Below are 57671 nucleotides of genomic sequence, written 5' to 3'. Positions count from 1 at the left end.
AAAGGACGGCGGACCATAGGGCCCGGCGCCGCGCGCTTCAACACGCGCTGGGGATTTATGGCTCAGGCGGAGGCGAGCCGGGTCGCAGCGACCCAGGCCTTGGGATGGGCGGCCGACAGAGCGGCGGCGGCGGCGGCCGCGTCCGCGCTGGACCGGCACAGGCCGAAGACGGTGGCGCCCGAGCCGGACATCCGCGCCAGGGCCACGCCGGGCGTCGCCGCCACCGCCTGAATCCCGTCGGCTATGGCCGGGGTCAGGGCCTCGGCGGGCGGCTGAAGATCGTTGCGGAGGCCGGCCAGCCAGTCGATGACGGCCGCGGGGCTCCAGTCGGCAGGCGGCGCAGGCCGGTCGGCGGCGCGCGGCGGACCGGCGTCATAGGCCCGGTAGACGGCACCGGTGGGCGAAGGGACGCCCGGATTGAACAGGACGGCGTGGAGCGGCGGCAGGCGCGGCTCGTCGGTCAGGATGTCGCCCCGCCCCTCGGCCCAGGCGGTGCGCATCCGCAGGCACATGGGGCCGTCGGCGCCGATCACCCCCGCCACGGCCTCCAGGGCCGCATCGTCGAGGTCCAGCCCCAGGGCCTGACGCGCCAGCTTCAGCGCCGCCCCCGCGTCCGACGAGCCGCCGCCCAGGCCGGCCGCGATGGGCAGGCGCTTGTCCAGCGTGACCTTCAGCAGCGGTTCGCCTGCGCCGGTCGCCTCGCCCACGGCGCGAAGGGCGCGCAGGATCAGATTGTCGGGCTCGGCCGCCAGACCCGCGCCGAACGGGCCGTTCACGGTCAGCGACAGCCGCGCCGCCGGTTCGACCGTCACCCGGTCGCCGACATCGGCGAAGGCGACCAGACTGGACAGCGGATGATAGCCGTCGGCGTCCACCGGGCCGACGTGCAGGAACAGATTGATCTTGGCCGGAGCCAGGGCCGTGAGCGCGGACATGAGGCCTAGTGCGACCCGCCGGTCGCGGGCGCCGCGTCGTCCAGACCGTTGGCGATCTTGCGCTCGACCTCGGCCTTGCGTTCGGGCTCGGGGTCCAGGCTCAGGACGCGGTTCCACAGCCAGACCGCCTCGCGCTGGCGGCCCACCCGCCAATAGGCGTCGCCGAGGTGGTCGTTGATCTCGGGATTGGCGGGCTCCTTGTCGACCGCCTCCTCCAGGGTGACGACGGCGGTGTCGAAATAGCCCTGTTTGAACTGGGCCCAGCCCAGGGAGTCCTGGATGTTGCCGTTCTCGGGCTCCATGGCGTAGGCCTGGGCCAGAAGGCCCGCGCCCTGATCGACGCGCAGCCCCTTGTCCACCCAGAGATAGCCCAGATAGTTCAGGGTGTTGGCGTTGTTCGGATCGGCCAGATGCGCGGCCCACAGCTCCGCCTCGGCCTCGGGGATGCGGTCCAGGGATTCCAGGGCGGCGCCGCGCAGGAAATGGATCTGGGCGCCCTGGGTCGCCGTGTTCAGCAGCGGGCCGCTCAACAGGGCCAGGGCCGCCTCATACTGCTCCAGCTGCATCAGCTGGCTGGCCATGACCAGGGCGATACGGGGATCGTCAGGCTCGGCGGCCGCGGCGGCGCGCAGCTCGGTCAGGGCGGCCTGCGACTGTCCGTCCTCTTCCAGGTTCAGCGCCAGCTGGGCGCGGGCGTTGGCGTACAGCACCGGATCCTCCGGCCCGACGCGCGACAGGGCGGTGCGGGCGGCGGCCTTCAGCCCGACCCGGTCCAGCACCTGGGCCAGCTGGATCTGGGTGGCGGCGTCTTCTTTCAGGTTCAGGGCCAGGCGCAGATAGACCACCGCGAACTCATTGCCGCGCTCGGCCACCGCCTGGGCCGCCGCCGTGGTCAGGGCCTGGGCCGCGCCCTGGCGGTAGTCGGGCGACGCAGGGGCGCGCCTCCCGGCCTGAAGCCGCGCCAGGGCGCGGGCGGTGGCCAGATCGACTTGCTGACCCTGCATCGCCGCCTGATAGACGGCCAGGGCCTCGTCCCGCTTGCCGCGTCGCTCCAGGAACTCGCCATAGGGGCGGTGGAACAGGGCGCCGATGGTCGGCATGTCGGACAGGGCCTTAAGCTCGGCCTCCGCCTCGGCGTATTTCCGACGCTTCTCCAGCAGGAGGGCCCGGTTCTGGCGGGCGAAGGCCAGGGTCAGGACGTCGCCCTGGGCCGGAGGCGCGGCCAGGGCGCGGGTCCAGTCGCCGGCGGCGGCCGCGATCCAGGGCGCGACCATCAGACCGGCGCGGCTGTGCGGCGCGGCGATGGGCCGGGCGACCAGGGCGGCGTTGGCGGCGCGGGCGTCGCCGTGGACGAAGGTCTGGACGGCCGAGATCAGCCGGCCGATCTCGATGAGGGCGGGCGCGGCGTCGGCGGTCGGCGCCAGTCGGCCCGCCACGTCCAGATCGCCGCTGAGCAGGGCCGAGGTGAAGGCCTGTTCGCGCACGCGGGGCTGTTCGGGCGTCAGGGCCGCGGCCTGGGCCAGCCAATCGGCGCCCTTGGCCCCCTCGCCCGTCATCAGGGCCAGTTTGCCGGCTAGGTACAGGCCATAGGCGCTGCGGCCCTGGGCGTTCAGCGGGACCGGCGCCCAGACCTCGGGAATGGCGGGCTCGGCCGGGTCGTCGGCGATGACGATATGGGGCGGGACATCGCCCTCGGGCGTCTGGGGCGCGCCGTCTTCCGGTTCGTCCTCGAACGGCGCGGCCTCCTGAACCTGGTCCGGTTCAAGTATGACGGCGGGCGGATGGGTGTCGGACGGATTGGCGGGCGCCGAAGCGGGGCCCATGTCCTGCGCCGCCGCCCCCTGGGCCAGGGCCAGGGCGAGGACGGTCAGGGAGGCGGCGAGCAGGCGCGAACGGGAGGCGATCATGCCGCGACCCTTCACGGTTTCCCCTGCCCCCGCAAGAGGACAGATGGTTGACGAGGGCGGGCGACGGCGTATCGTAAGGAAAATCCTTACCGAGGCGATGATGATCACAAGCCGCCTGACGTCCAAGGCCCAGACCACCATCCCCCAGCCGGTGCGCGCCGCCTTGAAACTGCAGGACGGCGACGAGCTGATCTACGAGATCGAGGGAGAACGGGTTCTGTTGAAAAAGGCGCGCAAAACGGCGGCCGACGATCCCTTTGCGACCTTCGAGGAATGGGACAGCGAGGCGGACCGCAAGGCCTATGCCGGACTTTGAACGCGGCGACGTCGTCCGCATCCCCTTTCCCTATACCGACCGCAACACCCGCCAGCATCGGCCGGGATTGGTGGTGTCCGCAGGCGGGATCGGCGATCAGGCCGGTTTGATCTGGGTGGTGATGATCACCAGCGCCGCCAACCGACGCTGGCCCGATGATCTGGACCTGGAGGACCGTTACGGGGAGGCAGGGCTGCCCGCCCCTTCGGTCGTGCGCCCCTCGAAGATCGCCACTATTGAAGCCTCAGCCGCCGAAAGTATCGGCCGGCTGGACGAGGCGCGACTGGCCGTCGTCATGGAGACGATCCGGCGCTGGCTATGACCCCAGCGCCGGTGTTGCGTCACATGTTCGGATAGTTCGGGCCGCCGCCGCCTTCGGGCGTGACCCAGACGATGTTCTGCGACGGATCCTTGATGTCGCAGGTTTTGCAGTGGACGCAGTTCTGGGCGTTGATGACGAAGCGCGGATCGGTCTTGGCGACCTCGTCCGCATAGACGACCTCATAGACGCCCGCCGGGCAGTACAGCCGGGCCGGTTCGCCGTATTTGGGCAGGTTGACCTGAATCGGCTTGGACGGGTCCAGCAGCTTCAGGTGGGCCGGCTGGTCCTCGGCGTGGTTGGTGTTGGAGATGAAGACGGACGACAGCTTGTCGAACGACAATTTCCCGTCCGGCTTGGGATAGGCGATGGGCTTGTGCTTGACCGCCAGTTCGGTCGAGGCGGCGTCGGTCTTGTCGTGCTTCAGCGTCGGGATCGGCGACCAGCCGCCCAGCAGGGTGCGGCACCACATGTCGAACAGGCCCAGCGCCCCGCCCAGGGTGGTGCCGAACTTCGACAGCAGGGGCTTGGCGTTCCTGACCAGGGACAGCTCCTTGTGGACCCAGCTCTTTTCGAAGGCGGTCTGGTATTCGACCAGTTCGTCGCCGCCACGCCCGGCCTGAACGGCGTCATAGGCGGCGTCGGCGGCCAGCATGCCGGTCTTCATCGCATTATGGGTGCCCTTGATGCGGGGCACGTTCACGAAGCCGGCCGAGCAGCCGATCAGGACGCCGCCGGGGAACGACAGCTTCGGAATCGACTGCAGGCCGCCCTCGGTGATCGCCCGGGCGCCGTAGGAGATGCGCGTGCCGCCTTCCAGATGCGGGGCGATTGAGGGGTGGTGCTTGAAGCGCTGGAACTCGTCGAACGGCGACAGGAAGGGGTTCTTGTAGTTCAGGTGCACCACATAGCCGATGGCCACGTAGCGGTCGCCGAAATGGTACAGGAAGCTGCCGCCGCCGGTGTGCTCGTCCAGCGGCCACCCGGTGGTGTGCTGGGCCAGGCCGGGCTGGTGCTGTTCGGCGGGCACCTGCCACAGCTCCTTCAGGCCGATGCCGTATTTCTGGGGCGACTTGCCGTCCTGGAGCCTGTGCTTGGCGATGATGGTCTTGGCCAGGGAGCCGCGAACGCCCTCGGCGATGAAGACATATTTTCCGTGCAGTTCGATGCCCGGCTGGAAGTCGCCGGTCGGCTTGCCCTCGCGGTCGATGCCGAAGACCCCCGCGACGACGCCCTTCACCCGGCCGGTGCCCTCTTCCCAGACGACGTGGCTGGCGGCCATGCCGGGATAGACCTCGACCCCCAGGGCCTCGGCCTGTTCGCCCAGCCAGCGCGCCACATTGCCCAGCGAGGCGATGTAGCAGCCGTGGTTGTGCATGAAGGGCGGCAACAGGGGCATGGGCAGGGACGCCGACCCCTGCGGCCCCAGCAGAAGGAATTTGTCCCTGGTGACGGGGGTCTCCAGCGGCGCGCCGCGGTCCTTCCAGTCGGGGAAGAGTTCGTTCAGCGCCTTGGGATCGATCACAGCGCCCGACAGGATATGGCCGCCGACCTCGGCGCCCTTTTCCAGCACGGCGACGGTGATCTCCTTGCCGTCCTTTTCCGCCCGCTGCTTCAGGCGAATGGCGGCGGACAGGCCGGCGGGGCCGCCGCCGACGATGACGACGTCATACTCCATCACCTCGCGCTCGACGCCCTGCAGCGCCTCCAGCGGCGGCAGATTGTCGATGATCGCTTCCTGGCGGGCGTTCTCTGCGCCGCCCTCGATGGCTTCTTCGGCCATGTCTTCCCCTGAAATCCAGCTTGTTCGTATGGTTATGCCGCTTATCGGAAGGTGACGCGAGGGCGGTCAAGGCCTATCGGTACCTTAGACATGAACGCGCAACCCCATGACATAGCTGCAGTCGAAAGCCTGCTCGCCTTCTGGCGGGATGCGGGGGTGGACGCCTGCTATGGCGATGCGCCGGTCGATCACACCCATCTGGCCCCGCCCCCGGCCCTGAAGGCGGTGCAGAAGGCCACCGCCTCGGTCGTCATGCCCCTGGCCGGACCCAGCGCCCAGGACGCCCTGGCCGAGGCGCGGCGTCTGGCGACGGGGGCCTCGACCCTGCAGGATCTGGCGGCGGCGGTGGCGGCGTTCGAGGGCTGTCCCCTGCGCGGCATGGGGGCCAGCCAGTCGGTGTTCGGGCGGGGCAATCCCAACGCCCCCGTCATGGTGATCGGCGAAGGCCCCGGCGCAGACGAGGACCGGCTGGGCCAGCCCTTCGTGGGTCGGGCCGGCAAGCTGCTGGACCGGATGCTGGCGGCGGCGGGCCTGACCGACAAGGTCTTCATCACCAACACCGTCTTCTGGCGCCCGCCCGGCAATCGCACCCCGACCCCGCAGGAACAGGCCGTGTGCGCCCCGTTCGTCGAACGCGCCTTCGCCCTGCTGCAGCCCAAGGCGGTCCTGTTGCTGGGCGCGGCGGCGGCCAAGTCGGTGCTGCAGACCGAAGACGGGATCATGAAGATGCGCGGCCAGTGGCGGGAGTGGCGGCTGGCTGAAGGGGGCGTGTCCGCCCCCGCCCTGCCGACCCTGCACCCCGCCTTCCTGCTGCGTCAGCCCCAGGCCAAACGGCAGGTCTGGGCCGATCTTCTCGCATTTGCAGCAAAACTGGACGGCTCAGGTTGAGGTTAGCGCCGCTTTAAGGCATGCTGGTCGTTTGACGACCAACGCCAAACGATCCCCGCCTGACGAGAACGGGCAGGGTGACGCCAACGGGGCCGCCGCGTATGAATATGTTCCGCCGGGCTAGTCTGGCCTCGACGCTGGTTTTTGCGCTCGCCGCTTCAGGTTGGGCCGCCGCAGGCTCGGCCCTGGCGGAAACGCCTTTTGACGGAATGTCCGGCGCCGCGTCCGGTTCCGCCCGCCCCACGGCCCTGAGTTCGGCCGACCGCCTGTCCTACACCACCGCCTTCGACGCCCTGCGGCGCGGCGACATCGAGGCCGCCCGCGCCTCGGCCCGTCAGGCCCAGGACCGGGTCCTGCTGGGCCAGGTCGAGTTCGAAAGCCTGTTCCACCCCGATCACGTCGCCACCTATGACGAACTGACGGCCTGGCTTGAAACCTATTCCGACCTGCCCTGCGCCGACCGGGTCTATACCCTGGCCCTGCGCCGCCGGCCCGACGGAGCGCCCGAACCGGTCAAGCCCGGCGGTCTTCTGGGTCGGACCTGGAACAGCGTCGTTTCCGCCGTCTCGGGCGGCCCGGCCGTCGATCCGATGAAGGCGGCGCGCATCGCCTATAACAATGACGACCTGACCGGCGCCTCGGCCGTCGGGCGCGAGATCGGCGACTGGTGGACGGTCGGACTGGCGGAATGGCGGCTGGGCCAGTTCCACGAATCCTTCGCCGCCTTCGAACGCGTCGCCAACGATCCGACCGAAGACCCCTGGGTCCGCGCCGGCGCCGCCTACTGGACCGCGCGCGCCGCCTCGCAGTCGGGCCGGCAGGACCGGGTCAACGACTATCTGCGCCTGGCCGGACAGTGGCCGGCCACCTTCTACGGCCAGATCGCCCTGCGTCAGCTGGGCGAGGAGCCGACCATCGAGAACATGGGGCCGCGCGCCTACCAGGCGGAACCGCGCCTGCAACGCGCCGCCTATGTGCCCCAGGGCGCGCGGGTCGAGACCGGCGAACTGGAAGCCTTTGTCCAGACCGACGCCCGCGCCAAACGCACCGTCGCCTATTATGAAGTGGGCCGACGCACCGAGGGCGAAAGCGAATTGCGCTCGGGCCTGCGCACCGCCGTGGGCGACGCCGCGCGCATGTGGACGGCTCTGGCGCGGGTGATGATGTCGGGCAATGGGGGCGACGCGACCCGGATCGACGCGATGCGCTTCCCCATGCCCGTGCTGGAGCCGGAGGGCGGCTTCGTCATCGAGAAGGCGCTGGTCTACGCCCTGGCGCGCAAGGAGACCGACTTCAATCCCGACGCCCGGTCCAGCGCCGGCGCCTATGGGCTGATGCAGGTGATGCCGACGACGGCGGCGGAGATGACCGGGGACCGGACCTTCGTCACCGATCCGTCCAAACTGCTGGTTCCCGCGACCAACATGCGGCTGGGCCAGGCCTATATCAACCGGATGCTCCAGCTGCCGGCCTTCCAGGGCGACCTGCTGCGGGCCGTGGCCTCGTACAACGCCGGACCGGGGCCGATGCTGACGGCGGTGCGCAAGCTGGGGCCGGACGCCGATCCCCTGCTGCTGATCGAGACGATCGACGTGCCCCAGGCGCGCGACTACGTGGAAAAGGTCGTGGCCAGCTACTGGATCTATCAGCGGATGTTCGGCGGACCGCTGAACACCCTGGACGCCGTGGCCTCGGGCGCGAAACTGGTTCCGGTGTCGCTGGACTATGTGCCGCCCGCGCCGGTCGCCGAACCCGTACTGGTCGCCCAGGCGGCCACCGTCGGCGGCGGTCGATAGGGTTCAGAACAGGGCGGTGAGCAGCATCGCCCAGAAGGCGGCGCCGACGACGGCGGCCAGCACATAGGCCATGACGGGATTGAGCGGGCGCGCCTGAACCGGGACCTCCGCCCCCTGTTTCGCCACGACTAAGCGGGTCGGCATCGGTCTTTCTCCCCGGCGAGACGCGCGATCCGCGTTCACATCCGGGATAACGACGTCGCCTTAACACCCGGTGCGAAAGCTTGGTTTCCCGGCTTTTAAGTCAGAGCCTCCGTCTCCCACAGGCGGAAGTCCGGGTGAGCCAGCAGGCTCTGGACATAGGCCGAGGCGACGCCGTCGTCGCCGTGGTCGGCCAGATCGATCTGGAAATGGCGGACACGCGCCGCGACCGGAGTGAAGAAGGCGTCGGCGATCGACCAGTCGCCGAACAGCCAGGGACCGTCCCCGCCGAACCGACGCCGCATCTGCCGAAACAGGGCGACGATCCGCGCCAGATCCCGGTCCAGCGCCGGGTCGGACGGGGTCTCTGACCGGGCGTCGCCGACCATGGGCCGGTCCGGTCCCATGCCGCAGAAGGTCCGAAGGGCGGAAAAGCCGGAATGCATCTCGGCCGTCGCCGACCGGGCCAGGGCGCGGACGACGGGATCGGCGGGCCACATCCGCGCCTGGGGATAGTGTTCAGCCGCCCATTCGCCGATGGCCAGGGTGTCCCAGATCATCTCGCCGTCCACCCGCAGCACGGGCACGAATCCGGACGGGGAGAGATCCCGCAGCGCCGCCTTCTGGGCCTTTGTGTCGTAGCACACGTCGATGACGCCGAAGTCCGCGCCGGTGTGCTTCAGGATCAACCAGCCGCGCAGCGACCAGGTCGAATAGGTGCGGGGGCCGATGATCAGTTCCATGTCGCGTCCTTCGCTCGATTCGCAGGCGGACACGCCGGGCGGCGCGTCTGATGGGATGGCGTTTTGCCCCATCCGGCGAATTTATGCATCCGGCCTGACCCGCCAGGAAGCCCGGCCGTATATAGGGGGCGCCCGACACTGCGTTTGACGCATGGGCCTCCCGCGCCGTTGCGTTGAAACGTGCCGGATTCTAAGGCTGCACAACGATGAACGGGATTTTCTAGATGCGCGTCGCAATGATCGGCACAGGCTATGTGGGCCTGGTGTCTGGAGCCTGTTTCGCCGACTTCGGCCATGTGGTGACCTGCATCGACAAGGATCCGTCGAAGATCGAACGGCTGGAGCGGGGCGAAATCCCGATCTTCGAACCCGGCCTGGACGATCTGGTCGCCGCCAACGTCGAGGAAGGCCGGCTGTTCTTCACGCTGGAGAGCGCCGAGGCCATCCGCAACGCCGACGCCGTCTTCATCGCCGTCGGCACCCCGACCCGCCGCGGCGACGGCCATGCGGACCTGAGCTATGTCTATGCGGCGGCCGAGGAGATCGCCGGCCTGATCGACGGCTTCACCGTGGTGGTGACCAAGTCCACGGTCCCGGTCGGCACCGGCGACGAGGTCGAGGCCATCATCCGCCGGGTCAATCCGAACGCCGACTTCGCCGTCGTGTCCAATCCGGAGTTCCTGCGCGAAGGCGCCGCCATCGGCGACTTCAAACGCCCCGACCGGGTCGTGATCGGCGTCAACGACGGCGAGACGGCGCCGCGCGCCAGAGAGGTGATGGGCGAACTCTATCGTCCGCTGAACCTGAACGAGAGCCCCCTGCTGTTCGTCGGCCGGCGCACGTCCGAGCTGATCAAATATGCGGCCAACGCCTTCCTGGCGATGAAGATCACCTTCATCAACGAGATGGCCGACCTGTGCGAGGCCGTGGGCGCCGATGTGCAGCAGGTCGCGCGCGGCATCGGCCTGGACAAGCGGATCGGCTCGAAATTCCTGCACGCCGGCCCCGGCTACGGCGGCTCCTGCTTCCCCAAGGACACCATCGCCCTGGTCCGCACGGCCCAGCAGTACGGCGCACCAGTGCGGCTGATCGAGACCACGGTCGAGGTCAACGACGCGCGCAAGAAGGCCATGGCCGGCCGGGTCGAGACGACCCTGGGCGACAGCGTCGCGGGCAAGACCATCGCCCTGCTGGGCCTGACCTTCAAACCGAACACCGACGACATGCGCGACGCCCCGTCGCTGGACATCGCCCCGGCCCTGATCGCCGCCGGCGCACGGGTCCAGGCCTTTGATCCCGAAGGCATGCACGAGGCGGGCAAGCTGTTGCCGGACGTGATCATGAAGGCCAACGCCTATGACGCCGTCGAAGGCGCCGACGCCGTCGTCATCATCACCGAATGGGACCAGTTCCGGGCCCTGGACCTGGACCGGGTCAAGCTGCTGATGAACCAGCCCGTGCTGGTGGATCTGCGGAACGTCTATCGCCCCGAGGACATGCTGAAGCGCGGCTTCAGATATTCCGGCATCGGACGCGGCTGATGGCGGCGCCGATCCTGGTCACCGGCGCGGCCGGCTTCATCGGCATGCACACGGCCGAACGGTTGCTGGATCGCGGCGAAACCGTGATCGGGGTCGATAATTTCAACGACTACTACGACCCTGCCCTGAAGGACGCCCGCGCCGCCCGTCTGGAGGCCCGCGAGGGCTTCACCATGGTGCGGGCGGACATCGCCGACCACGAGCGGATGCTGGCCCTGGTGCGCGACCACGGCGTGGAGCGGATCGTCCATCTCGCCGCCCAGGCCGGGGTTCGCTACTCGATCGAGAACCCCTTCGCCTATGAGCGGTCCAACCTGGCCGGCCATCTGTCGATGCTCGAGGCCGCGCGCCACAACGGCGTGAAACACCTGGTCTACGCCTCGTCCAGTTCGGTCTATGGCGACCGGCCGCTGGAAGGTTCGGGCTTTCGGGAAGACGATCCGACGACAGATCCCGTGTCCCTGTACGCCGCGACCAAACGCTCGTGCGAACTGCTGAGCCAGAGCTACGCCAAGCTGTACGGCTTTCCCCAGTCGGGCCTGCGCTTCTTCACCGTCTATGGCCCGTGGGGCCGGCCCGACATGGCCTATTTCAGTTTTACGCGGAAGATCGCGCGCGGCGAGGCGATCGAGGTCTATGGCGAAGGCGAGATGGCGCGCGACTTCACCTATATCGACGACATCGTCGACGGGATCGTGGGGGTGCTGGACCATCCGCCCGCGCAGGGCGGGCACGAGATCTACAACATCGGCGACAGTTCGCCCGTCGGCCTGATGGAGATGATCACCACCCTGGAAGACGCCCTGGGCGCCGAGGCGGACAAGGTCATGCGGCCCATGCAGCCCGGCGACGTCACCGCCACCTATGCCGACGTCTCCAAGCTGAACGCCCTGACCGGGTACAAACCCAAGGTCACCCTGGCCGAGGGCCTGCCGCGCTTTGTCAAATGGTGGCGGGGATACGAGAACGGCTGACCGCCGCCCTCCCCCCACCGGATCAGATGCTGAAATCCTCGGTCGAGAACCGGCCGTCCAGCCAGGCGACGATCCGTTCGGCGGCGTCCTCGGCGGACATGGTGGTGGTGTCCACGACGATCTCGGGGGCCTCGGGGGCTTCGTAGGGGCTGTCGATGCCGGTGAAGTTCTTCAGTTCGCCGGCGCGGGCCTTCTTGTAGAGGCCCTTGACGTCGCGCTTTTCGGCGACGGCCAGAGGCGTGTCGACATAGACCTCGACGAACTCGCCCGGCCCCAGCAGGTCGCGGGCCAGGCGACGCTCGGCGCGGAAGGGCGAGATGAAGCTGACCAGGACGATCAGGCCGGCGTCCACCATCAGTTTCGACACCTCGGCGACGCGGCGGATATTCTCGACCCGGTCCTCCTCGGTGAAGCCCAGGTCGCGGTTCAGGCCGTGGCGGACATTGTCGCCGTCCAGCAGATAGGTGTGGCGGCCGTCGGCGTAGAGACGTTTTTCAACCAGATCGGCGATGGTGGACTTGCCGGCGCCCGACAGGCCGGTCAGCCAGATGACGCGCCCCTTTTGGTTCTTGATGGCCGCGCGCGCGGCCTTGTCCACCGACAGGGCCTGCCAGTGGATGTTGTGGGCGCGGCGCAGAGCGAAGTGCAGCAGGCCCGCCCCGACCGTGCGGTTCGAGATCCGGTCGATCAGGATGAAACCGCCAAGGTCCTTGTTCTCGGCATAGGGGGCGAAGGCGACGGGGGCGTCCAGCGACAGGTTGCAGACGCCGATCTCGTTCAGCTCCAGCCGCTTGGCCGGCTGTTGCTCCAGGGTGTTGACGTTCACCTTGTGCTTGGGCTCGGTGATGGTGGCGCCCACCAGCTTGGCGCCGATCTTCAGCAGATAGGGACGGCCCGGCAGCAGGGGTTCGTCGTCCATCCAGACGACTGTGGCCTCGAACTGGTCGGCGGCCTCGGGCGGGGCGTCGGCGCTGGCCAGGACGTCGCCGCGCGAGACGTCGATCTCATCAGCCAGGGTCAGGGTGATCGACTGGCCGGCGACCGCCTGGGCCAGATCGCCGTCGGCGGTGACGATGCGGGCGACGGTCGAGGTCTTGCCCGACGGCAGGACGCGGACGGGATCGCCGGGGCGCACGGTCCCGGCGGCGATCTGGCCGGAGAAGCCGCGGAAGTCGAGGTTGGGTCGGTTCACCCACTGCACCGGCAGGCGGAAGGGGTCGGCCTGAAGATCGTCGCCGACCTCCAGCATCTCCAGCAGGCTCATCAGCGACGGACCGGCGTACCAGGGCGAATGAGCGCTGGCCTCGGTGATATTGTCGCCGCGCAGGGCCGACATGGGGATGGCGTCGAAGGTCTTCAGCCCGATCTGGTCGGCGAAGGCGCGGAAGTCGGCGACGATGGTGTCGAAGACGGTCTGGGACCAGCCCATCAGGTCCATCTTGTTCACAGCCAGGATGACGTGGCGAATGCCCAGCAGGCTGACCAGATAGGCGTGACGGCGCGTCTGGGTCAGGACGCCCCGGCGCGCGTCGATCAGGATGACGGCGGCGTCGGCGGTCGAGGCGCCCGTGACCATGTTGCGGGTGTATTGTTCGTGGCCCGGCGTGTCGGCGACGATGAATTTGCGCTTTTCGGTCGAGAAGAAGCGATAGGCCACGTCGATGGTGATGCCCTGCTCGCGCTCGGCGGCCAGGCCGTCGACCAGAAGGGCGAAATCGATGTCGCCCCCTTGCGTGCCGACGCGGCGGCTGTCGGCCTCCAGCGCCGCCATCTGATCCTCGAAGATCATCTTGGAGTCGTACAGCAGCCGGCCGATCAGGGTGGACTTGCCGTCGTCGACGCTGCCGCAGGTGATGAAGCGCAGCAGGCTCTTGTGCTGATGGGCGTCCAGATAGGCGTCGATGTCGCGGGTGATCAGGTCCGACTGGTGAGCCATCAGAAATAGCCCTCCTGCTTCTTCTTCTCCATCGAGGCGGACTGGTCGTGGTCGATCATCCGACCCTGGCGTTCGGAGGTGGTGGTCAGCAGCATTTCCTGAATGACCTCGGGCAGGGTCGCGGCCGTGCTCTCGACCGCCCCGGTCAGGGGGTAGCAGCCCAGGGTGCGGAACCGCACCGACTTCATCTGCGGCGCCTCGCCGGGCCGCAGGCGGAAGCGGTCGTCATCCACCATGATCAGGGCGCCGTCGCGCTCGACCACCGGCCGTTCAGCGGCCAGATACAGGGGCACGATGGGGATCTGTTCCAGATGGATATATTGCCAGACGTCCAGCTCGGTCCAGTTGGAGATGGGGAAGACGCGGATGCTTTCGCCCGGCCGTTTGCGGGTGTTGTAGAGCCGCCAGAGCTCCGGGCGCTGGTTCTTGGGGTCCCAGCGATGCTCGGCCGTGCGGAAGGAGAAGATCCGCTCCTTGGCCCGCGACTTCTCCTCGTCGCGGCGAGCGCCGCCGAAAGCCGCGTCGAAGCCGTGCAAGGTCAGGGCCTGTTTCAGCCCCTCGGTCTTCCAGAGGTCGGTGTGCAGGGCCGAGCCGTGATCGAAGGGATTGATCCCGCGCGCCAGGGCCTCAGGATTCTGGTGGACCAGCAGTTCGACGCCCAGGTCGGCGGCGGCCTGTTCGCGCATCGCGTACATGGCGCGGAACTTCCAGGTCGTGTCGACGTGCAACAGGGGAAAAGGCGGCGTGGACGGATAGAAGGCTTTGCGCGCCAGGTGCAGCATCACCGCAGAATCCTTGCCGATCGAATACAGCATGACCGGGCGCTCGGCCTCGGCCGCCACCTCGCGCATGATGTGGATGCTCTCGGCCTCCAGGCGCTGAAGATGGGTCAGCCGCTCGGGACCGGGCGGCGGCGCGGACGGGGTCGGGGTTTCGGTCAGAATAGCGGCGTCCACCAAGTCAGGTCTCCATCGAACGCTGACGTGAAACGCCAGTGTGCGACGGGTCGCAAGCGATTGATACTGCCACACACTGTGAGATTTTCGGACCTGGCGGTCGAGGGGCGGCGTCCGCCTTGTGGAACTGAGCCGCGTGTGGCGACTTTATGGCGTTGAAATGGAGTCGCAATGCCCATCGTCAAATCCCTGATCGCCGCCGTCGTCGCCTCGGCCGCGCTGGCGGCCTGCGTCACAGCCCCCTCCCCCGCCGAATACCGTGCGCCCCAGCCGATCAAGGCCGTCGACGTGGATCGTCTGTGGTCCGGGCGCTGGCATGAGGTCGCCCGCCTGCCCGACCGGCTGACCGCCGGCTGCGTCGCCGGCGCCTCGATCTACACTCCGGTCAAGGCGGACCGCATCCATGTGCGCGACACCTGTCAGGTCGGCTCGCCGGAAGGCAAGGAAAAGGCCATCGAGGGCGGCGGCCGTATTCTGGACCCCGGCATGAACGCCAAGCTGCGGGTCCGGTACCTGCATGGTCTGGTGACCTGGGACTACTGGGTGCTGGACCGGGCGGACGACTACAGCTGGTTCATTTCGGCGGATCCAACCTTCGAGCGGCTGTTCATCTACACCCGCGAGGTTCCCAGCGAGGCGGAGGTGCGCGCCTTGACGGATCGGGCGCGGGCCCTGGGTTATGACGTCAGTCGGCTGGAGTTTCCCGCCCTGCCCAGGCGATAGGCCGACAGCAAAAGGCCCCGGCGAACGCCGGGGCCTTTTCATGGGTGACGGCGTCAGTTGACCGGCTCGACGGACACGGTCGGGGGCGGCTGGATCTGAACCGAGGCCGGGGCGGACGCCGCAGGGCTGGCCGCCGTGTTCAAGGCCGCCGTGTTCAAGGCCGCCGTGGCGGCGCTGTAGGGACGCGGGCCGGTCGGCTCGACAGGCCTATCCACACGCGGGGCCGGACGTTCCGCAGGTGGCGCCGACGGGGCCGCCCGGCGCACAGCGGGCTCGGCGCGACGCGGAACCGGGGCAGGCGTCGTCTGCGGCGTCGTCTGGACAGGGACGGGTTGGGCGAGCGGAGTCTCAACCGGCGTCAAAGCCGTCGGCGCGGTCTGCATCTGCGGCGCCGGGGTCGAAAGCGGCTGCGCCGAAGACGCCGGCGCGGCCGGCGCGTCGCCGCCCATCATCAGGGCCGCCGCCGTGCCGATCACCGCCAGGGCGCCGATCGGGGCGATGATCATCCAGGTCTTGACGGATTTGTTGCTTCGGCTGCGACGCTGAGCATAGCGTGGCACGAAGACCTCGTCGGCGGAACGCCCCGTCGCATCGACGGCGGCTGTGTTGGTCGTAACGTCTGCATAAGTCATCGACATGATGTGTCCTCCATGAGATCGGCAGGAAAACACGCTGTTCTTCGAGGTCGTTCCGATAAACGGTCAATGACCTTGAAGAAGCACTGATACGGCCCCGGCTAAGGCGAAATCAGATCTATTATAGGCCAGAAAAGAGCGAATAAGGCGAAAAATGCGCGTTTCGCTCTGGATTTCCCCGACGTCACCGAAACAAATGGGACACGGCCTTGTCTGATCGCGGTGGTTTCTAAGGCGTTTGTCCGCCTCGCGGTTGACCGAACAGGCTCCTTTCGTTCATCACGAGCGCGGGTGGAACACGCAAAGACCGGAGTAACGGCGAGCATGGGTTTTGTAGCCAATATCCGCAGGGACGTGCGCTTCGCGCGCGGACTGTTCCGCCTGCTCAAGCGTATCAAGCCGATCGAGCTGGATAGCGACATTCTGCTGTGCGACGACTTTGAAGAAGCCGTCGACAAGTTCGCGGACAACGTCGCCGTCGAGGACGAGCGCCGCAGCCTGACCTATCGCGACCTGGACGCCATGGCCAACCGCTACGCCCACTGGGCCAAGGGGCGCGGCCTGAACCGGGGCGACACCATCGCCCTGATGATGACCAACCGCGTCGAATATCTGGCGGCCTGGATCGGCTTCTCCAAGGTCGGCATCGCCACCGCCCTGATCAACACGAATCTGACGGGCCAGGGGCTGGCCCACTGCCTGACCATCTCCAACGCCTTCCAGGTGGTGGCGGACGAGGATTGCTGGCGCCAGGTCGAGGCGACCCGCCCCCTGGTCGGCCACACCCTGATGCTGTGGGTCCTGGGCCTGGGCGACGAGGACGAATCCAGCGACCGGCGCGGCCTGGACAAGCCGGTGCGCGGCGCCTCCTCCGTGCGGCCGTCCCGGTCGGTGCGCGAAGGCCTGACGAACCGCGACACGGCCCTGTATATCTACACCTCCGGCACCACCGGCCTGCCCAAGGCGGCCCGCATCCCGCATTCGCGGGCCCGCACCTATATGCGCGCTTTCGCCGGCGCGACCCGTTCGACGCCCAAGGACCGGATCTTCAACGTCCTGCCGCTGTATCACTCGACCGGGGGCCTGGTCGGCGTCGGCGCGGCCCTGCTGAACGGGGCGCGTCTGGTGATCCGCAAGCGGTTCTCGGCCAGCAGCTTCTGGCCCGACGTGGTGGCGTCCGGCGCCACCATGTTCGTCTATATCGGCGAGCTGTGCCGTTATCTGGTGAACAGCAAGCCCCAGGCCTATGAGCAGAAGCACAAGCTGCGTCTGGCCTTCGGCAACGGACTGCGCGCCGACGTCTGGCCCGAATTCCAGAGCCGGTTCCATATTCCCGAGGTGCTGGAGTTCTACGGCTCGACCGAAGGCAATGTCTCCCTGTTCAACTTCGACGGCAAACAGGGCGCCATCGGCCGGGTGCCGAGCTACCTGAAGAAACAGATCAATATCCGCCTGGTCCAGTTCGACGTGGACAGCGAACAGCCGATCCGCGGCCCGGACGGCCTGTGCCGCCTGACCCGCGTCGGCGAGATCGGCGAAGCCATCGGCGAGATCGGCAACGACATCCGCCACGACTTCTCGGGCTATGCTGACAAGGCCGCCTCGCAGAAGAAGATCCTGACCGACGTCTTCAAGAAGGGCGACCGCTGGTTCCGCACGGGCGACCTGATGAAACAGGACGCCGAGGGCTATTTCTACTTCGTCGACCGGATGGGCGACACCTTCCGCTGGAAGGGCGAGAACGTCTCGACCTCCGAGGTCGAACAGGTGCTGATGGAAGGCCCCGGCGTGTCCGAGGCCATCGTCTATGGCGTCCCCGTGCCCGGCCAGGACGGCAAGGCGGGGATGGCCGCCCTGGTGACGGACGCCAAGTTCGACCCCAAGGCCTTCGCCGAACACGTCGAGGCCCGCCTGCCCGCCTACGCCCAGCCCGTCTTCGTGCGGCTGATCGAGGCGGCCGAAACGACCGGCACCTTCAAATACCGCAAGGCCGATCTGGTGGCCGACGGGTTCGATCCGGAAAAAACCGGCGCGACCCTGTATGTGCGCGGCGGCAAGACCGGCTACCAGAAGCTGACGACGGCAGGGCGGACGGCCATTCTGAACGGCGAAGGCCGGCTGTGACGTTATAAGACGGCGTTTCCCGAAACGCCGTCTTAATCAATAACGGTCATCACTTGACGCCTCTCGCGTCAGGATACCGCGTCTCCATGTTCCAGATCATCGGCATCGTACTGCTGTTCGGCCTCGTGTTCGGCAGCTACGCCATCTCGGGCGGCAAGTTCGAGGTCATCATGCACGCCGCGCCCCACGAACTGATGGCGATCGGCGGCGCGGGCATCGCGGCCTTCCTGATCTCCAACTCCATGACGGTGGTCAAGGGTTCGCTGGCGGGTCTGGGCAAGGCCTTCGCCGGTCCGAAATGGAAGAAGCAGGACTACAAGGACCTGCTGTCGCTGTTGTTCCAGCTGACCAAGACCATGAAATCCAAGGGCGTCGTCGCGCTGGAAAGCCATATCGAAAAGCCCAAGGAATCGACCATCTTCCAGAAGTACCCCAAGGTGCTGAAGGACCATTTCGCCGTCGACTTCATCTGCGACACCCTGCGGATGATGACGATGAACCTGGAGGATCCGCACCAGGTCGAGGATGCGATGGAGAAGCAGCTCGAGAAGCATCACCACGAGCATCTCGACAACGCCCACGCCTTGCAGAACCTGGCGGACGCCCTGCCCGCACTGGGCATCGTCGCGGCCGTGCTGGGCGTCATCAAGACCATGGGCTCGATCACCGAGCCGCCGGAAGTTCTGGGGGGCATGATCGGCGGCGCCCTGGTCGGCACCTTCATGGGCGTGTTCCTGGCCTATGGCCTGGTCGGCCCGTTCGCGGCGCGCCTGACCTCGATCATCAATGAGGAAGCGGCCTACTACAAGATGATCCAGTCCGTGCTGATCGCCCACCTGCACGGCAACGCCGCCCAGATCTCGGTCGAGATCGGCCGCGGCGACATTCCCTCCGCCTCCCAGCCGTCCTTCGCCGAAATGGAAGAAGCGCTGAACAATATCAGCAACGACTGAAGCTGAGCGGGCCGGAACGTCCGGCCGCGCGACGAGTTTCAGACGCGGCATGACGCCGCCGTGATCCCGGCTTGCCCCGAGGTTCACGGCGGCGTTATCGTTTCCAGCGAGGCTTTCGGCCTCGCGAACAGCCTTCGGAGGATTGTCCCATGCGCATCACCGCCCTCATCGCCGCCTCGGCCGCCGCCCTGATCATCGCCGGGTGCCAGAAGGCGCCGGAAGAAAAGGCTCAGGAAGCCGCCAGCGACGCGGTCGAAGCGGCCGGAACCGCCGCCGACGCCGCCCTGACCGCCGACCAGGCCGCTGCGGAAGCCGCCGCCGCCGCCAATGAGGCCGCTCAGGACGCCGGCGCCGCCACCGCCTCCGCCTCCGCACAGCCCCCCGAAGGCGCGCCTGCGGCGACCGACACGGCGGCCGGGCAAGCCGCCGCCCCGGCGACCGACCACGGATCGGCCGAGGCCGCCGGCCACTGAGTCCTTCCCCCGACCCACAAAGGGGCCGCCCCGCGGGCGGCCCTTTTTCGTATCGGCGGCGGAGGTGCTAGAGCCCCGCCATGACGACCGACGACACCGCCCCGCACCTGACCTGGACCGATGACGACGAACCGCGCTCCGGCCGGTTCGGCGACGTCTATTTCTCACGCGACGACGGTCTGGCCGAGACCCGCGCCGTCTTCCTGGAAGGCTGCGGCCTGCCGGACGCCTGGGCCGGGCGACGCCATTTCACCGTGGCCGAGCTGGGGTTCGGCACCGGGCTGAACATCGCCGCCCTGCTGGACCTGTGGAGCCGGACCCGGCCCGAGGGCGGGCGGCTGCACGTCTTCTCCATCGAGGGGTTTCCCCTGACCGCCGACGAGGCGCGGCGCGCCCTGGGCGCCTGGCCCGAACTGGCGGAGGCGGCCCTGGCCCTGACTGAAGCGTGGCCGGAGCGGACGCCGGGCTTTCACCGGGTCGATCTGCCGGGGTTCCACGCGGTGCTCGACGTCGCCGTCGGCGACGTCGACTGGGCCCTGGACCAGTGGTCGGGAGCGGCCGACGCCTGGTTCCTGGACGGTTTCTCGCCGGCCCTGAACCCCGGCATGTGGTCCGAAACGGTGATGGACCGGATCGCCGCCCGGTCGGCCCCCGGCGCGCGAGTCGCCACCTTCACGGTCGCCGGCGCGGTTCGACGCGGCCTGTCGGAACGCGGCTTCGTGGTCGAGAAGAAGCCCGGCCACGGCCGCAAGCGTGAACGGCTGGAGGCGCGGCGGGACGGCGCCCCTGCGCCCGACCAGGCCCCCCGCGTCGCCGTCATCGGGGCCGGAGTGGCCGGGGCGGCCGTGGCCCGCGCCCTGGTCGCATCAGGAATCACGCCGGTGGTGATCGAGGGCGAGCGGCCCGGCGCGGGGGGATCGGGGTTTCCGGCCGGACTGGCGACGCCGCGCCTCGACGCCGGGGATGCGGCCATCGCCGGCCTGTACGCCCAGGCGCTGGAACGGGCGCGGCATCTGTATGACGCCACGCCGGGGGCCGTTCTGAGCCGGGGCGTCCTGCAACTGCCCCAGGCGGCGCGCGATCCGGCGCGCTTCGACAAGATCGCCGCCCAGTCCCTGTGGCGCGACGGCGCCATGTCGGTGATCGACGCCGAGGCCGCTGCAGACCGACTGGGCGAACCGACCGCCGAGGGCGGGCTGATGATGGCCGACGCCCGCGTGATTCACGCCGCCGCCATCCTGTCGGCCTGGCTGAAGGCCGTGCCCATGATCACCGCGACCGTGGCCCGGATCGAGCGCGGCGACGCCGGCTGGACCCTGAGTGACGCCGAGGGCCGGATCCTGGCCCAGGCGGACGCGGTGGTGGTGACGGCCGGCTGGGGAACGGCCGGATTGCTGGCGGACGCCGGCCTGTCGCCCGTCCGGGGCCAGGCCGACTGGGTCGAGGGTCCGGCGTCTCCGGGCGTGGCCTGGGGCGGCTATGTCGCGCCCACCGGCACGGGCGTCCTGTTCGGAGCAACCCACGACCGCGGCGACGTGACCCTGGAGGCGCGCGATGCGGACAGCGCCCGGAACCTGGACGCCCTGCGCGCGCGCCTGCCGCATCTGGCCGCCCAGGCTGAGACGGGCGTCCGCCATCGTCGGGTCGCCATCCGGGCCACGACACGCGACCGGCTGCCGTTGGCGGGGCGTCGAGCGGACGGGCTCTATCTGCTGTCGGGCCTGGGTTCACGCGGTTTCTGCGTGGCGCCCCTGCTGGGCGAACATGTCGCCGCCCTGATCGCCGGTACGCCTTCGCCGCTTCCTGCAACGCTTTTTGGACGGATCGATCCTGACCGTCTGGGGCCGGCTTGATCGGCCTTCAGGCTGTGTTCATGTGCGGCGTCTCTTCCTTGTTCCAGATTCCGTATTGGAGACTTCGATGCGTATCCTGCTGACCTCCGCGCTCGCCGCCTCGACGGTGGCGGCCATGAGCCTTTCCGCCTGCGCGCCCGCCGCAACCAGGGCCGCGGCCGCCGCCGACGGCGAAAAGTCCGTCGCCCGCTGCTTCCGTACAGACAGCGTGCGCAACTTCCGCACCGATCGCCAGTCCGACCTCTATATCCGGTCGTTGCGCGACGATGTGTTCCAGATCAACACCAGCGGCGCCTGCTGGGATCTGGATTCGGCGGTGTCCATCGCCGTGACGCCGACCCTCGGCGGATCCGACACCGTCTGCGTCGGCGATCCGGTCCAGATCCTCGTGCCGAACGCCGACCCGGGTCGCCGCACCTGCCGGGCCTTCGTCACCAAGTCGCTGACCGCGGAAGAGGTGGCCGCCCTGCCGGATCGCGCCCGACCCTGATCCGCCGCCGGTCGCAGGGGCGGCTTGAAATCGGGCGACCACGGGTATCAAATCCTCTCATTCACGGGAGGAAGACATGCGCGGAATCGCCAAACTGACCTTTGCCACACTGACGGTTGTCGGCGTCGCGGCCCTGACGGCGGCGACGCCGGCCGCAGCCGAGACCTGGACCCGTTTCTCGGCCAGCGACCGAACCGTCTATCTGATCGATCAGGACACCCTGACGCCGGTCGACGGCGTCGCCACGGCCCGCTTCGCCCGCGTTCCCGCACACGGCGACGCGGCCGATCAGAGCCATGAGGTCGAGGAGTTGGCGGTCCGCTGCTCGGACGGCCAGTCCCGCACCGTCGCCACCATCGTCCACGGCCCGGACGGCGCGGAAGCGGAACGGATCGCCGAAGACGCCCCCTGGGACGCCACCCCCTCCGGCGGCGTGTACGGCGCCCTCAAGTCCTTCGCCTGCGACGACATGCGCCCCCAGGGCGCGCCCTGGCCGACCATCGCCGCCTTCATCGCCGGCGGGCGCGGGGGCTAGGCGCCCCCGGCGGGGCGGCTCTGCGACCGACGGCGCCCGCACGTCCGGCGAGCCGTCGGAGACACCTCATCTTTGGTATCAGTCAGCGGCCGCCACCGGCGTGGCGTCGCTTGCCTCCGCGCGGCAGGAAATGCCCCACGGACCCTGGGTTTCGGCCCGCAGTGCAAGGCGGATAGGCGCCGTGGATCAGGGCTAGACGCAGAAAAAGGCCATCGCCGGGAATAATAGGCCGCCTCGCGGTGTCTATCGATCAAGTCCACCCTGTCCGATCAAAGGCCGCGATCAATGTCGATCTCCTCCCGCAAGTCCGTGATCCGGTTCGCCGTGCTCGCTGCGCTTGGTCTGTCCACACCGCTGGCGGCGAGCACGCCTTCGGAGCAATTTCTGGTCGAAAACGACGCGGTCATGGCCCGGATGCACGCGGCCATGGAAATCCAGCCGACGGGCGACATCGACAGGGATTTCGTGGCCATGATGATCCCGCATCATCAGGGCGGCATCGATATGGCCGTGGCGGTGCTTCGCCACAGCAACAACGAACAGATTCGTCGTCTCGCCCAGGAAATCATCGTCGAGCAACAGCAGGAGATCGCCGCCCTGCGCCTCGCCGTGGGCGAGCCCTTGCCTGCCTCCTATCCGGCCCCGACCAGCCCCCCGCCCACAGCGCCCGTCGGCGTCGAAGGCCCGCGCCGCCATCACGAAGGCTGAAGCCCCATGACTCGTCCCATCCTTGGCCTCGCCGCAAGCCTTTCGACCGCCCTTCTCGTCGCGGGCGCGGCCCAGGCCCAGGTCGCCCCCATACAGTCCAGCGATCGCGTCTATGCGGCGGAGCAGTTCTCGAACACCGTGTCGGTCACCGATCCCTCCACCAACCGCCTGGTGGGTCTGATCCGTTTGGGGGATCCGTCGCCGGCCAACTTCAGCCCTCTCTACCGCGGACAGTTGCTGGTTCACGGTCTGGGCTTCTCGCCGGACGGCAAGACGCTGGCGGTCGTGTCGATCGGCTCCAACTCCGTCAGCTTCATCGACACCGCCACAAATGCGGTGAAACATGTCACCTACATCGGCCGCTCTCCGCACGAGGCCTTCTTCACCCCCGACGGCGAGGAACTCTGGGTCACCGTGCGCGGCGAGGACTATGTCTCGGTGATCGACCCGGTCAGCTACAACGAGATCCATCGCATTCAGACGCCTGGCGGGCCGGGAATGACGATCTTCTCGCCGGACGGTCGTTACGGCTACATCTGTTCGTCCTTCAATCCCAAGACCGTGGTGGTGGATGCCGCCACCCATGAGATTGTCGGGGAAGTGGCCCAGCCCAGCGCCTTCTGCCCCAACATCGCCGCCTCTCCGGACGGGTCGCAGGTGTGGTTCACCCTGAAGGACATCGGCAAGACGGTGGCCTTCAACGCCCGTCCTCCGTTCAACGTGTTGGCGACCCTGGACACCGGCCCTCTCACCAACCACGTCAACTTCGCCCGGACGGCGCGCGGCCAGTTGGCCTATGTGACCGTGGGCGGGGAGAATGCGGTCAAAATCTTCCGGACGGACGACTTCAGCCCCGTCGCGACCATCCCTGTCGGGGCCCTGCCGCACGGCCTCTGGGCGTCGCCGGACGGATCGCGCGTCTATGTCGGTCTGGAGAACGCCAGCGAACTGGCGGTGATCGACACCGCCTCCAACACGGTGGTCGCCAATGTCGGCGTCGGCCAGGCGCCCCAGGCCGTCGTCTATGTGCCCGGGGCTGCGCCCTCGGGCGCCGGCGACCGGAACCTGCAGCCTCGGTCTGACGCCGGTTCTGTCCTGATCCGCATGCGCGTCAGCGACGGGACGGAGGCCGACACCACCATCAGCCTGTATGATCAAGGCCTGATCCAGGTCGTACAGGGATCGGTGTCGGGGCTGACGCCGCGCTCGCCCTATGTCCTGGCCCTGGCGAACGCTGCGGACGGCTCTGGCCCCCTGGAGCCGATCGCCGCCTTCACGAGCAATCCCGCCGGCGCCGCCATCGTCAATGCTCTGGGGCCTATTCGCCAGCAGGTCCGCGCCGAACAGGGTGTGTCGCGGCGCTATCTGGTGATCGCCCCCGGCACGGCGGCCATGCCCGGGGCTCCGGTTCAGATTCAGGTCGCGGCGCCCTAGGATGAGCACATGACGGACATGGGCCAGTTGATCGAGCCGGTCATCCCGGGGCTGCGGCGATACGCCAACGCCCTGGTTCGCGATCCAGCCGAGGCCGACGACCTTGTCCAGGATTGTCTGGAGCGCGCAGTCACGCGGTGGGGGCAACGCCGCGGCGATGGCGACACCCGCAGCTGGCTTTACGCCATCCTGCATAATCTGGCGGTCAATCGCTGGCGCTCGCTTCGCCGAAGGGGAGTGATGGCCGCGATCGAGACGGTCGATCCGGCGTTTCTGTCCGTGGCGCCAGCCCAGGAGCACGGACTGGCCCGGGCCGACGTTCTGCGCGCACTGGATCAATTGCCGGACGAATATCGAGCCGTGATCCTGTTGGTGACGGTCGAAGGCCTGTCCTATGCCGAGACAGCCCGTATTCTGGGCGTGCCGCTCGGCACCGTCATGTCTCGGCTCTCTCGCGGACGCGCCCGGCTGGCCAGTGCGATGGCCGAAGACACGCCCGTCAGATGTCATTTAAGGAGGATCAAATGACCGGGGACCGCCCGATTAGCGAAGACGACCTCCACGCCTTTCTGGACGGGGTGCTCGAGGAAAGCCGGCGCGACGCGGTGCGACGCTATCTCGACACCCATCCCGAGGCGCAGGAGAGATTCGCGGCCTACCGCGAACACGGCGAGGCGTTGCGCGACGCGCTGGCGCCGGTCTCCGACCAACCCCTGCCCGCGGAACTCAACCTGAAGGCCCTTGTCGAGCGTCGCCGGAAGACCTTGGCCGGAAGGCGTCAGATGGCGGCGGCCGCGGCCATTCTCTGCATCGGAGGCCTGTCGGGCTGGATGGGGCGCGAGGCGGTTTCACCCCCGGCGCGGGGCATTCAGGCCCTCGGTCGAGAGGCCGTCGACAACTATGTGGTCTACGCCTCAGACACGCGCCGCCCGGTCGAACTGGCGTCTGACCAGCGTGCGACGCTGACCCGCTGGGTGTCCGATCGTCTCGATACGCCGGTGCAACCCCCGGATCTGGAAGGCGCCGGCTATCGCTTCCTCGGCGGCCGACTGGTGACGACGCCGAATGGTCCCGCCGCCCTGTTCGTCTACGAGGGGGCGGCCGCCGAGCGGCTGGCCGTGATGATGCGGCCGATGGAGATCGAAAAGAACCGGTCCATGTCCGAGCAATCCTACGGCGCGCTGGACGGCGTGACATGGTCGCGGGACGGTCTCGGTTTCAGCGTCGTGGCGCCCCGTGCATCGACGGATCTGCTTCCCGTGGCCGAGGATGTTCGACGGCAGACACCCTTCTCCTGATCACCCTCTCAGGTCGGATCGGCGGCGCGAACTCGGGCCACTGAACGAGGGGTTCGGTCCCCGACTGCTCATTTCTAACCTTGGAGACCCAGATGTACGTGAGACTTCCCAATCCGATCGCCGACTATGTGGACGCCATCGCGCGAGGCGACGTCGAAGGCATGGTGCAACCCTTCGCCGCCGACGGCGTCGTCGTCAGTGACGACGGCCGGCGTCATCAGGGCCGCCCGGCGATACGCACATGGATCCAGGAAACGTCGGCCGCCAACGGGACGGTCCTCACTCCGGACACCCTATGCCACGAGACCAGCAGAATCGTCGTCGAGGGCGTCAAGACCGGCGACTTCGAGGGGAGCCCCCGGCGGTTCGTCCTCGCCTTCGAGCTTGACGGCGGCGCGATCAAGACGATGGAGGCGGCATGACGGCGGAGCAACGCCCCTCCGCTCGATCCAACACATCCAGGCCCATAGGGTCATTCGCAAAATAGGACAATGCGGGACTGTTTCAGCCGCAACCGGTTTCTCGCACCTCTCTGCGTGCCCGACCTGTAACGATAGCCTATGACCACGCCTGCTTCCCAAGCCCGTTCCACAATGGGTCCGGCGACCCGTCAGGCCTCCCTGGCGGATGCGGGCGCAGCGAACGACCATGGGCGACCCCAGGCTCCGGCGGCGGTCGGTCATCCGTCCGACCTGCTGACCGTCCGGCCTCGCATCCTTTTCGCCGCCCGCGCCGCCAGTCCGCTTCAGGACCTCTGTTCGCCCCTTGAGAAAGACGGGATGCGGGTTGTCACGACGGAAACCCCCGCCGGCCTGTTTCGGCGTCTCGGCGACCATCCAAGCCTGGTGATCCTGGACCTCGAGCTCGGCGGCGACGGTCTCAACCTTCTGCGGCGCCTGCGTGCGGCGTCGGAGGTTCCGATTATCCTCATGGCGGCGAACTCGCGCCACGCGGCCGACAGGATCGTCGGCCTCGAACTGGGGGCCGACGACTATCTCGACGATCCGGTCGATCCGCGCGAGCTCAGCGCCCGAATCCGCAACATCCTGCGCCGACGCAACCGCTTGTGCGGAGCGGTCCGCCTGCATCCCCGCACGCACGTCCGGTTCGGCCCCTGGGAACTGGATTGCCGCACACGGCGCCTGTCCCGGGAGGGTGCTGTCGTCGTCCTGACCCTGGGCGAATTCCGGCTTCTCAACGCCTTCATCGTCGCGCCGCAACGCGTCTTGTCGCGTCAAGATCTGCTCGACGCCACGGGGATGCGCGAGGACCTGTCGGACCGCAGCATTGATGCTCAGGTGTTGCGGCTCCGGCGCAAGCTCCAGACCGGACCCGACGGCGCCGAGGCGATCGCGACCCTGAGGGGCCTGGGCTATATGTTCAAGGCGGAGGTGGAGGCGTCCTGATGCAACCGCAGAAATCGGTCCGAGCGATCCCCAACTGACCGGTCAAAAGGCTTCAACCGGAACGGCGATCCCATATCCGACGCCCCGCTCGGTTCGGATGATGCGCTGAGGGCCGGGCGCGGTTTGAAGCTTTCGCCTCAACCGCAGGATCATGACGTCGATGCTGCGGTCATTCACCTCGTCCGGATGGACTCGGCTGGCCGTGACCAACTGATGACGGGTCAGAATCTGGTTCGGGCTCCTCAAGAGGGCGGTCAAAAGGTTGAACTCCGCTGTCGTGAGCTTGACCAAGGCGCCGTCCGGCGAGGTGAGGCTTCGCCGACGCAGGTCGAGCTCCCACCCGGCGAACCGCCACCGGACGCGTTCCCGCGCCTTCGCCGGGCGCGCGCGACGCAAGACGGTGCGAATGCGGGCCAGCAATTCCCGCGGGCTGACGGGCGTGCTCATGCAATCGTCAGCGCCCAGCTCCAGCGCAACGACCTTGTCCGGCTCGCCGCCGCCAGCATCGGTGATGCTGATCACGGGGGCTTCGTCCCGATCGACGACGCCCCGCATAAGATCGAGGCCGTCCTCGCGCCTTATCCCGAGATTGAGGACCACCAGATCGATGGGCCGGGCCCTGAGAATTCGCCGCATGGCCGCGCCGTCGGCGGCCGTGCTGACCTGAAAGGCATGCTCGCTGAGAAATCCGCCAAGCGCATCACGGGCTGAGGCGTTGTCGTCGACGACGAGGACGTGTCTTTGAGCGTACATCATGAAGAAGCACTTTCCTGACATGAACAGACTTGCAGAGGATTGGACGAGGCCCGCCCCGCACTTGAACAGGCGCTTCGACCTTGACCGGGCAGGCGGCCGCCGGTCTCCAACCAGCGGCCGCCCGTTCTTCCGGCCCTAGACCCCGTGAGCCGCGCGGATATAGCGCGAGGCCTTCTCACCGATGATCGTGCAGGGCGCCATGGTGTTGCCCGTCGCGACCCGCGGCATCACCGATCCGTCAGCGATGCGCAGCCCCTCGACACCATAGACGCGCAGACTGCCGTCCACGACGGACAGCGCGTCCCGCCCCATCTTGGCCGAACACGTCTGGTGCCAGTAGGTCACCGCCGCGTCTCGAACGTAACGCTCCATGTCCGCCTGCCCCAACGGGCCGGGCATGGCTTCACGCGCGACCAGCGGCTCAAAGGCCCGGGTGTTGCCCAGATCGCGGCACAGCTGGACGCAGGCGACCGCAGCGCGGAGATCGTCCGGATGGCTGAAGGTGTTGAGTTCGATGCGCGGCAGGGACAGGAGATCCCCGCTCGACAGGCGAACCCGCCCGCGGCTCTTGGGGTGGGCGAGGCCGGCGAACATGGTCCAACCGTGCTCCGGGACGCCAAGGCCAGCAGTTTCGGGGCTCGGCACGGGGAACTCGACCTGACAGAACAGCAAGTCTGGTTCGCTCAGGGCGGGGTCGGTCTTCCAGTAGAGGGTCGCCTCGCTGCCGCTGTTCCGCGGCGCGATCGGCTCGCGGTATTCCCAGATACAGCCGAAGGACACATGGTCCTGCAGGTTGCGGCCTACGCCGGGCAGATGATGAAAGACCTTGATGTCTGCGGCGCGCAAATCGTCCTCGTCGCCGATCCCGGAACGCATCAGGACGGTCGGCGTCATGATGGCGCCGAGCGACAGTATGACCTCATGGGCGGCGTCAAACCGTTCGACCACCCCGTCCCGCACCGCTTCGACCCCGACGGCGCGACCGTTCTGAACGATCACCCGGTTCACCTGGGTGCGGGTCAGGAGCGTCAGATTGGGCCGGTCCAGGTAGGGATAGGTAAAGGCGCGGAAGATGGAATGCCGTTTGCCGTTCCGCGTCAGGACGTCGGAGATGGCGCAACCGCCGTCCCCCTCCATCATCTGGCCGTTCGGACTATCGTAAGTGGGTATGCCGAGCTCGAGCGCGGCGTCCAGCATCGCCAGAGCCGCCGGCCCCGGATCGGGCGTCGGCTGCACAAAGACTGGCCCGCCCGTGCCCCGATACAGGGGATCGGGCGCACCCTGCCAGTTCTCAATCTCAAGGTAGAGGCCGAGGACGGATTCATACCCCCAGGACTCGTCGCCGCTCTCCTGGGCGAAATAGTCCCAGTCGCTGCGGTGGCCACGCGCCCAGACGCCGACGTTGATGCTTGAACCGCCGCCCAGAACCTTGCCCATGGACATCGGCATTGCCCGTCCGTTCAGCTCGGGATTTGGCTCGGCCACAAACCCCCAGTCTGTCTCGCTGCCCAGGTTGGTCGGCCAGGCGGCCGGCTCCATGACGCTCGGCCGATCATCACTCCCGCCGGCCTCGATCAGCAGCACATGGACAGCCGGATTCTCCGCCAGTCGTCGAGCGAGGACCGAGCCCGAACTGCCCGCGCCACAGACGATGAAATCGTATGTTTTCCGAAGGTTCGACAGCCGCTGAGCCTGATTGGCCGCGACGCGGGCCGCGAACTCCCCCTCATCGGTTTGCAGTCCATCCGACATTCTCAAATCTCCACATTGACGATTTAGGTATCAAATCTACCAATTTCATCAAATGCACCAGATTTTGGCGGCGGTGTGGCGGAGCGGGAGCGCGCCTCCATATTGACGCGAGACCGCGATCAGCCGCAGGAGAGACCATGGACGCCGCCGAGAAGGAGATCGTGACCACCACGGACGCCGCGAAGATTCTCGGCGTGTCGGTCAGAACCGCCCAGTTGCTGATCGAGGGCGGATCGATCCCTTCGTGGAAGACGCCCGGCGGCCATCGGCGGGTTTACCGGAGCGACGTCGTTGCGCTCGTCAAGGGTCAGGAACTCCCGGCCACGCCGGCCTCGGCCAGGGTCATCGTCATTGCGCGGCCCGAACGGTTGCCGCAGTTCAAGGCCGCGCTTGAGAGCGCGCCTTCCTGCTTTGTCGAAACCTATCCCGAGCCTTTCACCGCCTTGTTGGACATAGGCGGCCGCTCGCCGGCGGCCGTGGTCATCGACGCAGAGTCGTTCGCCGTCGCTGATGGCGTGCTCCATGCGCTGGGCTCCGATGTCGCCCTGCAACACACCGTCATACTGGTCGTCGGTCCTGAAGGCCGCCAGACTGTCGTCGACGCGTCCCAAGGAGCGGGCCGGGTTCGGTTCATCGACGACATCGACGATCTGGCCGAGGCGGCCGAGGCGGCCGTAAGGGGACCTGATCAGCCGGGCGAGGGTCTGGAGGCGACCTCCTTGTTTCCCCTTCCCGGCAATGAGGCGCAGCGTCTACTCGCTCTTGAACGCTCCGGCCTCGTCGATACTCCGCCCGAGGACGCCTTTGACCGACTGACATGGCTGGCGGCGCAGACGCTCGGCATGCCCATCTCGCTGATCACCCTGCTGACGCCGACGCGGCAGTGGTTCAAGTCGCGGCATGGGCTGGAGATGGCCGATACGCCGAGAAGCTGGGCGTTCTGCAACCACACCATCCTGCAGAACAGCTGCATGATTTCAGAGGATCTGTCCGCCGACCCTCGCTTCTCCGACAACCCGGCTGTCGCGGACGCCCCGAACTTCCGCTTCTATGCTGGATGCCCTGTAGTCGATCCCGACGGTTTCACTCTCGGATCCCTGTGCGTCATCGACACCCGTCCACGCACGCTTGATGACAACCAGAGGGCGATCCTCACGAACCTGGCGGCGCTTGTCTCGGACGAGATCAAGTTGCGGGCGACCCACAGTCGTCTGCGGCGGGCCATGGAGGCCCTGGACCGAAAGTCTCACTGACCCGGCGACTTTGATCGGACGGATCGAGGGGTCGGTCCGATCATCCGCGCCCATGCGCCGACCAAGTGGTTTCATCTGTCATCGATGATCACGGATCCTGAAGCTCGCCAGTGACACGGCGCGCTGAACATGTCGCATCGGCCGTGGCCCACAGCGCCTGTACGGCCGCCGCTCCGACCTACAGGACCAGCGATGACTACGACACGGACCGCCCCCCAGGACGATCATCCGACCACTGCGGACCAGCAACCCGCTCCGTTTCTTGAGCTATCCCCGTCAGGCGAGCCAATCCCTGTCGTCTCCTCACTGGACCTGGAGCGCGACCCCCATGGCCTGTTTCGCCAATGGCGTTCAAAGAGCCCCGTGATCCAACGAGAGGACGGGGCCTGCCTCGTTCTCCGCGCGGATGATGTCGAGCGGCTTCTCAACGATCCCAGGACGCAGCAGATCGACGGCGCTCTCTATGCGCGCATGCGCGGCGTCCCGCCGGGTCCGTTGTTCGACCTCCTGGCGACATCCGTATTGCTGTCAGAAGGCGAGGCGCATCGCCGACGACGGGCGCCCCTGTCGCGCACCTTCGCCTTCCCGGCCATCGAGTCCCTGCGCGATACGGTGCGGACGGCCGCCGAAGGCTTGATCGACGGCTTTGAGGCCGATGGCGCGGCGGACCTGGTCCAGGCTTTCTGCGCGCCCCTGCCGCCCCTGGTGATGAGCCAGCTCCTCGGCGCCCCGGCGAGCGACGCGCAAGAGTTCGCCCGGGCGGTTTACAAAGTCTCTCCCGCCTTTGCGCCGGCCCTGCCCGGGGAAGATATGGACCGAATGGTCGATGGGGCCCGTTGGCTCACAGACTATGTAAAGACGCGTGTAGCCGAAGCGGCTTCAGGCCAGACGTCCCCCGCCGCGCTGCTTGAAGACATGCTCGCCGCCATCGGCGCGGGTGATCTGACCGAGGCCGAAGCCGCCGTCCAGATCGTGACCTTGATCATCGGCGCCAGTGACACGACCCGGGGCGCACTGGCGGTGCAGGTCAGCCTTTTGGCCGAGCGCGGTGCAGACTGGTCCGACTATGGCGACAATCCTGACCTTGCGCGCGCGGCCGTGGCGGAGGCGCTGCGGTTCGAACCGCCGGTGGGCTCCTTCCCCCGGTTCTCGACAGAGGCGATCACGCTGGACGGCATGGTCATTCCGGCCGGCTATCTGGTGTCGTTGTCCACCCTCTCCGCCATGCGTGATCCGGCCCGCTTCCAGGATCCGGACGCCTTCCTCATCAACCGGCAAGATCATGTTCGCTGGCACATGGCGTTCGGCGCCGGCGCGCATCGGTGCATCGGCGAGGCCCTGGCCCGACTGGAACTTGAAGAGGGTCTGATGGCCCTTTGCCGGAAACTGCCCCACCTCCGGCTCGCCGGGCCGCCGGTCAAGGTGGAGGGCTATGCGGGGATCCGACGCATCGGCCAGTTGCAGGTGACGTGGTGACCCAGATCCACTTCAAACGATCGCGCGGCATGACATGGCGCGCCCTCGGTCTGGGGCTCGTCCTCTTGCCCGGCCTTCTCGGCTGTTCGCCGCACCCATCCTCGCTCGAAAGCCTGCCGCCCGAGCGCGCCCTGCCCAGGATCCCCATACAGGGCGGCGTCTGGCGAGAGGCTGCCCATCTTTGGTACGGCGTGATCGGCAGCGGTCCCCCTGTGATCCTGTTGCACGGAGGACTGTCCAGCCACCGGGCCTGGGGCCGACAGGTCCCCGCTCTCCTTGACGCCGGCTATCAGGTCATCCTCATTGACAGCCGGGGCCACGGTCGCAGCACCCTGGGTTCGACACCTCTGAGCTACGATCAGTTGGCCGAGGATGTCGGAGCGGTGATCGATCATCTGCAGTTGAACCGACCCGCAATCATAGGCTGGAGCGACGGCGCCATAACGGCGCTCGTGCTCGGCATGGACCGAGGCGATCAACTCGGCCCCATCTATGCGTTCGGCGCCAATATGGATCTGCAGGGTGTCCGCAAGGACGCCGGCGATGCGCCGATCCTGCGGCAGGTGGGGCCCCGCCTCGCCGCCGATTATGCCGAGCTCTCGCCCGCCCCGGATTTCTCCGGGCTGACCCGGGCGGTCAGGACCATGCAGACAACGCGACTTCACTACGGCCCCGGTCAACTCGCCCTGATCCGGGCGCCCCAGGTTCTGATCGTCGCGGGCTCGGAGGATGAATTCATAACGCCGCAGCATGCCGCCTATATTGCGGACGCCATCCCGGGCGCCGGTCTTCAGTATCTGGCGGACAGCGGGCATTTCGCGCCTTGGCAGAGCCCGGAACTGTTCAACCAGTCCATGATCCGGTTTCTGAAGTCAGCCGGATACGCGCCGGACACGGCGGAGACCGAACCCGCCGCGCCAGACGGAATGGACGCGAGAACAATGGCCAGGGGCGACGCCCTGCCCCAGGCCGCAAGCGTCTGCCTCCCCGCCGCCGTCCAATGCCGGTCTCCGGCTGAACCGGCCGGGTCTCGACCGGGACGGAGCGCGGCGCCGCTTCAACATTCAGCGCCGCACCCTACGCCGAAGGCTCAGTGCGGTCCGGGCTGGATGATCCCCCTACCCTTGCGGCCCGTGCGGCATCGCGGCGCAAAGCCTCGGCACGGAGCCGAAGAAGGTTGCCGGTTCGTCAATGACGGGGCGGATCTGTGTATCTGAGGTTGATTGTCCAGTACAGATTGACGACGTGCGTATGAAATATTGACGACGCCTGTCAGCTTGTTCGGGTCGTTCAGTCTCTCTGTCGTCTGCGCCTTGGCAGACCACGGGGGACTACATCATGAAAACCAAATCTCGCTATCTGGCGGCGGCCGGAGGCCTGGCGTTGATCGCGGCCTTTCCGCAATGGGCGGCGGCCCAATCGCAGTCGCAGTCGCAATCGACCTCGTCCGAGGCGGAAACGGCGGCGCAACCCAACCCCGCCGTCCTCGATGAAGTCGTCGTCACCGGCTATCTGCAGGGCCTGCGCCGCTCGATCGACGAGAAGCGCAACAGCGACATGATCTCGGACAGCGTCAGCGCCGACGACATGGGCAAGCTGCCGTCGTCCAACCTGACCGAGGCCGCATCGCGCATTCCGGGCGTGTCGGCGGTCCGCAACCACTTCACCGGCGAAGGCGACCGGGTGGTGATCCGGGGCATGGCGACCGAATACAACGCCTACGCCGTCAACGGCGTGCGCATGGGCGGCACCGGATCGCCGGGCGACAACTTCTTCCGCGGCGTGCGCCTCAGCTTCCTGCCGACGTCGGGCGTCGATGCGATCACCGTCTACAAGAGCCTGCTGCCCTATATGGACGGCGACGCCATCGGCGGCACCATCGACATCAAGACGCCGACGGCCTTCGACTATGATCCGACCCATGTGGCGGGCTCGATCGAGGGCACCCTGCTGCAACAGCGCGACGACCGGACCTCGTGGGCGGCCGACGTCGCCTTCGGCAAGCAGTTCTCCGATCGGCTGGGCCTGTTCGTGACCGGCAACTACTCGGAACGCGCCTCGCAGTTCGAGCAGATCGGCAACTCCGGGGATAATATGCCCCGTAACTGGTACAGCAAGGCCCAGAGCCTGGACTTCGATCCCCAGACCTTCGTGACCCGCGGTCTGGAAATGTCCACCGGCGACACGGACGTGACGCGCTGGGGCTTCAACGGCTCGCTGGACTGGCGCGGCGACAATCACGACTTCCACCTGCGTGGTCAGTACAATGAGTATGAAGAGACCCAGTTCAGGAACCGCCTCAACTTCCGCAACGAGGCCGGCACCAGCGCCTCGGCGCGCCTGGAGCAGGTCGACAAGTCGCGCGGCGACCTGATCCAGCCGGCGAACGCCGTCATCGGCTACGATGACATCAAGGGCGCCATCTACAACTACACCACCGCCCAGATCGTCGACCGCGACAAGGACGACAAGATCACCGACGCGGACAAGGGTTCCAACAGCTATTACAGCCTGAACGGCTCGTCGGGCTCGTGGGATCCCAAAGGCTTCCGCCTGCGTCGCTACTGGGAAGGCGGCACGACCGAAGGCGTGCTGCAGATGGTCAACTTCGGCGGCGAAAGCCGCTTCCGCGAGTTCACCCTCGACTACGACCTGTCGCACTCGGAATCCGAGGACAATATCGTCGACAGCTACGAGATGTATTTCGGCCGCAACGCCTATCTGTGGAAGGGCAATGAAGGCGTCGAGATCGTCAGCCAGGGGGATCCGCAGTACCTGAAATGGGTGCTGAACCCCGCCGGCATGGCGGGCGTCCAGGACCTGACCCAGTACACCGCCTCCAGCCTGAGCGGCAGCTACGGCGGCGCCAAGGAAACCCTGAACCAGGCCCAGTTCAACCTGCGCTACCAGCCGACAGGCTCCTGGCTGCAAGAGGTCCGCGCCGGCGCCAAATACTACAAGTCCGAGCGTGAACGCCTGGAAGGTTCGCTGATCGACCTGGAGCCCCGGGGCACCATGGCCGACTATTCCGCCCTGTTCGGCGAAGCGATCACCGACATGTTCGACGGCCGTTACACCGGCCAGTACCAACTCGGCCCCGTCATCGACACCGACAAGATGATGGCCGAGATCGAACGCGCCAAGGCGGGGAATTCGACCCTGCTGACGCTGAACGAGGCGGACTCGATCGACTACGCCTCCACCTGGTTCTACGACGAACAGGTAGTGTCTGCCTATGTGATGGGCACGGCTCGTTTCGGCGCGGCCGAAGTGATCGCCGGCGTGCGGGTCGAGGACACCAGCAACGACATCCGCGCCTGGACCGAAAACCCGGTGCGGGGCGAGGACTACACCACCGACACCTCGGGCTTCACCAACTGGCTGCCCTCGATCCACGTCAACTATGACGTGAGCCGGAACGCCAAGCTGCGGGCGGCGATCTGGACCAGCGTCTCGCGTCCGGACATCAAACGGATGACCTCGGTCAAGGAATACAGCTACGACGGCGATCCCGACGGCGACGGCGTGACCAACCCGACCAGCGAATGGGTGCTGACCGGCATCGTCCAGGGCAATCCCGATCTCGAGCCGATGACCTCGGTCAACTACGACCTGTCGGCGGAATATTACAACGGACGCACGGGCGCCTACTCCGTCGCGCTGTTCTACAAGGATCTGGACAAGTTCCTGTTCCGCTCCTCGTCGTCGGTCATTCGGGACGGCACGGAGGGCGAGTTCGACGATCCGTCGGGCGTGCCCGTCTCCATGCCGATGAACGGTCGCAAGGCCGAGATCCGCGGCGTCGAGATCAACGCCCGCCAGCAGCTCCACTGGCTGCCGGCGCCGTTCGACGGGCTGGGCGTGGCGGCGAACGCCACCATCCAGCGCTCGGAAGCCGAAACCGGCCTGTCCTGGCACCCTGAAGGCTACACCCTGCCCTTCATGGAAACCCCCGACCACATCGTGAACCTGGAACTGTTCTGGGAGCGCAACGGCTGGGAGGCCTATGTGGCCTACAACTATCAGGACGTGTCTCTGGAAGACATCGAGGACTTCGGCAACGATCCCTATGAGCAGGACTACCACTTCGTGGACCTGATGGCGCGGCGTCAGATCACGCCGAACCTGACGGCCACCTTCAAGGTGCAGAACCTGCTGGACAACTACACCTACTTCTACACCTTCGGTGAAGGAAAGGGCGGCGTCCGCGACTACATCGAGAACGGTCGTTACCTGAGCCTGAACCTGAACTGGCGGCTCTGACCGTTCCTGCCGCTCGCGGGAGATCTCCCGCGAGCGGCGCCTTTTCCAGACATCGAGGATACCTCATGCGCCTGTCCCTGCGCCTCGCCGCGACCCTGTCCTGCAGCGTCCTGGCCTTCGCCGCCCTCCAGGCCGTCCCGGCGCAAGCCCAGACGGCTTCCCTGCCCGAACGCGTCATCGTCAATCTGACCGAGACGCCGTCGACCAGCTTGGCCTTCAACTGGCGCGCCGAAGCGGGTGCGGGCGACGGCTTCATCGAATATGCGATTCTGACGCCGGGGCCGGCCTACCCTGCCAAAGCCGTCCGCCTGCCGGCGCAGCGCACCTCCGCCGCCTTCACGACGCGGGACGAACAGAACGTCGCCGCCGACTATTACAGCGTGCGGCTGACCGGCCTGACCCCCGACACCCAATACGTCTATCGCGTGGGCAAGGAAGGCGCCTGGTCGCCCTGGCGCCAGGTCAAGACCGCCGCCGCCGAGGTTCGTCCCTTCACCTTCCTCTATATGGGCGACGTCCAGAACGACATCCGCTCCATGGGCGGCCTGGCCGTGCGCCGCGCCCTGCGCCAGACCCCGGACGCGGCCTTCATGCTGTTCGCCGGCGACCTGATCAACCGGGCCGACAACGACGCGGAATGGGGCGAATGGTTCGATATGGACGCCCACCGTCTGGCCGAGACCCCGTCGCTGATGACGCCGGGCAACCACGAATACATGAAGCCCCAGGGCTCGACCCCGCAAATGCTGGCGCCCCAGTGGCGGCTGCAATTCACCCTGCCCGAGAACGGCCCGTCCGACATGCTGACCGAGACCGTGTATCGGGTCGATTATCAGGGCGTTCGCATCATCTCGCTCGACGCCGACATGATCGACGAAGACCCCCAGGCCGCGCGGGATCAGGTGGCCTGGCTGGAGCGGCAACTGGCCGACAACCCGTCGCGCTGGACGGTCGTCTTCCTGCACTACCCCCTCTATTCCACCGCCCGGGGCCGCAGCGGCGAGGAACTGCGCGCCGTGCTGCAACCCCTGTTCGACCGCTATCACGTCGACTTGGTGCTGGCCGGCCATGACCACACCTATGGACGCGGCCGCCCCCACGATCAGGGCCCGGTCTATATGGTCTCCAACGTCGGGCCGAAGCAGTATCCGCTGGGCGACCTCAACTGGACGGAGCGCAAGGCCAGCGGCGTGCAGGTGTTCCAGCAGGTCGAGGTCTCTGCGGCCCGACTGACGATGCGGGCCTTCACCATGGACGGCGCGCCTTACGACGCCTTCCAGCTGGACAAGCCCGGCGCGGGTCCGGCGCGTCTGACCGATCTGAAGCCGGCGACGCCGGAGCTGATCCTGCGGCGCGAGGACCAGTAGTGATCGCGCGTACCGCGATCGTCGGGCTGCTCGCGGCATGGGCGGCGGGGCTGGCGGCGACGTCGGCCCTGGCCGATCCGGTCTGCGGGCAGACCGCCGTCATGTCGCGCCTTCAGGCCGAACTGGCGAAGCCGCGCGGCGCCCTGCTGATCGCCGCACACCGGGCCGGCCACCTCGACGCGCCCGAGAACTCGCTGGCCGCCATCGACGAAGCGGTGCGCGAGGGCGCCGACATCGTGGAGATCGACGTCAAGGTCTCCGCCGACGGCGTGCCCTTTCTGATGCACGATCAAACGGTGACTCGGACCACCGGCGGCGCCGGCGAGGCCGAGAGCCTGACCTACGCCCAACTGCGTCGCCTGCGGCTGGAAGACAGTTCCGAGCCGCCCCCGACCCTGGTCGAGGCGCTTCGCAAGACGTGCGGACGGGTGCTGGTTGATCTGGACCTCAAGACGGATCGCATCGGCCCCGTGGTCGCGGCGGTGCAGGGGCTGGGAATGACGGACCAGGTCGTCTTTTTCGACTCCGACAGGGCGGTGTTGCGGGCGGTGCGTGAGCTCGCGCCGCGCGCCCTGCTCATGCCGCGCGTCAGCCGTCCCGACGGCTTGGCCGCCGCCGTCGAGGGGCTGCCGGCGGTGACGATCATTCACGGCGACCCCGAGTCTCTGACCCCGCAGCTCCGCAACGGGGCGCGGGCCCTGCCGGCGCGGATCTGGGTCAACAGTCTGGGCGATGTCGATGAGGCCTTAGCGGTCCGGGCGCCCGACCTGTGTTCCCGGCTGGAGGGACTGCTGGTCCTGGACGCCAATGTGATTCAGACGGATCGGCCACGGGGCCTTCGGCGCGCCGTGAGCGACTGCGGGCTCGCGGCGCTGCCATGATCGAAGCCATGCAAAGGCGCGGGGGCCGAGCGGGCGGCGCCTTCAATCCCCGCCTGACCACGAAGACGCGCGATCTTTCCGGGGCGTGCAGCCTCTCCGTGACGGATCGCTTTGACTTCGCCCAGGATGAGCTTTTGCTGACGGTGTGCAACGCGGCCGGCGGCGATGTGGCGCATCTTCAGATCCTCGATGCGCATCAGCCGTCGGCGTCCATGGACGCCTTCAGCCTGTCGCCCGGCGATCAGGTCGAACTGATCCGGACGGCCGCCCCCTATGATCTGCGCCTGCTTGGACCCGACGGCTTCTGCAGGCGCTTCTCCGGCTGTCTGGCCGAAGACGGCCCTGTCGCGGCGCGCCTGAAAGAGCCGCGCCGAGGTCGGGGCCTGATCCTGGAGATCGTCCCGGCCGAGGACGCCTGGTTCTGCGTCAATGACGAGACGGGCCTGTGTCCCACGCGTCGCTACAGGCTGAGCGCTGGAGCGCCCTTGCGCCTGCGACTTCCGGTCCTGCCGGACGGCGCCTACGACCTGACCGTCTCGCGCCTCGGCGGCGCCTTCAGCCGAAGGTTCGCGGGCCGCCTGGCGTCGCAGGATCCGCTCAGAAGCTGCGGCTGATCGCCAGGGTCACCGTCGGCCCGGTGCGGATGTACTCCCGCAAATCCTCCGGCCCCGAGCCGAAGGTGTACCAATAGGTATGGCTGTTCAGCAGGTTGCGGATCTGAATCGACGCCAAGCCGTCGCCGCCCAACCGTCGTCGAAGGCTGATGTCCACAAAACTGTAGGCCTGTTCGTAGGGGTCGTTGGCGAAACTATCCATACCTTCGAGGAAGCCGCCCTGGCGGCTCCAGCCGGCCGCCGCCTCCCATCCGCCGCCCTGCCAGAACAGTTCGACGGACGCCAGGGTCTCGGGCGTCTCCGTAAAGGGAAGCCGATCGCCGACGCGCCAGACGATGTTGGCGTCGGCGCGGCTGACCTGCCAGGTCAGATTGGCCGTGACGCCCAGCCCATCCAGCGGGGCGGGCGCCCAGTCCAGGCCGTGGCGTATCGCCAGTTCGACCCCGCTGATCCGCGCCCGCCGACCGTTGGCGTAGGCCCGCACGGGCGTCCCGTTCTCATCCCCGCGGTCAATCAGTCCGCCGTCGCGGATCGAACTGGTTGAGGCCCTATAGAGAAAATTATGAATGTCCTTGTGGAACAGGGCCGCCGACCAGGCTGTCGATCGGCCATAGTGTTCGAGCGACAGATCATAGCCGATGGCTTCCATAGGCTTCAGGTCCGGATTGCCTTGGCGGATTTCCTGAAGGATCCAGTCCGCCTCGGGATTGACCTCGCCGTCGCGGTCGGGATCCTGATCGTAGACATACTGCCGCGCCGACGTCATTCGGGCGATGTCCGGTCGGGCGAAACTGGTCCAGATCGCCGCCCGCAACACCTTGTCGCCCTCCAGGGCGCGCCGCAGATGCAGCGAGGGCAAAACATTGGTGAAACTGTTTCGACGTTGATCCCGTCCGTCGCCACGGAGCGCATCCAGAATGGGAAAACTCACCTTTGATCGGGTGTGCTCGACCCGCACGCCGCCCGTGATCTCCGTTCCGGCCCATCGGGCTGCGGCCATGACATAGCCGGCCGCCGCCTGTTCCTTCAGCCGGAACCTCTCGGCGTCGGCCTGGGGCTCGAACGCGGGGTCTACGGTGAAGTAGGCGCTATCGCCGCGATAGGCCCGTTCGATCTCGGCCGACATCCGTCGGCTGTCCAAGACCACGCCCAGCCGGTGGTCCCCGACATAGCGGCCGTCGAACAGGTCCGTGACCGGCGCGCCGAACAGCCCTTCCAGATCGGCCAGGGTCTCCGGACCGATCAGATCAGGGCGGGTGCCTCCCGCGCTGCGGCGGTTCGAGTGCATATAGCGCCCTCCGGCCTGGACCGACTCCAGCCAGCCGCCGGTCGGCGTATAGGTCAGACCGAACTGGGCCTGGGCCAGGGTCTCGGACGTCTGTTCCCACTCCTCGCCCAGATGTCTGAAATCATAGGCGGCCGGATCCTGAACCGCCGCCATGCCGGCGGGATTGAGCCCCCACAGGCGAAAGCGCGGATCGTCGGTCTCGATCACCCGGACGCCGCGATTGCCCAGCCATTCGACGGCGTCGGTCCTGAATTCCAGGAGCGCGCCCTCGTCCAGATCATCCTGAGAGCGCGACAGCGAGACATCATAGTCGATCCGCCACGGCCCGTCCCACCGCCGTCCGCCCAGGGTGATGGACGACAACAGGCCGGATTCCCGCGTCGCTTCCCAGAACCGTCTCAGTCGGAAGCCCATTGGATCCCACACGCCCGATGCGCCAGCCAGACTATAGACGGAGCGGACGTCGCGGTCGGCGTCGGTGATCCGCCCATCCCCGTCCACATCCTTCATGTCCGCAGTCGAGTAGCCGTAGATGCGCCCCAAATCCGGATCCGAACCGACCACCATCGCGTCCGGCTGCGCCAGACCGGTTCGACCGCTGTCCACCTGGACCAGCCGCTCGGTTCCCGCCAGGCCGTCGTTCCGGAAATTCAGACGGTTCCGGTACTCCTCGCCCTCGTAGCGGTTGTACTGAAGCCGCAGGTGAAGCTCCTGCTGCCCGCCTCGCCAATCCAGGCTCCCGTTCACCCCAAGGCGGCGCACCTGGGTCTCGCCGACGGCCAGTTCCATGCCCCTCATGATGAAACGGTCGAAATCCCAGCCGGTCGAATAGAAGGTGTCGAACCAGACGGGCGGCAGGTCGTCGCTCTCGCCGCCGACCATCTCGAATTGCGAGCGGGCGTCGCTCCAGTTGGCGGCGACGAAGAGGCCCAGCTGATCCGAGAGACGGCGCGAGACGGCCAAGGCCAACTTGCCCGACTTCGGTCGATCGAACCGGGTCAGCCAGCCGTTTTCCGCCGACAGCCGCACATAGTCGTGGTCGGCGTCGAAGGCCGTCGGGGTTTGAATGTCGATCAGGCCGCCCAGGGCGTCTCCGTCCAGATCGGGCGTCAGGGTCTTTCGCACGATCAGGTTCTGGATTCCTTCGGGCGGCAGATAGCTGAGGCGGACGCCACGATAGAATTTGTCCGCCCGCGACCCGGCGCCGCCCAGGCGCACGCCATTGATCCGATAGGCGTTCCATTCGGTCGACATGCCGCGGATCGTCAGGCGATCGCCTTCGCCGGTCTGGTGGTTTCTGACGGCGTTGACGCCGGGCAGACGCGCAAGGCTTTCCGCCAGATTGTTGGTGGGCAGCAGGCCCTGGTCGTCGACGCTGACCACATCGCTGACGCCGTCATAGGCCCGTTTAATCTCCAGAGCCTCCTGGAGGGCCCCTTTGCGGCCCAGGACCACCACCTCCTCGAGCTGGGTCACGGTCGTCGGCGCCGGCGCAGCCTGCGCCCGCTCGATGATCAGGGTCTCGCCGACGATGCGGCCCTGCAGGTCCGGATGGGGGGCCAGCAGCCGGGTCAGGGCGTTCCAGGCGGTGGTTCGGCCTTGCCACTGCGCTGTGCGACGTCCGTTCATCAGATCGGCGTCGGCCAGAACGGCCATGCCCGATTGCCGGGAAAGATCACGCAGGGCCTGGGCAAGAGGGCCGCTGGAAATCCGAAACCTGTGCGGGGTCTGGTCGGCGGCGGCGGCGAACGGGGCCGGGGCCGGGGCATGGGCTTGAGCCGCGGCGCCGCCCGCCGCAAGCCACAGGCTCGTCACCGCTGCTGCGCTCCAAAACCTTGCGCGGCCCGTTCCCATCCTGGGTTCACCGATCGATCAGCAGACGGCCGGAGGCGTCCCTGCGAAGCGTCAGATCCTGCATGTCCGCGACCACGGTCAGGACGTCCTGCGGTCGAGAAGCGGCGAACCGACCGCTGATCCGGCGTCGGCTCAGGGCGGGATCGCCGAACTCGGCCTCCAGGCCGGGCGATCGGCGTTTCAATTCGATCAGCAGATCGGCCAGGCTCATATTGTCCGCGTCGATCCATCCCTCGGTCCAGTCCGGCGTCCTGACCTCCGGGTCCAGGCGTTCGATCGCCCCGGCTCGGGCGGTCGCGCCGTCGCTCAGCAATCGACCGCCTGCGTTCAGCACCTGGCCGCGCTCGGGGTGGTTCAAAGGCACCACCTCGACCCGGCCTTCCAGGACCGTCACCTCCACCGCGCCGCCGCTGCGTTCATCGACGTTGAAGCGCGTGCCCAGGGCCGTGATTCGATGTGTGGCCGTGATGACCGAGAAGGGGCGTCTGGCGTCCTTGGCCACCGAGAAGAAGCCTTCCCCGCTCAGCCAGACGTCCCGCCGTTCCGGGCCGAAGGCCGTGCGGACCCGGCTGTCGCCGTTCAGCTGGACCGAAGAGCCGTCGTCCAGCGCCGCTTGAAGGCTGCGTCCCGCCGTTCCCTCCAGCCTCTGTTCGACCAGGGCGGGCTGGGACGGCCATATCAGCACGGCGAGCGTCACGGAGGCCGCGGCCAGCATGCCGCCGGCCCAGAGGGATGGCGAGAGTGGAAGGGGCCGAACCCGCCAGGCGCGCCGACGCCGGCCCGCTTCAGCCGCCAGTGTTGCGCTGGCGGCCGCCAGGGCCGGATCGGCGAGCAACCGCTCCTGGGCCTCCAGCAGTCGGGCGCGCTCCGGCGCTGCGGTCAGCCAGGCGCGCAGCGCCTCGTCCGCCGCCTCGTCCATTTCGCCGTGACGCCGACGGTCGGCCCAAAGGGCGGCCTGTTCTTCGGAGATGCGCGCAGAATTCTTCATCGCACACGCTCCATGTCCACCGCCTTGCGCACTTCGAAGGCGGCGCGACTGAAGTGTTTTTGGGCTGCTTCGACCGAGATGTTCAGCCGCGCGGCGATCTCTGGATAGCTGAGATCGGCGGACTGGCGCAAAACAAAGACTTCTCGCCTGAGCCGGGGCATGCGCTGAAGCGCGCGGGTGAAAAGGTCCGCTCTCTGCTTCATGTCGAGAACTTCGAATGGGGAGGGCGCGTCCGAGGCCGCCGCGTCGTCGATCGGTTCGTTCACATCCGGGGCGCCGGGGCGCCTCTGATCGCTGAGCAGATTGAGCGCGACCCGAAAGGCGTAGGCCACCGGATCTTTCAGCGGCGTGGCCCGGGATCGGGCCAGGACGCGGGCGTAAGCCTCCTGGCTGATGTCGTCGGCGTCGGCGTCGTTGTGGACCCGGCTGCGGACAAAGGCGCGCAGACGCACGGCGTTCTTCGCCAGCAATCGCCCCGCACTCAGATCCTGAACAGACATCCTACCCCCGCGGGCGCACCCGTTGGGCCGCGCTTTTACGGCTCAACGATGACGGTGCGAAAACAGTCCGACGAATAATCGAGCGGCGGAACGACCTGGAGCATTGCCTAAGCTTAACTTGATAGGGGCGCGCCGCAGACGGCATGTGAATACCGTCATGGGGCTGACGCGGGCTTTGTTGCTCACCTTCGCCATTTTCCCAGGCCCATGGCGACACAGGATCGCCTTCTGCAGTTGTGCTGCCGGCGCCTGACCGGCGAAGAGTCCACCCGCCCATTTTGGAGAAGTGTTTCGTGAGCTCTGAAATCAAGACGCTTGTTGCAGGCTTTATCGCGCTCGGTTTGACGGTGGGCGCGGCCCCTACCATGGCAGCAGGTCGCCCTGACCTGCGATCCCAGGTCGTTGCAGCGGACGCCCGTCTCTTCGAGTTGTTCATGGAGCGGTGCGACCCCGCCGCCCTCCGCGCCATGGTGACCGACGACTTCGAATTCTTTGATGACCGCGGCGGCCTGGTCGCGACAGACGGTGACGCTTTCGTCGCCCAGTACGCCACGCGCTGTAAGGGTCGAGATGCTCCGGACGCGTGGCGGTCGCGCCGGGAAGCCTTGGACGAAACCGTCGCCGTCTTCCCGATAGAGCAGTATGGCGCCGTCGAAACCGGCGAGCATGTCTTCTATGAACGTCAGGGCGACGGCGAAGAGAGCCGTGTCGGCCGAGCTCGATTTGCTCAAATGTGGAAGCTCGAAGGCGGTTCTTGGAAACTGGCCCGCGTCTTCAGTTACGATCACGGACCTTTGCCCTAGGCAACGACGCGGCTATCTCATTTGGCGTTCGGTCGCCAACCTGGCGACCTGACGGGGCCGATGTCGCGCAGATAATATTCGCCGCCGAGTTTCATCGCCGGCTTCAGACGCTGATACTGCAGCCCGTCATACGGTAGGGCGCTGGAGATGTCGTAGAGCGGCGCCAGCCGCACCTGGCCCTCCTCCGCAATGAGAAACGCGTAGTTCTTGGCGTGGACGTCCGTGCCGCCGATTGGCCGACAGCGCGACGGACACGGCCCTCGCCCCGATGCCGCCGATTTTCACGAGCCCCTGCACGCGTCGATCTAGAGCGCGATACGATCACGCCTGCCCCGGCTCGCAACGGCTTTTGAGACGCTCTGAGCCTGGCTCACTTATGGATCGCCCTGCTTGCGCCGCATCGGGCTGCTCTGGCGCCGAAGCCGTTCTCAAGGGATCGCGGCAGTCCGTATTCCCAATGCGAGGCAAGCGACAGCGCGCCCTTCACGCAGCCGGACACGCCTTGGCGACATAGTCCGCATGAGACGGCATCAGGGCGACGCACTTGCCTATGACGGTCTCCACATCCGCCAGGTACCGCTCAATGTCCGGTTCCGGCGTCACATCGACGAGCGGGTCATAGCCGACCGGGATGATCCCCTGCCCCAGCAGCACCTGTATCCAGCTTTCCTCGGCGAACAGTTCGTCGTCTTCGCGGAATATCCGGCCGTTGGCGCGGAACAGGTCGATCTTCCGCTCCAACGTCACAGGGACATCCATGTCGCGGCAATAGCGCCAGAACGGCGTGTCGTCGCGTTCCGTAGCCTTGTAGTGCAGGATGATGAAGTCGCGGATCCGCTCGTATTCGAAATCGGTCTGACGATTGAACTCGGCGATGGTCGCCGGATCGAAACCGGCGTCCGGCATCAGGCGCACCAGCCGGATCAGCACGGATTGGATCAGGTGCAGGCTGGTCGATTCTAACGGCTCGAGAAAACCGGAGGCCAGGCCCGCCGCCACGCAGTTGCGGTTCCAGATCTGACGACGCTTGCCGGCGACGAAACGGATTCGATTTGGTTCCGCCATCTGGGCGCCGTCCAGGTTCGACAGCAGGATTTGTTCGGCCTCTCCGTCGTCCATATGGCGGCTGGAATAGACGTGCCCGTTGCCCGTGCGGTGCTGCAGCGGAATACGCCACTGCCAGCCGGCCGGGCGGGCGGTCGAGCGGGTATAGGGCGTAAAGGGCTCGGTCCGCGCGCAGGGCACGGCCATCGCCCGGTCGCACGGCAGCCAGTGCGACCAGTCCTCGTACCCGGTCTTCATCGCCTGCTCGATGATCAGACCGCGGAACCCCGAACAGTCGATGAACAGGTCGGCCGATACGACCGCTCCATCCTCAAGCGTGACAGAGTCCACAAACCCGTCCTCGGGCCTGAGTTGGACCGAGACGACCTTGCCTTCGCGACGGCGCACGCCCGCCGCCTCGGACATCCCGCGCAGATATTTGGCGTAGAGGCCGGCGTCGAAATGGAAGGCGTGGGCGATATGGCCCAGCGGCGAGCCCGGTCGTTTCGGGTCGGCGCGCATGAAGCGGTTTTGCAGGGCCGCCGCCGTATTGATCGAATAGGCGGCGAGGTCGGACACCTTCCCCTCAGCCCGCATCTTCAGCCAGTACTGATGGCAGCGCAGCCATTTCAGATCCCGGCCGATCACGCCGAAGCCATGGATATAGCTTGATCCGACCCGGTCCCAGTCGACGAACTGGATGCCCAGTTTGAAGCTGGCCTGAGTGCGGCGCATGAAGTCGTTCTCGTCCAGGCCGATCAGTTCGTTGAACGTCTTGATCGCCGGGATCGTCGCCTCGCCCACCCCGATCGTGCCGATGGCCTCGGACTCGATCAGGGTGATGTCATAAAGCCCCTTGAACAGTTTGGAGAACAGGGCGGCGGCCATCCAGCCGGCGGAACCGCCGCCGACGATCAGGATTGTCTTCAGTTGCCGCACATCCGCCCCCAAAACGCTGTCAGTCGACAGCGTCGCAGACGCCGGGGGTGGTCGGCAAGGGCAGTTCACCCGTCGTCGCGGGCCGGGCGTAGCTGAGTCCGAAGCCCCGCGCGAACTGCACCACGTCGCCCGCATGTTCGCCGGTGCTGCAGGCCGAACCGGGCCAGGCGAAGGACAGCCGCCCGGCGAAGTCGTAACGACCGCCCGAGAGCACATCGGCCAGCCCCGCGCCCTCGGTGCCGGGCAGGAAGGCCGCGACGAAGGCGTCCGACAGATTGATCAGGTCGTTGGCGTAGGCCGGCCGGCCCGAATACAGCACCGAGACCACCGGCACCCCCTTGCCCGAGACCGCGTACAGCAGCGCCAGGTCGTTGGGGCGACGATGGCTGTACTGGATCGGGGCGGGGAAGCGGACATCCCCGTGATATTCGGCATAGGGCGTCTCGCCCAGCACGACCACGACCTTGGCGAACCGGGTCACGTCCACGCCGACGGCGTCTCTGGAATAGACGATGTTGTCCGCGCCGAACTGCGCTGTGAGAGCCTGCAACAGGGTGGCGCCGGTGGCGAAGTCGCCGTTGACGTTCTCGGTACCCTGCCAAGTCAGAGACCAGCCGCCGGTCTGGTTGGACAGGCTGTCGGCGCTGTCGCCCACGACCAGGATCTTCTCGCCCTGGACCAGCGGCAGGGCGCGGTCGTTGTTCTTCAGCAGGACGACCGACTTGCGCACCGCCTCGCGCGCCAGATCGGTCGCGGCCACGGCCGAGGCCTGCCCGTTGTAGCGGCTTTCCGACGGTGCACGGTCGAACAGGCCAGAGCGCATCTTGACCCGCAGGATCCGCGTCACGGCGTCGTCGATGCGGGACATCGGGATGCGCCCGGCTTCGACGTCGGCGATGGTATTGCCGATGAAGGCCTTCCAGTCCTCGGGGACCATGATCATGTCGATGCCGGCGTTGATCGCCTGGGCGCATTCGGCCTTGGTGCAGCCGGGGACCTGCTCGATCCCGTTCCAATCGGACACGACCAGACCGTCGAAGCCCAGTCGGTCCTTCAGCACGTCGGTCAGCATCTCGCGGCTGCCGTGCATCTTGCCGTAGTCATGACCGGCGGCGACGTCGTTCCAGCTACTGTAGGAGGCCATGACGGTCTGCACGCCGGCCTCGATGGTCGAATAATAGCCGGCGCCGTGGCGATTGATCATCTCGCTGAGGCTCGCACGGGCCTCGCCCTGGTCCTGGCCGTTGAAGGTGCCGCCGTCGCCCATATAGTGTTTTGCCGTGGCGACCACGTCGCCGTCGCCGGTCAGATTCCCTTGCAGCCCGCGCACCAGGGCCTCGCCGTATTCGGCGACCAGCTGAGGATCGCTGGAATAGCTCTCATAGGTGCGGCCCCAGCGGCGGTTCTCGCCCACTGCCAGGGTCGGGGCGAAGACCCAGGTGATGCCGGTGGCCCGCACCTGACGCGCGGTGGCCCGGCCGATCCGCTCAATCAGTTCGGGATCATGGGCGGCGCCCAACCCGATGTTGTGCGGGAAGAGCGTCGCGCCGGAGACGTTGTTGTGCCCGTGGACCGCGTCGGTGCCCCAGATCAGCGGAATCTTCACCGTCATGTCTGCGGCGAGAGCGGCGTCATGATAGCGGTCCGACAGGGCGGCCCAGTCGGCCACGGTCGCATGCTTGTTCATGGCGGGCCAGGCGCCGCCGCCGTTCAGGACCGAGCCGATATAATACTGTGTCACCTCTTCGGGCGTAATGTAGCGGACGTCCGGCTGGGTCATCTGACCCACCTTCTGCGCCAGGGTCATGCCGGCGACGATGCGGGAGATCCGGGCCTCCATGGCGGCGTCGGGCGCGTGGGCCGCAGTCAGGGCCGGCCACTCCGTCCGCTCCTGCTGAGCGGCGGCGCTCATCGGGGCCAGGGCGCATCCGGCCAGCAGCAGCAGCAGCGGGAGAAGCTTGGTCTTGCGGAAGGTCATGGCCGTCTCTCGGTTACAGGTATCGATCAAAAAAAGAGGGCGAGACGGCATGGCCGCCTCGCCCCGGAGGCTAAGGGCTTGGAGAGTGACGCCCTAGAATCGGTAGTTGACGCCGAACAGGAACTGCCGGCCGTACTCTTCATAGGTTTCGGGCAGCGAACCGCCGTCCGCCGTGGTCGTGCCGCCGCTGTCCAGTCCCAGGCGGGTCCGGTAAGGCGAGTTGGTCAGATTGTTGACCTGGAACAGCACGCCGAGGCCTTCCAGCGGGCCTTGTTCGAAGGTGTAGCCGATCTGGGCGTCGATCTGTTCGTCGTCCAGGATTTCGGTGTAGCCGCGCGTGGCGAACAACTGCACGACCTCGCCCTTGAAGGCCTCGCGGAACCGCTTGCTGATCCGCGCCTGGAAGCCGCCGCGCTCGTAGTAGCCGGTGATGTTGTAGACCATGCCCGACAGGCCCGGAATCCGGACCTCCCTTCCCTCCGCATCAGGATTCAAATCCGACTCCGTGAAGGAGATGCTGCCCAGCATTCCCAGACCGTCCAGCGGTTCCCAGACGGTGCCGAAGTTCAGCGCGCCGCTGACTTCCAGCCCCTGCACCGTGCCGCCGTCGCCGTTTGCGGGAAGACTGATCTGGCCAATAGGGCTGATAATCAGACCTTCATCGAGAAGAGCCTGTCCGCCCTTGGGCAAGGGAATTCCGGTGAAGTCGAACGTGCCGTTCTGCACGTAGATGTAGGTTTCCAGGTCCTTGTAAAAGCCTGCGATCGACAGATACGTGGTGGAATCCACATACCACTCGTAGGCCAGATCGAAGGCGTTCGCGCGCCATGGCTCCAACTCCGGATTGCCGCCTGAGGCTGACCAAGGGTTGACCGTCGATCCCTGCGGACAAGCTTGGGTCGAACAGACCAGCGCGTTGAAGCCCGGCGTCACATTGGCCCGCATCTCGTCCATGCGCGGCCGCGCCATGGTGCGCGAGGCGGCGAAGCGAAGACGGTGGCCGCCGCCCAGGTCGTAGATCAGGTTCAGGCTGGGCAGGATGTCCAGATAGTCGGCGCCCTTGGTGACCGAGATCGGATCAATGGGCGCGCCCGGCTCGGTGCCGTTGATGACGACGCCGGTCGATTCCTGGTTCTGAACGACGGCCTGCATGCCCACGTTGCCGCGCCAGCGACCGCCCTCGAAGTCCAGTTTGACGAAGGCCGTGGTGACCTGTTCCTCGATGTCCCAGTTCTTGTCGAAATAGTTGGCGTCGAGGATCGGGGCGCGGTCGTAATAGACGTCGAGCGCCCGGCTCATGTCCACGGCGAGCACGTCGCCGAAGCCTGCCCAGGCCAGCGAAACGGGCGCCTCCAAATATTGGGCGTCGACATAGACCTGCTGGCGGCCGTTCTTCAGGAACAGATCATAGTCGTCGACGCGCTTGGACTTCTCGCGCTTGGCGTAATTCACGCCGGCGGTGAAGGTGTTGAAGAAGCCGTCCATGTCGCGCTGGATCTTCAGATCCGCCGAGCTGATGGTTTCCTCGACGTCCGGGAACCGAATGGCGCCGTCATGGCCCCAGCCGTTCCACGGCGCGCGATCGCCCAGCGTCACCTGAGAGGCGTCCGCATAGTTCAGGCCCTCGGAATAGGTCGGATAGCCGTCGTCGTTCACGGTGAAGTCGATGACGTCCAGGGTCCGGCCGATGTTCGGAGTTCCCGGCGTGACCCCGCCCGTCCCCCGTCCATATCCGGCGTAGGTCTCCAGAATGGTCTCGCGGCGACGGTTGTTCGAATAGGACAGGTCCGCAACGATCCGCGTCCGGTCGTTGATCTCGTATTCGGTGTTCAAACCGATCGAGAAGATCTCGTCTTCGCGGGTGTTGTGGTCGTTTCGGATGATCGGCGTGGCGTTGTGGATCGTACCGCTCCGCCCGATCAGAGAACCGCCCCGGTCTTCGGTCACAACGTCGGTGAAATAGGCGTCGTCAGCCCAGGCGTTGGAGAACCACTGGGCGCCCCGCGTCGTCTCTTCCTGCTCGAACTTGGAGTAGTAGACGTCCAGGGTAGAGTGAAGCTGGTCGGTCGGACGCCATTCCAGGATGCCGATGACGGCGTCCCGCTGGTTCAGACGCGAGGTCGCGAATATCTCCTGGCCGTTCAGCAGCAGAGCAGCATCGGCGCTGTCGGGCTGCACCGACTCCTCGCGTTCGGTTCCGTCCTCGCGAACGCAAACCGTTTGCGGTGCGATGGGCTCGCAGACTCCCCCGAAAGCCTCGTAGCCATAGGCCTTGTAATGCTTGTTCTGCGACGGCGAATCCAGATGCGCATAACCCAGGGCCAGCCCCAGCGTGCCGTCGGCCAGTTGATCAATATAGCTGATCGAGAAGCGACCGCCGTAGTTGCGGACGTCGTCGTTCAGCTTGTCGCCTTCGGTCATCTCTCCGCGCAGGTTCACGGCGAGGGCGCGCTGGCCGAACGCCAGCGGCCGCACGGTCTGCAGGTCGGCCGTGCCCGACAGACCCATGCCCGACACCTCGGCGTCCGGCGTCTTGTAGATCACCACGCCCGACAGCAGCTCGGACGGATACTGGTCGAACTCCACCGCGCGATTGTCGCCCGAGCTGGCCTGCTGGCGACCGTTCAGCAAGGTGGTGGTGAAGTCCGGCGCCAGGCCGCGGATCGAGATGACCTGAGCCCGGCCGTTGACACGCTGCGCCGCCAGCCCCGGCAGACGGGCGATGGATTCGGCGATCGAGACGTCCGGCAGCTTGCCGATGTCCTCCGCGGAGACCGCCTCGACGATGGAGGTCTCCCGGCGTTTGGTGGCGATGGAGTCCGCCAGGCCGCGCCGCAGCCCGGTGACGACGATCTCCCCGACCTCCGTCGCGCCGTCTTCGGTCTGCGACGCCGTCTGGGCGACGGCGACCGCCGGCAGCGCCATGGCCAGCGCCAGGGCCGAGGCCGTCAGATGAAGCGCGCTCGCGCGCGGACGAATTGAATGAAACCCAGCAAATGCGCTGCGCATGTGATCTCCCCTCACGTTTCCCTTGGCGCGGGCCCTTTGAGCCCGGCGTCCATCTCTTTGGCGCCGTATTGGAAGCGCTTCCAACACCATACCGCCTTATTCGTCTTTGGCAATACGAGCTTTAGCGGGGTCCGCTCCACACGTAGGTTGCAGCGCTTGCTGGCGGGAGAGCGACCACAGCCCGCAGCCGGTCTTCGCCGATTTGGAACCGGGCCTCGACGTCAGACGCGTTGAGGACCACCAGCACCCGTCGGCCGTCGGGATTGACGAAACCGACCGCCTCAAGCCCCTCCGGTTTGGAAACGGCGACGCGACGCGCGCCCTGACGCACAAACCGGCTGGCGTGCCCGAAGGCGTAGTATTCCTGGTTCCTCTGAACCGCGCCCGTGCGGCTGTCGATCGTGACCACGCCGCGGCAATCGCTGCATCCGCCGGCGTGGGGGCCATGGTTCTCGTCCAGGGCGATGTTCCACATCAGCACGCCGCGCGCATGGTTCTCGACCGAACCGATGATCAGGGACTTCATCGTCCAGACGAAACTGTCCTTGAAGCCGGACGCCCAGTCGCCCCCCGAGCACTCGGTGAAGAAGACGTCCTTGTCAGGATAGGCGTCGAACACCCGGGACTGGGCCGCCACGTCGCCCGCGTAGCAGTGCCAGGCCACCCCGGAGACATAGGGCCGCGCCACAGGGTCGTTCAGCACGCCCAGGGGCTGCTCCGGCTTGTCCCAGTTATGATCCCAGTCGAGGATCTTCGTCTCAAGACCCGCCCGCTCCAACCGGGGCCCCAGGTCGCGTCCGATGAACCGCGCCCGTCCCTCGGCGCCCCAGCGCATGCCAGGATAGGAGTCAGGCTCGAAGTCCGGCTCGTTCTGGATGCTGATATAGTCGGTCGGCACGCCCGCGTCGGCCGCAGCCGAGATGTAGCGCGTCAGATAGTCGGCGTAGGTGGAATAGTATTCAGGCTTCAGTTCGCCCTGGATCATCGAGCCCGTGGTCTTCATCCAGCCCGGCGCGCTCCAGGGCGTGGCCATGACCTTGAGCTCGGGATTGATCGCCAGCGCCTGGCGCACCGTCGGAAAGACCTCGGCCGCCATGGGCACCGTCGAGAAGCCGGCCAGCGATGGATCCTCGGCGTCCGCCAGACTGTAATGGCTCAGCGAGAAGTCCGACGCCCCGATCGTCACCCGCGTGAAATCGAAGCCGAGTCCGCCGTTCTCACGACCGAACAGATCACGCAGCAAGGCGTCGCGCTGGGACGGCGTCATTCGAGTCTGGATCAGATGAGCGGTCGCATCCGTCACGGCGGCCCCGAAGCCGACCACGGTTTGCAGCGGCGCGTCGGGGTCGAGGAGAATCGTCGGCGCCCCGGAGCCGGCGACCTCTGCTTTCATCACCAGCCGCTCCGGCGTGAGCAGCCGCGACCGATCGCCCGACGTCACCCAGCCGCCGTCCGGCGCCGATGCGCATCCGGCCGCCGCCAGCGTGGCCAAAGCCATGGCGCAGGCGCTCGCCCACAGCCGATCCCGTCGTTTCATGCCACCCTCCCTACAGGCGTCTCGCACGCGCCCTTTAATTGGAAGCGCTTCCATAATGACGCCGCAGACCGGGGCGTCAAGCGATGACCGTCTTAAGCCTCCCAGGCGCCGGCGGATTCCCGCACGACGACCGAATGGGGCAAGGTGCGGAAGGCCCAATCCCCGCCCCCTCCGGTGATCCGCTCCGACAGCAGTCGAACGGCCTCCCGGCCCATGGCCTTCAGCGGCTGATGCACGGTCGTCAGGGGCGGCCAGACGATGGCCGAGACCGGCGTGTCGTCGAAGCCGGAGATCGACACATCGCCCGGCACCTGGAGGCCGCGCGCATGGGCGACCGACAGCGCGCCCGCCGCCATGTCGTCGTTGGCGCAGATCAGCGCCGTGGGACGTGGTGAAAGCGCCAGCATTCGCGCGGCGATCAAACTTCCAGACCGGAAGGTGAAATCCCCGCGTTCCACCGTGAGAGCGTCGTCCGGCAGCCCCATCTCCCGCATCGCCCGCCTCACGCCGTCCAGTCGACTTTCGGCCGACAGGTGCCCGGCGATGCCGCCGAGATAGGCGAGATGGCGATGGCCAAGCTCCAACAGATACCGCGCGATGTCGCGCCCGCCGGCCTCGTCGTCGATGCCGACGGCGTCGACCAGCCCCAGCCCGCCGCCACCCGGCGAGATGGCGGCCAAGTGTACGCCTCTCGCCCTCAATTGCTGGATCAGGTCGGCGTTGTCCGAGAACGGCGGCGTCAGGATCACCCCTTGGCATCTCTGGTTGAGCGCGATGTCGATCACCTGCTGGATCGCTGCGGGATCGTCCTGCGGCACATGGCGCGTAAACAGCTGAAAGCCCGAATGCAGGCATTGCCGCACCGCCCCCAGTTCCAGCGCCGAGGCGTAGAAGGAGTTGGGCTCCGCATCCAGATCCGATGCGAGAACCAGCGCCAGCATGCGGCTGCCGCCGCCCGCCAGGGACCGCGCCTGCGGATTGACGCGATAGTCGAGCGTCTGCACCGCCTCCAGCACCTTGCGCCGCACCGGCTCCCGGACGTTCGGCCCGCCGTTGAGCACCCGCGATACGGTCGTCCGCCCCACGCCCGACAGACGCGCCACATCGTCGATCGTGGGTTTTCTGGCCGACAGGCCCTGATCCGGTCTCCACATGATCTCTGGATGACCCATGGCGCCGGCGACTGCAAGCAGCCGCAAGCGCTTCCTATCCGCAACACCCAATCCACGCTTCTTTTGGAGGGGCGGGGATCCGCTGAACCCAAATTCGCCCAAACTTGTTTTTGGTGCGGATCTGGGCGCTCTCACTCCGCTGTCTACAGAGCCTAGTATTTCACAGGCTGCAACGCGTGGCGGACAGAGAGGGATTCGAACCCTCGGTAGGCTTTCACCTACACACGCTTTCCAAGCGTGCGCGATCGACCACTCCGCCACCTGTCCGTTTCACGCCACGTCTTGCGCGCCGCCGGAGGTCGATCCGGCGGGAGGCGGGCCTGATAGAACACACTCGCCCCCTCGGCAAGCGCCTCTGACATCCCCATATAGGCGTCGAAGTCATTTTTCGTCCGAGGAGCCCCGATGTTGTTCAAGAAAAGCGCGGAACTGCCCACCGCAGAGACCGCCCTGCCCGGCCGCGCAGAGCCCCTGGCGACCGACGAGGTCCATTATGTCAGCGGCCATCCACTGAAGGGCCCCTATCCGGACGGGTTCCAGACGGCGATCTTCGGCATGGGCTGTTTCTGGGGCGTGGAGCGGATCTTCTGGAGCCTGCCGGGCGTCTGGGTGACCTCGGCCGGCTATTCCGGCGGGATCACGCCCAATCCGACCTATGAGGAGACCTGCACCGGCCGCACCGGCCATGCCGAGGTGGTCAAGGTGGTGTTCGACCCCAAGGTGATCACCTACGCCGAACTGCTGAAGGCCTTCTGGGAGAACCATGATCCGACCCAGGGCATGCGCCAGGGCAATGACGTGGGCACCACCTACCGCTCGGCCATCTACACCCTGAATGGCGAACAACAGGCCGAAGCCGAGGCGTCGCGCGACGCCTATCAGGCGGCCCTGACGGCGGCGGGGCGTGGGACCATCACCACCGAGATCGAACCGGCGGGCGAGTATTTCTACGCCGAGGCCTATCATCAGGGCTATCTGGCCAAGAACCCCGCCGGCTATTGCGGCATCGGCGGCACCGGCGTGGTCTGCCCCATCGGGGTCGGCGTCGAGGCCTGATCCCCCGATATCGGGCGAAATGTCCTGTGGCCGCCGGCTAGGCGTCGGCGGCCGACAGGCGTAGGGAACGGCGAAAAGGTCCAGGGAGCCCCTCATGTCCGACTTCGTCCACCCCGATGAGATTCGCAGCCGTTTCTCGGCCGCCCTGTCCGCCATGTACCGGGCCGAGGTGCCCCAGTACGGCGAGCTTCTGGCCCTGGTGGCCGAGGTCAACGCCGGGGTTCTGAAGGCCGATCCGGCGGCGGCGGACCGTCTGGCGGCCTCGGGCGAACTGGCGCGGCTGTCCGAAGAACGTCACGGCGCCATCCGCGTCGGCACGGCCGATGAACTGGCCACCATCGCCCGCGCCTTCGCCGTCATGGGCATGGCGCCGGTCAGCTACTACAATCTGGCGCCCGCCGGGGTGCCGGTCCATTCGACGGCCTTCCGCCCGGTCGATCCGGCGGCCCTGGCGCGCAATCCCTTCCGGGTCTTCTGCTCCCTGCTGCGGCTGGAGTTGATCGAGGACGAGGCCCTGAGGGCGGAAGCCGCCGCCGCCCTGGCCCGGCGCGACATCTTCACCCCCGGCGCCCGCGCCCTGATCGAAACGGCCGAGATCGCCGGCGGCCTGGACGAGGCTCAGGCCGACCGGTTCGTCTCCGAGTTGCTGGAGACCTTCCGCTGGCACGCCCAGGCGACGGTCAGCGCACCAACCTATGAGCGGCTGGTCGCCGCCCACCGGCTGATCGCCGACGTGGTCAGCTTCAAGGGACCGCACATCAACCACCTGACCCCGCGCACGCTCGACATCGACGCCGCCCAGGCCGCCATGCCCGAACGCGGCATCACGCCCAAGGAGACGATCGAGGGTCCGCCCGACCGCGCCTGCGCCATCCTGTTGCGCCAGACCAGTTTCAAGGCCCTGCAGGAGGCCATCGCCTTCCCCGACGCGGATGGGACGACCCAGGGCGTCCATACCGCCCGGTTCGGCGAGATCGAACAGCGCGGCTGCGCCCTGACCCCTGTCGGCCGGGCCCTGTACGATGCGGCCCTGGCGAACAAGGACTTCTCGGCCCTGCCCGACGACTGGGCCGCCCTGCGCCGGGACGGCCTGGCCTGGTTCCGCTATCGCGCGACGCCCCAGGGCCTGGCGGCCTGCGCCGAGACCGCCGATCTGGAGGCCCTGATCGCCCTGGGACACGTCGTCGCGGAGCCGATCACCTACGAGGACTTCCTGCCCGTCAGCGCGGCCGGCATCTTCCAGTCCAACCTCGGAGCCGAGGTGCGCGAAGCCTATGCCGTCGACCCGGCCAAGGCCGATTTCGAAAAGGCCCTGGGCCGTTCGGTGCTGGATGAGATGGCGCTCTATCAGGCGGAGCAGGAGGCTTCGATCGCCGCGACGCTGAAGGCCCTGGGGCTGACCGAGACCATGGCCTGACCACGGCCTCGACGATCAGCCGTATTGCCTGAACCGATCCGCCGGATCATAGACGCGGCCGTGCCCCCCTCCGCTCCCTCGTCCACGCGCCGCTATGATCTGGACTGGATCCGGGTGGGGGCGTTCGGCCTGCTGATCCTGTATCATGTCGGCCTGGTCTACGGGGTCTACGGCTGGCACGTGCACAGCGTCCACACCTTCGAGTGGATGCGCGAAGCCATTCTCATCACCAATCCCTGGCGGCTGACCCTGCTGTTCCTGGTGTCCGGAGCGGCGCTGCGGTTCATGACCTTCCGGCGCAGTCCGCGCGAGGTGGCGCGCGCCCGGTTCGCGCGACTGGTCCCGCCCCTGCTGTTCGGCGCCGTGATCCTGGTGCCGATCCAGTCGTGGATCGAGGCGATGGACAAGGCCGGCTGGCCCAGCGGCCTGGCGGGTTTCGCCGCCTGGATGGTGCATGAGTTCAGTTGGAGCGGCCTGGCCGACGGGGTTCCGGTCAACCACCTGTGGTTCATCGTCTATATCGCCGCCTACAGCGTCGTCACCGTGCTGCTGTGGCGTCGGCCGGGCCTGATCGACCAGATGGGCGCGTGGCTGGAGAAGGCGCTGGCGGGACCGCGGGTGCTGATCCTGCCGATCCTCTACCTCATCGCCATCCGCATCCTGCTGTTCCCCTGGTTCGGGGTGACGAACATCCTGCACTGGGACTGGTACAATCACGCCCTGTCGCTGGGGGCCTTCGTCTTCGGCTTCTGCATCGTCGGGCGCGAGACGATCTGGCGCGACATGGAGCGGTATCGCTGGGTCGCCCTGGGTCTGGCCGCGGTCGCCCTGCCGGTCATGATGGCCCAGGTCTGGCA

Annotated in this window: 49 protein-coding genes and 1 tRNA gene; 30 read left to right on the top strand and 20 right to left on the bottom strand. The window is 67.1% G+C overall.

Going from position 1 to position 57671, the window contains the following annotated elements; genetic code table 11:
- Window positions 1-62: 62 nt before the first annotated feature.
- Together ER13_RS00870 and ER13_RS00865 are read right to left on the bottom strand one after the other, a co-directional pair.
- Window positions 63-935 (bottom strand): 4-(cytidine 5'-diphospho)-2-C-methyl-D-erythritol kinase, encoded by an 873-nt coding sequence (locus ER13_RS00870; RefSeq protein ID WP_035305374.1) that lies wholly within the window; start codon window positions 933-935, stop codon window positions 63-65.
- A 5-nt stretch (window positions 936-940) separates the two neighbouring features.
- Window positions 941-2842, bottom strand: coding sequence for a tetratricopeptide repeat protein (locus tag ER13_RS00865; protein ID WP_035305373.1), 1902 nt, complete (start codon window positions 2840-2842; stop codon window positions 941-943).
- 100 nt (window positions 2843-2942) lie between these two features.
- On the opposite strand from ER13_RS00865, the gene ER13_RS00860 reads away from it, so the two are divergent.
- Together ER13_RS00860 and ER13_RS00855 are read left to right on the top strand one after the other, a co-directional pair.
- Entirely contained in the window at window positions 2943-3158 is a 216-nt protein-coding gene (locus ER13_RS00860) for a type II toxin-antitoxin system PrlF family antitoxin (protein ID WP_035305435.1), read from the top strand.
- On the top strand, window positions 3145-3480 hold the full coding sequence (locus ER13_RS00855) for a type II toxin-antitoxin system PemK/MazF family toxin (RefSeq protein WP_035305370.1): 336 nt from the start codon (window positions 3145-3147) through the stop codon (window positions 3478-3480). Before ER13_RS00860 ends, ER13_RS00855 begins: the two co-directional genes overlap by 14 nt.
- A gap of 19 nt (window positions 3481-3499) precedes the next feature.
- On the opposite strand, the gene ER13_RS00850 is transcribed toward ER13_RS00855, so the two are convergent.
- Complete coding sequence (locus tag ER13_RS00850; RefSeq protein ID WP_155988047.1) at window positions 3500-5155, bottom strand: electron transfer flavoprotein-ubiquinone oxidoreductase; 1656 nt, start codon at window positions 5153-5155, stop codon at window positions 3500-3502.
- Window positions 5156-5350: 195 nt separating this feature from the next.
- Between ER13_RS00850 and ER13_RS00845 the strand changes: the two genes are divergently transcribed.
- Window positions 5351-6148: a uracil-DNA glycosylase family protein gene (locus tag ER13_RS00845; RefSeq protein WP_008261821.1), complete on the top strand. Its 798-nt coding sequence runs from the start codon at window positions 5351-5353 to the stop codon at window positions 6146-6148.
- A 101-nt stretch (window positions 6149-6249) separates the two neighbouring features.
- The gene (locus ER13_RS00840; RefSeq protein WP_008260649.1) at window positions 6250-7944 is read left to right on the top strand and encodes a lytic transglycosylase domain-containing protein; all 1695 of its coding nucleotides are present in this window, start codon (window positions 6250-6252) and stop codon (window positions 7942-7944) included.
- 3 nt (window positions 7945-7947) lie between these two features.
- Here ER13_RS00840 and ER13_RS18195 read toward each other — a convergent pair whose 3' ends face one another.
- Window positions 7948-8088, bottom strand: a complete 141-nt coding sequence (locus ER13_RS18195) for a hypothetical protein (RefSeq protein ID WP_154725362.1) — start codon at window positions 8086-8088, stop codon at window positions 7948-7950.
- A gap of 95 nt (window positions 8089-8183) precedes the next feature.
- Entirely contained in the window at window positions 8184-8828 is a 645-nt protein-coding gene (locus tag ER13_RS00835) for a glutathione S-transferase (protein WP_035305365.1), read from the bottom strand.
- Window positions 8829-9052: 224 nt separating this feature from the next.
- Here ER13_RS00835 and ER13_RS00830 point away from each other — a divergent pair, with 224 nt between their 5' ends.
- Window positions 9053-10369: a UDP-glucose/GDP-mannose dehydrogenase family protein gene (locus tag ER13_RS00830; RefSeq protein WP_035305362.1), complete on the top strand. Its 1317-nt coding sequence runs from the start codon at window positions 9053-9055 to the stop codon at window positions 10367-10369.
- Window positions 10366-11343 carry an NAD-dependent epimerase/dehydratase family protein gene (locus ER13_RS00825; protein ID WP_154725390.1) on the top strand — a complete coding sequence of 326 codons (978 nt, stop codon included), beginning with the start codon at window positions 10366-10368 and terminating at the stop codon, window positions 11341-11343. Before ER13_RS00830 ends, ER13_RS00825 begins: the two co-directional genes overlap by 4 nt.
- 22 nt (window positions 11344-11365) lie before the next feature.
- On the opposite strand, the gene cysN is transcribed toward ER13_RS00825, so the two are convergent.
- Both cysN and cysD read right to left on the bottom strand, forming a co-directional pair.
- A complete protein-coding gene (cysN, locus tag ER13_RS00820) occupies window positions 11366-13279 on the bottom strand; it encodes a sulfate adenylyltransferase subunit CysN (protein WP_035305359.1) in 1914 nt (637 codons plus the stop codon).
- A complete protein-coding gene (gene cysD / locus ER13_RS00815; protein WP_008260515.1) occupies window positions 13279-14235 on the bottom strand; it encodes a sulfate adenylyltransferase subunit CysD in 957 nt (318 codons plus the stop codon). The genes cysN and cysD overlap by 1 nt, the downstream gene beginning before the upstream one ends.
- 171 nt (window positions 14236-14406) lie before the next feature.
- On the opposite strand from cysD, the gene ER13_RS00810 reads away from it, so the two are divergent.
- Window positions 14407-14958, top strand: a complete 552-nt coding sequence (locus ER13_RS00810; protein ID WP_008261607.1) for a lipocalin family protein — start codon at window positions 14407-14409, stop codon at window positions 14956-14958.
- Window positions 14959-15011: 53 nt separating this feature from the next.
- Here the strand turns inward: ER13_RS00810 and ER13_RS18190 are convergent, their stop codons facing one another.
- Window positions 15012-15596, bottom strand: a complete 585-nt coding sequence (locus tag ER13_RS18190) for a hypothetical protein (protein ID WP_052004652.1) — start codon at window positions 15594-15596, stop codon at window positions 15012-15014.
- 288 nt (window positions 15597-15884) lie between these two features.
- On the opposite strand from ER13_RS18190, the gene ER13_RS00800 reads away from it, so the two are divergent.
- From ER13_RS00800 to ER13_RS00745, 12 genes are all read left to right on the top strand, one after another.
- Entirely contained in the window at window positions 15885-17717 is a 1833-nt protein-coding gene (locus ER13_RS00800; protein WP_255343266.1) for a long-chain-acyl-CoA synthetase, read from the top strand.
- Between the two features lie 86 nt (window positions 17718-17803).
- On the top strand, window positions 17804-18670 hold the full coding sequence (motA, locus tag ER13_RS00795; protein WP_008260718.1) for a flagellar motor stator protein MotA: 867 nt from the start codon (window positions 17804-17806) through the stop codon (window positions 18668-18670).
- A 149-nt stretch (window positions 18671-18819) separates the two neighbouring features.
- Window positions 18820-19143 (top strand): hypothetical protein, encoded by a 324-nt coding sequence (locus tag ER13_RS18185; RefSeq protein ID WP_008259486.1) that lies wholly within the window; start codon window positions 18820-18822, stop codon window positions 19141-19143.
- Between the two features lie 80 nt (window positions 19144-19223).
- Window positions 19224-20996 carry an FAD-dependent 5-carboxymethylaminomethyl-2-thiouridine(34) oxidoreductase MnmC gene (gene mnmC, locus ER13_RS00785; RefSeq protein WP_008259130.1) on the top strand — a complete coding sequence of 591 codons (1773 nt, stop codon included), beginning with the start codon at window positions 19224-19226 and terminating at the stop codon, window positions 20994-20996.
- Window positions 20997-21063: 67 nt separating this feature from the next.
- Window positions 21064-21486, top strand: coding sequence for a DUF6491 family protein (locus ER13_RS00780; protein ID WP_035305353.1), 423 nt, complete (start codon window positions 21064-21066; stop codon window positions 21484-21486).
- Between the two features lie 76 nt (window positions 21487-21562).
- Window positions 21563-22021, top strand: coding sequence for a hypothetical protein (locus ER13_RS00775; protein ID WP_008260774.1), 459 nt, complete (start codon window positions 21563-21565; stop codon window positions 22019-22021).
- A gap of 285 nt (window positions 22022-22306) precedes the next feature.
- Complete coding sequence (locus ER13_RS00770; RefSeq protein ID WP_035305350.1) at window positions 22307-22729, top strand: DUF305 domain-containing protein; 423 nt, start codon at window positions 22307-22309, stop codon at window positions 22727-22729.
- 6 nt (window positions 22730-22735) lie between these two features.
- Window positions 22736-24163 (top strand): YncE family protein, encoded by a 1428-nt coding sequence (locus tag ER13_RS00765; protein ID WP_035305345.1) that lies wholly within the window; start codon window positions 22736-22738, stop codon window positions 24161-24163.
- 9 nt (window positions 24164-24172) lie between these two features.
- On the top strand, window positions 24173-24691 hold the full coding sequence (locus ER13_RS00760) for an RNA polymerase sigma factor (protein ID WP_035305343.1): 519 nt from the start codon (window positions 24173-24175) through the stop codon (window positions 24689-24691).
- Window positions 24688-25461, top strand: a complete 774-nt coding sequence (locus ER13_RS00755; protein ID WP_035305340.1) for an anti-sigma factor — start codon at window positions 24688-24690, stop codon at window positions 25459-25461. Before ER13_RS00760 ends, ER13_RS00755 begins: the two co-directional genes overlap by 4 nt.
- A gap of 92 nt (window positions 25462-25553) precedes the next feature.
- Window positions 25554-25883, top strand: coding sequence for a nuclear transport factor 2 family protein (locus ER13_RS00750; protein WP_052004659.1), 330 nt, complete (start codon window positions 25554-25556; stop codon window positions 25881-25883).
- Window positions 25884-26021: 138 nt separating this feature from the next.
- A complete protein-coding gene (locus ER13_RS00745; protein ID WP_155988045.1) occupies window positions 26022-26867 on the top strand; it encodes a response regulator transcription factor in 846 nt (281 codons plus the stop codon).
- A gap of 42 nt (window positions 26868-26909) precedes the next feature.
- Here ER13_RS00745 and ER13_RS00740 read toward each other — a convergent pair whose 3' ends face one another.
- Entirely contained in the window at window positions 26910-27623 is a 714-nt protein-coding gene (locus ER13_RS00740) for a response regulator (RefSeq protein ID WP_081836061.1), read from the bottom strand.
- A 135-nt stretch (window positions 27624-27758) separates the two neighbouring features.
- Window positions 27759-29375 (bottom strand): GMC family oxidoreductase, encoded by a 1617-nt coding sequence (locus ER13_RS00735; protein ID WP_035305338.1) that lies wholly within the window; start codon window positions 29373-29375, stop codon window positions 27759-27761.
- A gap of 137 nt (window positions 29376-29512) precedes the next feature.
- On the opposite strand from ER13_RS00735, the gene ER13_RS00730 reads away from it, so the two are divergent.
- The 7 genes from ER13_RS00730 to ER13_RS00700 all read left to right on the top strand — a co-directional run bounded on the left by ER13_RS00730 (window position 29513) and on the right by ER13_RS00700 (window position 39229).
- The gene (locus tag ER13_RS00730) at window positions 29513-30628 is read left to right on the top strand and encodes a GAF domain-containing protein (RefSeq protein ID WP_035305335.1); all 1116 of its coding nucleotides are present in this window, start codon (window positions 29513-29515) and stop codon (window positions 30626-30628) included.
- Between the two features lie 363 nt (window positions 30629-30991).
- A complete protein-coding gene (locus ER13_RS00725; RefSeq protein WP_197019688.1) occupies window positions 30992-32104 on the top strand; it encodes a cytochrome P450 in 1113 nt (370 codons plus the stop codon).
- Window positions 32101-33321: an alpha/beta fold hydrolase gene (locus ER13_RS17515; RefSeq protein WP_197019687.1), complete on the top strand. Its 1221-nt coding sequence runs from the start codon at window positions 32101-32103 to the stop codon at window positions 33319-33321. The genes ER13_RS00725 and ER13_RS17515 overlap by 4 nt, the downstream gene beginning before the upstream one ends.
- Before the next feature lie 121 nt (window positions 33322-33442).
- The gene (locus tag ER13_RS00715) at window positions 33443-36367 is read left to right on the top strand and encodes a TonB-dependent receptor (RefSeq protein WP_035305332.1); all 2925 of its coding nucleotides are present in this window, start codon (window positions 33443-33445) and stop codon (window positions 36365-36367) included.
- Between the two features lie 65 nt (window positions 36368-36432).
- On the top strand, window positions 36433-37734 hold the full coding sequence (locus ER13_RS00710) for a metallophosphoesterase family protein (protein ID WP_052004646.1): 1302 nt from the start codon (window positions 36433-36435) through the stop codon (window positions 37732-37734).
- Window positions 37734-38615, top strand: a complete 882-nt coding sequence (locus tag ER13_RS00705; protein ID WP_052004644.1) for a glycerophosphodiester phosphodiesterase family protein — start codon at window positions 37734-37736, stop codon at window positions 38613-38615. Before ER13_RS00710 ends, ER13_RS00705 begins: the two co-directional genes overlap by 1 nt.
- A complete protein-coding gene (locus ER13_RS00700) occupies window positions 38612-39229 on the top strand; it encodes a phospholipase domain-containing protein (RefSeq protein ID WP_035305330.1) in 618 nt (205 codons plus the stop codon). The genes ER13_RS00705 and ER13_RS00700 overlap by 4 nt, the downstream gene beginning before the upstream one ends.
- On the opposite strand, the gene ER13_RS00695 is transcribed toward ER13_RS00700, so the two are convergent.
- The 3 genes from ER13_RS00695 to ER13_RS00685 are packed head-to-tail and all read right to left on the bottom strand — an operon-like array spanning window position 39213 to window position 43829.
- Window positions 39213-42332 (bottom strand): TonB-dependent receptor, encoded by a 3120-nt coding sequence (locus tag ER13_RS00695; protein WP_052004642.1) that lies wholly within the window; start codon window positions 42330-42332, stop codon window positions 39213-39215. The genes ER13_RS00700 and ER13_RS00695 overlap by 17 nt on opposite strands.
- Before the next feature lie 46 nt (window positions 42333-42378).
- The gene (locus tag ER13_RS00690) at window positions 42379-43359 is read right to left on the bottom strand and encodes a FecR family protein (protein ID WP_035305327.1); all 981 of its coding nucleotides are present in this window, start codon (window positions 43357-43359) and stop codon (window positions 42379-42381) included.
- Entirely contained in the window at window positions 43356-43829 is a 474-nt protein-coding gene (locus tag ER13_RS00685; protein WP_052004640.1) for a sigma-70 family RNA polymerase sigma factor, read from the bottom strand. The genes ER13_RS00690 and ER13_RS00685 overlap by 4 nt, the downstream gene beginning before the upstream one ends.
- Before the next feature lie 323 nt (window positions 43830-44152).
- On the opposite strand from ER13_RS00685, the gene ER13_RS00680 reads away from it, so the two are divergent.
- Complete coding sequence (locus ER13_RS00680; protein WP_197019686.1) at window positions 44153-44662, top strand: nuclear transport factor 2 family protein; 510 nt, start codon at window positions 44153-44155, stop codon at window positions 44660-44662.
- A 17-nt stretch (window positions 44663-44679) separates the two neighbouring features.
- Here the strand turns inward: ER13_RS00680 and ER13_RS17790 are convergent, their stop codons facing one another.
- From ER13_RS17790 to ER13_RS00650, 7 genes are all read right to left on the bottom strand, one after another.
- Complete coding sequence (locus ER13_RS17790) at window positions 44680-44895, bottom strand: HipA domain-containing protein (RefSeq protein WP_081836057.1); 216 nt, start codon at window positions 44893-44895, stop codon at window positions 44680-44682.
- Window positions 44896-45145: 250 nt separating this feature from the next.
- On the bottom strand, window positions 45146-46645 hold the full coding sequence (locus ER13_RS00675; RefSeq protein WP_035305407.1) for a tryptophan halogenase family protein: 1500 nt from the start codon (window positions 46643-46645) through the stop codon (window positions 45146-45148).
- Window positions 46646-46664: 19 nt separating this feature from the next.
- The gene (locus tag ER13_RS00670) at window positions 46665-48623 is read right to left on the bottom strand and encodes a glycoside hydrolase family 3 protein (RefSeq protein WP_008261605.1); all 1959 of its coding nucleotides are present in this window, start codon (window positions 48621-48623) and stop codon (window positions 46665-46667) included.
- Between the two features lie 93 nt (window positions 48624-48716).
- Window positions 48717-51632 (bottom strand): TonB-dependent receptor, encoded by a 2916-nt coding sequence (locus ER13_RS00665; RefSeq protein ID WP_035305325.1) that lies wholly within the window; start codon window positions 51630-51632, stop codon window positions 48717-48719.
- 121 nt (window positions 51633-51753) lie between these two features.
- Complete coding sequence (locus ER13_RS00660) at window positions 51754-53169, bottom strand: glycoside hydrolase family 30 beta sandwich domain-containing protein (protein WP_052004638.1); 1416 nt, start codon at window positions 53167-53169, stop codon at window positions 51754-51756.
- Window positions 53170-53261: 92 nt separating this feature from the next.
- The gene (locus ER13_RS00655; protein ID WP_368664380.1) at window positions 53262-54368 is read right to left on the bottom strand and encodes a LacI family DNA-binding transcriptional regulator; all 1107 of its coding nucleotides are present in this window, start codon (window positions 54366-54368) and stop codon (window positions 53262-53264) included.
- 150 nt (window positions 54369-54518) lie between these two features.
- Window positions 54519-54608: transfer RNA gene (locus ER13_RS00650), tRNA-Ser, on the bottom strand.
- A gap of 138 nt (window positions 54609-54746) precedes the next feature.
- Between ER13_RS00650 and msrA the strand changes: the two genes are divergently transcribed.
- From msrA to ER13_RS00635, 3 genes are all read left to right on the top strand, one after another.
- A complete protein-coding gene (msrA, locus tag ER13_RS00645; RefSeq protein ID WP_035305323.1) occupies window positions 54747-55397 on the top strand; it encodes a peptide-methionine (S)-S-oxide reductase MsrA in 651 nt (216 codons plus the stop codon).
- 94 nt (window positions 55398-55491) lie between these two features.
- Window positions 55492-56814, top strand: coding sequence for a VOC family protein (locus tag ER13_RS00640; protein WP_035305321.1), 1323 nt, complete (start codon window positions 55492-55494; stop codon window positions 56812-56814).
- 60 nt (window positions 56815-56874) lie between these two features.
- On the top strand, window positions 56875-57671 hold a 797-nt coding region (locus ER13_RS00635), incomplete at its 3' end, for an acyltransferase family protein (RefSeq protein ID WP_231492421.1).

The organism is Brevundimonas sp. EAKA, from assembly GCF_000698025.1.
Classification (GTDB): Bacteria; Pseudomonadota; Alphaproteobacteria; order Caulobacterales; family Caulobacteraceae; genus Brevundimonas; species Brevundimonas mediterranea_A.
This window is presented reverse-complemented; position numbering and strand designations above follow the sequence as displayed.

What these genes read in the sequence shown, in the direction of transcription:
- ER13_RS00870 (WP_035305374.1), bottom strand. Translation starts at nt 935, where the DNA reads ATGTCCGCGCTCACGGCCCTGGCTCCGGCCAAGATCAATCTGTTCCTG.
- ER13_RS00865 (WP_035305373.1), bottom strand. Translation starts at nt 2,842, where the DNA reads ATGATCGCCTCCCGTTCGCGCCTGCTCGCCGCCTCCCTGACCGTCCTC.
- ER13_RS00860 (WP_035305435.1), top strand. Translation starts at nt 2,943, where the DNA reads ATGATCACAAGCCGCCTGACGTCCAAGGCCCAGACCACCATCCCCCAG.
- ER13_RS00855 (WP_035305370.1), top strand. Translation starts at nt 3,145, where the DNA reads ATGCCGGACTTTGAACGCGGCGACGTCGTCCGCATCCCCTTTCCCTAT.
- ER13_RS00850 (WP_155988047.1), bottom strand. Translation starts at nt 5,155, where the DNA reads ATGGAGTATGACGTCGTCATCGTCGGCGGCGGCCCCGCCGGCCTGTCC.
- ER13_RS00845 (WP_008261821.1), top strand. Translation starts at nt 5,351, where the DNA reads ATGAACGCGCAACCCCATGACATAGCTGCAGTCGAAAGCCTGCTCGCC.
- ER13_RS00840 (WP_008260649.1), top strand. Translation starts at nt 6,250, where the DNA reads ATGAATATGTTCCGCCGGGCTAGTCTGGCCTCGACGCTGGTTTTTGCG.
- ER13_RS18195 (WP_154725362.1), bottom strand. Translation starts at nt 8,088, where the DNA reads ATGCCGACCCGCTTAGTCGTGGCGAAACAGGGGGCGGAGGTCCCGGTT.
- ER13_RS00835 (WP_035305365.1), bottom strand. Translation starts at nt 8,828, where the DNA reads ATGGAACTGATCATCGGCCCCCGCACCTATTCGACCTGGTCGCTGCGC.
- ER13_RS00830 (WP_035305362.1), top strand. Translation starts at nt 9,053, where the DNA reads ATGCGCGTCGCAATGATCGGCACAGGCTATGTGGGCCTGGTGTCTGGA.
- cysN (WP_035305359.1), bottom strand. Translation starts at nt 13,279, where the DNA reads ATGGCTCACCAGTCGGACCTGATCACCCGCGACATCGACGCCTATCTG.
- ER13_RS00810 (WP_008261607.1), top strand. Translation starts at nt 14,407, where the DNA reads ATGCCCATCGTCAAATCCCTGATCGCCGCCGTCGTCGCCTCGGCCGCG.
- ER13_RS18190 (WP_052004652.1), bottom strand. Translation starts at nt 15,596, where the DNA reads ATGTCGATGACTTATGCAGACGTTACGACCAACACAGCCGCCGTCGAT.
- motA (WP_008260718.1), top strand. Translation starts at nt 17,804, where the DNA reads ATGTTCCAGATCATCGGCATCGTACTGCTGTTCGGCCTCGTGTTCGGC.
- ER13_RS18185 (WP_008259486.1), top strand. Translation starts at nt 18,820, where the DNA reads ATGCGCATCACCGCCCTCATCGCCGCCTCGGCCGCCGCCCTGATCATC.
- mnmC (WP_008259130.1), top strand. Translation starts at nt 19,224, where the DNA reads ATGACGACCGACGACACCGCCCCGCACCTGACCTGGACCGATGACGAC.
- ER13_RS00780 (WP_035305353.1), top strand. Translation starts at nt 21,064, where the DNA reads ATGCGTATCCTGCTGACCTCCGCGCTCGCCGCCTCGACGGTGGCGGCC.
- ER13_RS00775 (WP_008260774.1), top strand. Translation starts at nt 21,563, where the DNA reads ATGCGCGGAATCGCCAAACTGACCTTTGCCACACTGACGGTTGTCGGC.
- ER13_RS00770 (WP_035305350.1), top strand. Translation starts at nt 22,307, where the DNA reads ATGTCGATCTCCTCCCGCAAGTCCGTGATCCGGTTCGCCGTGCTCGCT.
- ER13_RS00765 (WP_035305345.1), top strand. Translation starts at nt 22,736, where the DNA reads ATGACTCGTCCCATCCTTGGCCTCGCCGCAAGCCTTTCGACCGCCCTT.
- ER13_RS00760 (WP_035305343.1), top strand. Translation starts at nt 24,173, where the DNA reads ATGACGGACATGGGCCAGTTGATCGAGCCGGTCATCCCGGGGCTGCGG.
- ER13_RS00755 (WP_035305340.1), top strand. Translation starts at nt 24,688, where the DNA reads ATGACCGGGGACCGCCCGATTAGCGAAGACGACCTCCACGCCTTTCTG.
- ER13_RS00750 (WP_052004659.1), top strand. Translation starts at nt 25,554, where the DNA reads ATGTACGTGAGACTTCCCAATCCGATCGCCGACTATGTGGACGCCATC.
- ER13_RS00745 (WP_155988045.1), top strand. Translation starts at nt 26,022, where the DNA reads ATGACCACGCCTGCTTCCCAAGCCCGTTCCACAATGGGTCCGGCGACC.
- ER13_RS00740 (WP_081836061.1), bottom strand. Translation starts at nt 27,623, where the DNA reads ATGATGTACGCTCAAAGACACGTCCTCGTCGTCGACGACAACGCCTCA.
- ER13_RS00735 (WP_035305338.1), bottom strand. Translation starts at nt 29,375, where the DNA reads ATGTCGGATGGACTGCAAACCGATGAGGGGGAGTTCGCGGCCCGCGTC.
- ER13_RS00730 (WP_035305335.1), top strand. Translation starts at nt 29,513, where the DNA reads ATGGACGCCGCCGAGAAGGAGATCGTGACCACCACGGACGCCGCGAAG.
- ER13_RS00715 (WP_035305332.1), top strand. Translation starts at nt 33,443, where the DNA reads ATGAAAACCAAATCTCGCTATCTGGCGGCGGCCGGAGGCCTGGCGTTG.
- ER13_RS00710 (WP_052004646.1), top strand. Translation starts at nt 36,433, where the DNA reads ATGCGCCTGTCCCTGCGCCTCGCCGCGACCCTGTCCTGCAGCGTCCTG.
- ER13_RS00700 (WP_035305330.1), top strand. Translation starts at nt 38,612, where the DNA reads ATGATCGAAGCCATGCAAAGGCGCGGGGGCCGAGCGGGCGGCGCCTTC.
- ER13_RS00690 (WP_035305327.1), bottom strand. Translation starts at nt 43,359, where the DNA reads ATGAAGAATTCTGCGCGCATCTCCGAAGAACAGGCCGCCCTTTGGGCC.
- ER13_RS00670 (WP_008261605.1), bottom strand. Translation starts at nt 48,623, where the DNA reads ATGACCTTCCGCAAGACCAAGCTTCTCCCGCTGCTGCTGCTGCTGGCC.
- ER13_RS00665 (WP_035305325.1), bottom strand. Translation starts at nt 51,632, where the DNA reads ATGCGCAGCGCATTTGCTGGGTTTCATTCAATTCGTCCGCGCGCGAGC.
- ER13_RS00660 (WP_052004638.1), bottom strand. Translation starts at nt 53,169, where the DNA reads ATGAAACGACGGGATCGGCTGTGGGCGAGCGCCTGCGCCATGGCTTTG.
- msrA (WP_035305323.1), top strand. Translation starts at nt 54,747, where the DNA reads ATGTTGTTCAAGAAAAGCGCGGAACTGCCCACCGCAGAGACCGCCCTG.
- ER13_RS00640 (WP_035305321.1), top strand. Translation starts at nt 55,492, where the DNA reads ATGTCCGACTTCGTCCACCCCGATGAGATTCGCAGCCGTTTCTCGGCC.